General features: G+C 54.4%; 50 protein-coding genes and 5 tRNA genes (1 of these 55 running past the window's edge). 49 read left to right on the forward strand and 6 right to left on the reverse strand.

Going from position 1 to position 57,671, the window contains the following annotated elements; translation table 11 throughout:
* The first annotated feature begins 301 nt into the window (after positions 1–301).
* The 5 genes from WH50_RS01055 (at position 302) to radA (ending at position 5,238) form a co-directional block, all read left to right on the forward strand.
* Complete coding sequence (locus WH50_RS01055) at positions 302–1,267, forward strand: TAXI family TRAP transporter solute-binding subunit (RefSeq protein WP_110185655.1); 966 nt, start codon at positions 302–304, stop codon at positions 1,265–1,267.
* A 366-nt stretch (positions 1,268–1,633) separates the two neighbouring features.
* Positions 1,634–1,771 (forward strand): hypothetical protein, encoded by a 138-nt coding sequence (locus WH50_RS26270; RefSeq protein ID WP_165838262.1) that lies wholly within the window; start codon positions 1,634–1,636, stop codon positions 1,769–1,771.
* A 152-nt stretch (positions 1,772–1,923) separates the two neighbouring features.
* A complete protein-coding gene (gene hemE, locus WH50_RS01065) occupies positions 1,924–2,988 on the forward strand; it encodes a uroporphyrinogen decarboxylase (protein WP_110185657.1) in 1,065 nt (354 codons plus the stop codon).
* 32 nt (positions 2,989–3,020) lie between these two features.
* Positions 3,021–3,800 (forward strand): SDR family oxidoreductase, encoded by a 780-nt coding sequence (locus WH50_RS01070; RefSeq protein WP_110185658.1) that lies wholly within the window; start codon positions 3,021–3,023, stop codon positions 3,798–3,800.
* A gap of 70 nt (positions 3,801–3,870) precedes the next feature.
* Entirely contained in the window at positions 3,871–5,238 is a 1,368-nt protein-coding gene (gene radA, locus WH50_RS01075; RefSeq protein WP_110185659.1) for a DNA repair protein RadA, read from the forward strand.
* A gap of 13 nt (positions 5,239–5,251) precedes the next feature.
* Here radA and WH50_RS01080 read toward each other — a convergent pair whose 3' ends face one another.
* Entirely contained in the window at positions 5,252–5,623 is a 372-nt protein-coding gene (locus tag WH50_RS01080; protein WP_110185660.1) for a PilZ domain-containing protein, read from the reverse strand.
* 108 nt (positions 5,624–5,731) lie between these two features.
* A complete protein-coding gene (gene ettA / locus WH50_RS01085) occupies positions 5,732–7,390 on the reverse strand; it encodes an energy-dependent translational throttle protein EttA (protein WP_110185661.1) in 1,659 nt (552 codons plus the stop codon).
* A gap of 425 nt (positions 7,391–7,815) precedes the next feature.
* Between ettA and glyA the strand changes: the two genes are divergently transcribed.
* The 10 genes from glyA to ribA all read left to right on the forward strand — a co-directional run bounded on the left by glyA (position 7,816) and on the right by ribA (position 15,846).
* Positions 7,816–9,069 (forward strand): serine hydroxymethyltransferase, encoded by a 1,254-nt coding sequence (gene glyA, locus WH50_RS01090; protein WP_110185662.1) that lies wholly within the window; start codon positions 7,816–7,818, stop codon positions 9,067–9,069.
* Between the two features lie 116 nt (positions 9,070–9,185).
* A complete protein-coding gene (gene nrdR, locus WH50_RS01095; RefSeq protein ID WP_104154402.1) occupies positions 9,186–9,668 on the forward strand; it encodes a transcriptional regulator NrdR in 483 nt (160 codons plus the stop codon).
* Positions 9,661–10,791, forward strand: coding sequence for a bifunctional diaminohydroxyphosphoribosylaminopyrimidine deaminase/5-amino-6-(5-phosphoribosylamino)uracil reductase RibD (gene ribD, locus WH50_RS01100; RefSeq protein WP_243409942.1), 1,131 nt, complete (start codon positions 9,661–9,663; stop codon positions 10,789–10,791). The genes nrdR and ribD overlap by 8 nt, the downstream gene beginning before the upstream one ends.
* Positions 10,792–10,814: 23 nt before the next feature.
* Positions 10,815–11,480, forward strand: a complete 666-nt coding sequence (locus WH50_RS01105) for a riboflavin synthase (RefSeq protein ID WP_110185664.1) — start codon at positions 10,815–10,817, stop codon at positions 11,478–11,480.
* 58 nt (positions 11,481–11,538) lie between these two features.
* Positions 11,539–12,651: a bifunctional 3,4-dihydroxy-2-butanone-4-phosphate synthase/GTP cyclohydrolase II gene (gene ribBA / locus WH50_RS01110; RefSeq protein ID WP_110185665.1), complete on the forward strand. Its 1,113-nt coding sequence runs from the start codon at positions 11,539–11,541 to the stop codon at positions 12,649–12,651.
* A 19-nt stretch (positions 12,652–12,670) separates the two neighbouring features.
* Positions 12,671–13,150 carry a 6,7-dimethyl-8-ribityllumazine synthase gene (gene ribH, locus WH50_RS01115; RefSeq protein ID WP_104154398.1) on the forward strand — a complete coding sequence of 160 codons (480 nt, stop codon included), beginning with the start codon at positions 12,671–12,673 and terminating at the stop codon, positions 13,148–13,150.
* Positions 13,147–13,617 carry a transcription antitermination factor NusB gene (gene nusB, locus WH50_RS01120; protein WP_110185666.1) on the forward strand — a complete coding sequence of 157 codons (471 nt, stop codon included), beginning with the start codon at positions 13,147–13,149 and terminating at the stop codon, positions 13,615–13,617. Before ribH ends, nusB begins: the two co-directional genes overlap by 4 nt.
* 11 nt (positions 13,618–13,628) lie before the next feature.
* Positions 13,629–14,597 (forward strand): thiamine-phosphate kinase, encoded by a 969-nt coding sequence (gene thiL, locus WH50_RS01125; RefSeq protein ID WP_207780126.1) that lies wholly within the window; start codon positions 13,629–13,631, stop codon positions 14,595–14,597.
* Between the two features lie 36 nt (positions 14,598–14,633).
* Positions 14,634–15,128, forward strand: a complete 495-nt coding sequence (locus tag WH50_RS01130) for a phosphatidylglycerophosphatase A family protein (protein ID WP_110185668.1) — start codon at positions 14,634–14,636, stop codon at positions 15,126–15,128.
* A gap of 106 nt (positions 15,129–15,234) precedes the next feature.
* Entirely contained in the window at positions 15,235–15,846 is a 612-nt protein-coding gene (ribA, locus tag WH50_RS01135; RefSeq protein WP_104154394.1) for a GTP cyclohydrolase II, read from the forward strand.
* 52 nt (positions 15,847–15,898) lie between these two features.
* On the opposite strand, the gene WH50_RS01140 is transcribed toward ribA, so the two are convergent.
* The 3 genes from WH50_RS01140 to WH50_RS01150 are packed head-to-tail and all read right to left on the reverse strand — an operon-like array spanning position 15,899 to position 18,812.
* Entirely contained in the window at positions 15,899–17,668 is a 1,770-nt protein-coding gene (locus tag WH50_RS01140) for a 1-deoxy-D-xylulose-5-phosphate synthase (RefSeq protein ID WP_110185669.1), read from the reverse strand.
* Between the two features lie 27 nt (positions 17,669–17,695).
* Entirely contained in the window at positions 17,696–18,577 is an 882-nt protein-coding gene (gene ispA, locus WH50_RS01145; RefSeq protein WP_110185670.1) for a (2E,6E)-farnesyl diphosphate synthase, read from the reverse strand.
* Position 18,578: 1 nt separating this feature from the next.
* Complete coding sequence (locus WH50_RS01150) at positions 18,579–18,812, reverse strand: exodeoxyribonuclease VII small subunit (RefSeq protein ID WP_104154391.1); 234 nt, start codon at positions 18,810–18,812, stop codon at positions 18,579–18,581.
* Positions 18,813–18,989: 177 nt separating this feature from the next.
* Here WH50_RS01150 and pomA point away from each other — a divergent pair, with 177 nt between their 5' ends.
* From pomA to tuf, 22 genes are all read left to right on the forward strand, one after another.
* Positions 18,990–19,748: a flagellar motor protein PomA gene (gene pomA, locus WH50_RS01155; protein ID WP_110185671.1), complete on the forward strand. Its 759-nt coding sequence runs from the start codon at positions 18,990–18,992 to the stop codon at positions 19,746–19,748.
* 15 nt (positions 19,749–19,763) lie between these two features.
* Positions 19,764–20,732 (forward strand): flagellar motor protein MotB, encoded by a 969-nt coding sequence (locus WH50_RS01160; protein WP_110185672.1) that lies wholly within the window; start codon positions 19,764–19,766, stop codon positions 20,730–20,732.
* 68 nt (positions 20,733–20,800) lie between these two features.
* Complete coding sequence (gene birA / locus WH50_RS01165; RefSeq protein ID WP_110185673.1) at positions 20,801–21,781, forward strand: bifunctional biotin--[acetyl-CoA-carboxylase] ligase/biotin operon repressor BirA; 981 nt, start codon at positions 20,801–20,803, stop codon at positions 21,779–21,781.
* Positions 21,762–22,511: a type III pantothenate kinase gene (locus WH50_RS01170; RefSeq protein ID WP_133251210.1), complete on the forward strand. Its 750-nt coding sequence runs from the start codon at positions 21,762–21,764 to the stop codon at positions 22,509–22,511. The genes birA and WH50_RS01170 overlap by 20 nt, the downstream gene beginning before the upstream one ends.
* Positions 22,505–23,146 carry a hypothetical protein gene (locus WH50_RS01175; RefSeq protein ID WP_110185675.1) on the forward strand — a complete coding sequence of 214 codons (642 nt, stop codon included), beginning with the start codon at positions 22,505–22,507 and terminating at the stop codon, positions 23,144–23,146. Before WH50_RS01170 ends, WH50_RS01175 begins: the two co-directional genes overlap by 7 nt.
* Positions 23,147–23,210: 64 nt before the next feature.
* Positions 23,211–23,286, forward strand: a tRNA-Thr gene (locus tag WH50_RS01180).
* 12 nt (positions 23,287–23,298) lie between these two features.
* Positions 23,299–23,382 (forward strand) — tRNA-Tyr (locus WH50_RS01185).
* Positions 23,383–23,384: 2 nt separating this feature from the next.
* Positions 23,385–23,459 (forward strand) — tRNA-Gly (locus WH50_RS01190).
* A 4-nt stretch (positions 23,460–23,463) separates the two neighbouring features.
* Positions 23,464–23,539, forward strand: a tRNA-Thr gene (locus tag WH50_RS01195).
* A 105-nt stretch (positions 23,540–23,644) separates the two neighbouring features.
* Positions 23,645–23,720 (forward strand) — tRNA-Trp (locus WH50_RS01200).
* Positions 23,721–23,791: 71 nt separating this feature from the next.
* Positions 23,792–24,160: a preprotein translocase subunit SecE gene (secE, locus tag WH50_RS01205; RefSeq protein WP_110185676.1), complete on the forward strand. Its 369-nt coding sequence runs from the start codon at positions 23,792–23,794 to the stop codon at positions 24,158–24,160.
* 9 nt (positions 24,161–24,169) lie between these two features.
* The gene (gene nusG, locus WH50_RS01210) at positions 24,170–24,703 is read left to right on the forward strand and encodes a transcription termination/antitermination protein NusG (RefSeq protein ID WP_104154380.1); all 534 of its coding nucleotides are present in this window, start codon (positions 24,170–24,172) and stop codon (positions 24,701–24,703) included.
* 99 nt (positions 24,704–24,802) lie between these two features.
* Complete coding sequence (rplK, locus tag WH50_RS01215; protein WP_104154378.1) at positions 24,803–25,234, forward strand: 50S ribosomal protein L11; 432 nt, start codon at positions 24,803–24,805, stop codon at positions 25,232–25,234.
* Complete coding sequence (gene rplA / locus WH50_RS01220; RefSeq protein WP_110185677.1) at positions 25,235–25,930, forward strand: 50S ribosomal protein L1; 696 nt, start codon at positions 25,235–25,237, stop codon at positions 25,928–25,930. It abuts the gene before it with no gap.
* A gap of 184 nt (positions 25,931–26,114) precedes the next feature.
* On the forward strand, positions 26,115–26,615 hold the full coding sequence (rplJ, locus tag WH50_RS01225; RefSeq protein WP_110185678.1) for a 50S ribosomal protein L10: 501 nt from the start codon (positions 26,115–26,117) through the stop codon (positions 26,613–26,615).
* An 82-nt stretch (positions 26,616–26,697) separates the two neighbouring features.
* Positions 26,698–27,069 carry a 50S ribosomal protein L7/L12 gene (gene rplL, locus WH50_RS01230; RefSeq protein WP_110185679.1) on the forward strand — a complete coding sequence of 124 codons (372 nt, stop codon included), beginning with the start codon at positions 26,698–26,700 and terminating at the stop codon, positions 27,067–27,069.
* A gap of 210 nt (positions 27,070–27,279) precedes the next feature.
* Positions 27,280–31,398: a DNA-directed RNA polymerase subunit beta gene (rpoB, locus tag WH50_RS01235; protein ID WP_110185680.1), complete on the forward strand. Its 4,119-nt coding sequence runs from the start codon at positions 27,280–27,282 to the stop codon at positions 31,396–31,398.
* 77 nt (positions 31,399–31,475) lie between these two features.
* A complete protein-coding gene (gene rpoC, locus WH50_RS01240; RefSeq protein WP_110185681.1) occupies positions 31,476–35,720 on the forward strand; it encodes a DNA-directed RNA polymerase subunit beta' in 4,245 nt (1,414 codons plus the stop codon).
* A 169-nt stretch (positions 35,721–35,889) separates the two neighbouring features.
* Positions 35,890–36,264, forward strand: coding sequence for a 30S ribosomal protein S12 (rpsL, locus tag WH50_RS01245; RefSeq protein ID WP_104154367.1), 375 nt, complete (start codon positions 35,890–35,892; stop codon positions 36,262–36,264).
* A gap of 147 nt (positions 36,265–36,411) precedes the next feature.
* On the forward strand, positions 36,412–36,882 hold the full coding sequence (rpsG, locus tag WH50_RS01250) for a 30S ribosomal protein S7 (RefSeq protein WP_104154365.1): 471 nt from the start codon (positions 36,412–36,414) through the stop codon (positions 36,880–36,882).
* 18 nt (positions 36,883–36,900) lie between these two features.
* Positions 36,901–38,991: an elongation factor G gene (gene fusA / locus WH50_RS01255; RefSeq protein WP_104154363.1), complete on the forward strand. Its 2,091-nt coding sequence runs from the start codon at positions 36,901–36,903 to the stop codon at positions 38,989–38,991.
* 28 nt (positions 38,992–39,019) lie between these two features.
* Positions 39,020–40,213 (forward strand): elongation factor Tu, encoded by a 1,194-nt coding sequence (tuf, locus tag WH50_RS01260; RefSeq protein ID WP_110185682.1) that lies wholly within the window; start codon positions 39,020–39,022, stop codon positions 40,211–40,213.
* Between the two features lie 186 nt (positions 40,214–40,399).
* Here tuf and WH50_RS01265 read toward each other — a convergent pair whose 3' ends face one another.
* A complete protein-coding gene (locus tag WH50_RS01265; RefSeq protein WP_110185683.1) occupies positions 40,400–41,527 on the reverse strand; it encodes a GIY-YIG nuclease family protein in 1,128 nt (375 codons plus the stop codon).
* A 728-nt stretch (positions 41,528–42,255) separates the two neighbouring features.
* Between WH50_RS01265 and WH50_RS01270 the strand changes: the two genes are divergently transcribed.
* The 12 genes from WH50_RS01270 to WH50_RS01325 all read left to right on the forward strand — a co-directional run.
* The gene (locus WH50_RS01270; protein ID WP_110185723.1) at positions 42,256–43,296 is read left to right on the forward strand and encodes a methionine ABC transporter ATP-binding protein; all 1,041 of its coding nucleotides are present in this window, start codon (positions 42,256–42,258) and stop codon (positions 43,294–43,296) included.
* Positions 43,283–43,942: a methionine ABC transporter permease gene (locus tag WH50_RS01275; protein WP_110185684.1), complete on the forward strand. Its 660-nt coding sequence runs from the start codon at positions 43,283–43,285 to the stop codon at positions 43,940–43,942. The genes WH50_RS01270 and WH50_RS01275 overlap by 14 nt, the downstream gene beginning before the upstream one ends.
* Positions 43,943–44,036: 94 nt before the next feature.
* On the forward strand, positions 44,037–44,840 hold the full coding sequence (locus WH50_RS01280) for a MetQ/NlpA family ABC transporter substrate-binding protein (protein WP_110185685.1): 804 nt from the start codon (positions 44,037–44,039) through the stop codon (positions 44,838–44,840).
* A 363-nt stretch (positions 44,841–45,203) separates the two neighbouring features.
* Positions 45,204–46,394, forward strand: coding sequence for a beta-ketothiolase BktB (gene bktB / locus WH50_RS01285; RefSeq protein ID WP_110185686.1), 1,191 nt, complete (start codon positions 45,204–45,206; stop codon positions 46,392–46,394).
* Between the two features lie 154 nt (positions 46,395–46,548).
* Positions 46,549–47,751 carry a WD40/YVTN/BNR-like repeat-containing protein gene (locus WH50_RS01290; RefSeq protein ID WP_110185687.1) on the forward strand — a complete coding sequence of 401 codons (1,203 nt, stop codon included), beginning with the start codon at positions 46,549–46,551 and terminating at the stop codon, positions 47,749–47,751.
* 13 nt (positions 47,752–47,764) lie between these two features.
* A complete protein-coding gene (locus tag WH50_RS01295; protein ID WP_110185688.1) occupies positions 47,765–50,233 on the forward strand; it encodes an efflux RND transporter permease subunit in 2,469 nt (822 codons plus the stop codon).
* The gene (locus tag WH50_RS01300) at positions 50,220–51,080 is read left to right on the forward strand and encodes a universal stress protein (protein ID WP_165838263.1); all 861 of its coding nucleotides are present in this window, start codon (positions 50,220–50,222) and stop codon (positions 51,078–51,080) included. Before WH50_RS01295 ends, WH50_RS01300 begins: the two co-directional genes overlap by 14 nt.
* A gap of 398 nt (positions 51,081–51,478) precedes the next feature.
* Entirely contained in the window at positions 51,479–53,278 is a 1,800-nt protein-coding gene (locus tag WH50_RS01305) for an acyl-CoA dehydrogenase C-terminal domain-containing protein (RefSeq protein ID WP_110185690.1), read from the forward strand.
* A 115-nt stretch (positions 53,279–53,393) separates the two neighbouring features.
* Positions 53,394–54,008, forward strand: coding sequence for an SCP2 sterol-binding domain-containing protein (locus WH50_RS27210; RefSeq protein WP_341476816.1), 615 nt, complete (start codon positions 53,394–53,396; stop codon positions 54,006–54,008).
* Between the two features lie 117 nt (positions 54,009–54,125).
* Positions 54,126–55,802: an AMP-binding protein gene (locus WH50_RS01315; RefSeq protein ID WP_110185691.1), complete on the forward strand. Its 1,677-nt coding sequence runs from the start codon at positions 54,126–54,128 to the stop codon at positions 55,800–55,802.
* Between the two features lie 113 nt (positions 55,803–55,915).
* Positions 55,916–56,485 (forward strand): DUF2889 domain-containing protein, encoded by a 570-nt coding sequence (locus WH50_RS01320; RefSeq protein WP_110185692.1) that lies wholly within the window; start codon positions 55,916–55,918, stop codon positions 56,483–56,485.
* A gap of 191 nt (positions 56,486–56,676) precedes the next feature.
* Positions 56,677–57,671, forward strand: the 5' portion of a protein-coding gene (locus WH50_RS01325; RefSeq protein ID WP_110185693.1) for an NAD(P)H-dependent flavin oxidoreductase. Its footprint extends 22 nt past the window's final position; 995 of the gene's 1,017 nt are visible here — the first part of the coding sequence; it begins with the start codon at positions 56,677–56,679; its stop codon lies off the right edge, out of view.

Consider the following 57,671-nt stretch of genomic DNA (forward strand, 5'->3'; position numbering starts at 1 on the left):
ACGGTCAGGGGTTTTGCTTTTTGGGGTTTTGATAACGTTTAACGACCTTACCTCTACGATTTGTATATTCCTGATATAAATCCAAGTTACATTTCATGAACCAATATTCATTGGTTCTGGCTAGCAGTAACCTTATAAAGTGCTTCTTCATTTACCAATACGTGTATAGAACATGCATCGTATGGATTGCTTTTTTAACGAATCACAGCAAATCTGGCCTAACTAACACGATGACTCTGTGCTTTACGTCAGTTGGGCACTCTGCAGGAATAATTCAAAGAAGAACAGGGGATATACGTCAATGAAAAAGGCACTTTTTAAGGTCATTTTTGCTTCGGCGCTAGTGCTCGGTGCGACGAATGTAACTGCTCAACAGTTCATTACAATCGGCACAGGCGGGGTGACAGGAGTTTATTACCCTACCGGAGGTGCTATCTGTAAGCTGGTAAACAAGGATCGCAAAGATCATGGCATTCGCTGTTCGGTTGAGAGTACTGGAGGATCGGTCTACAACATCAATACCATTCGTGCAGGTGAGCTGGATTTTGGTGTGGCTCAGTCTGATGTTCAGTACAATGCTTATGAAGGTAAGGATCAGTTTGCTGAGCAGGGGTCATTCAAAGAGCTACGTGCCGTATTCTCATTGCACCCTGAGGCGCTGACAGTAGTCGCGCGGACAGACGCCAAAATCAGAACATTCGACGATATCAAAGGCAAACGTGTCAACGTTGGTAATCCCGGCTCGGGCTCAAGAGATACCTTTGAGGCCTTGATGAAGGCCAAAGGTATGAGCATGGACGAGCTGGCGTTGGCGGCTGAGTTAAAGCCCGCTGAGCAAGCACAGGCGCTTTGTGACAACAAAGTCGATGCCATTGTTTACGTTGTTGGACATCCAAATGGTTCTATCAAGGAAGCAACAACCGCATGTGATACCAACTTGGTCGATATTTCCGGACCAGTAGTGGATAAATTGATCGCTGATCATCCGTATTATCGAGCTGCTGTTATTCCGGCCAGTATGTACCGAGGGGCTGATCATGATATTCACACCTTTGGTGTTGCGGCGACATTGGTTAGCTCAACCAATACATCTGATGATGTGGTATATGCCTTGACCAAGGCAGTGTTTGAAAATTTTGATGATTTCAAACGACTGCATCCTGCCTTTGCCAATCTTACCAAAGAGGAGATGGTAAAAAGCGGCCTATCTGCGCCTCTGCATGAAGGAGCTGCCAAGTACTATAAGGAAGCAGGGCTGATTAAATAAGCCTGCTTGTATTGTTTATCGACTTCTTGATGGATCTCAGGGAGATGGGCCGTCGAAGCTTGTGATGTCAGCGACGTTGGATCCGCTGACAGTGGATCAGGCTTACTACTTATCAGTGCTTTACGTTTAGTTGTGCAATGTAGATAAAGTTTACATTACAACAGTTTTGTTGACGTATTGCGGTTTAAAATCCACGCCTGCTAACACAATCAATTCAGACAAAAACTTGATGATTGGTTAAAAAGTAGGCGATACTTAACGCGTTTTCAGAGCAAGAGGAGGATAATGATGGATCTCGGCTCAGTGAGTGGCTCATCATATAGCTCCGTTAGTTACGGGGACTCTCTTGGTATCAAGGCTGCCCAGATGGCAAATCAGCAACAAGAGCTGGTAGGTCAACAGGTGTTGCAGCTGATTGATGAGAGTTCAGTAGGCAGCGGTCAACAGCCTGCCAAGCCCGATCCAAGTGGTCGTCTTGGTTTGAATGTGGATGTAACCGTGTAGTTGCTATCTTGAGTTCAAAAAGCCAGCAGGTATTTCGATACCGGCTGGCTTTTTTATTTCTGCTAGCCGTGCGCCTTGAGCCAGAACACGGACGCCTGTATAAGGACAGGCTAGAATAATGCCCCGAATATAGCAGACAGAGCCTCAACACTATGGCAGAACTCAAGAATGATCGCTTTCTTCGTGCGCTGATGCGTCAGCCTGTGGATTGCACACCCGTATGGATGATGCGTCAGGCCGGGCGCTACTTGCCTGAGTATCGTGCTAGTCGCAGTCAGGCTGGTGACTTCCTGAGTTTGTGCAAGAACCCTGATTTTGCCTGCGAAGTCACACTTCAGCCGCTTGAGCGCTTTCCGCTGGATGCTGCCATTCTGTTCTCTGATATTTTAACGATCCCCGATGCAATGGGCCTGGGGCTGTATTTTGAGACGGGTGAAGGCCCCCGATTCCGCAAAATCATTCGTAGCGAAGCCGATATTGCCGCATTGCCTGTTCCTGATGCCCGGGCTGATCTGGATTATGTCATGGACTGTGTTAGCACCATTCGTTCGGCGCTGAATGGCCGAGTGCCATTGATTGGTTTTTCCGGCAGCCCCTGGACTCTGGCTACCTATATGGTCGAGGGTGGGTCGAGCAAAGACTTCCGCCACGTCAAAGCCATGATGTACGACACACCGGAATTGATGCACGCATTGCTTGATAAGCTCGCGCAGTCAGTAACCCGTTACCTGAATGAACAGATCCGAAGCGGTGCCCAGGCGGTACAAATCTTCGATACCTGGGGAGGCAATCTCAGCGATCGTGCTTATCGGGAGTTCTCTCTGGCATATATGGACAGGATTGTGCAGGGCCTGATTCGGGAGCATGAAGGTCGGACTGTGCCAGTTATTCTGTTTACCAAGGGGGGCGGGCAGTGGCTTGAGCTGATGGCGGCGACGGGTGCTGATGCACTTGGTATTGACTGGACTACTGATATTGGTAATGCACGTCAGCGTGTAGGCCAGCGCGTCGCATTACAGGGCAATATGGACCCCTGTGTGCTGTATGCCAACCCTCAGCGGATTCGCGAAGAAGTTGCGACTATTCTGCAGTCCTTTGGCCATCATCCTGGTCATGTCTTTAATCTTGGACACGGGATTCATCAGTTCGTTGAACCAGAGCATGCCCGTGTGTTTGTGGAGGCCGTGCACGAGTTGAGCGCGGCTTACCATCAGTAATGTCAGGCAGTAAACCCGAGTAAGGAGAAGTCATGGATACCGGACTGACCGGCAAGCAGGCACTGGTCTGCGGCGCCAGCAAGGGCCTGGGGCGAGCGTGTGCAGAAGCCCTGGCTGCAGAGGGTGTGCACCTGACGCTGGTGGCGCGCTCTGCCGCACCTCTTGCTGAAGCAGCATCGATGTTACGTCAGCGTTATGGGGTGGACGTACATGAGGTGGCGGTGGATATTACTACGCCTGCAGGCATCGATGCTGCGCTGGCAGCCTGTCCGGCACCGGATATTCTGGTGACCAATGCCGGTGGCCCTCCGCCAGGCAATTTTCGCGACTGGAGTCGAGAGGACTGGCACAAGGCAGTGGATGCGAACATGTTGACCCCCATTGAGCTGATCAAAGGGGTGGTGGATGGTATGATCTCCCGCCGTTTTGGCCGCATCGTCAATATTACGTCTGGTGCTGTTAAGGCCCCTATCGCGGTTCTGGGCCTGTCCAATGGTGCGCGTTCGGGGTTGACCGGTTTTGTCGCCGGTTTGGCGCGAGATGTGATTCAGCACAACGTTACTGTTAACAACCTGCTGCCGGGTCCGTTTGAGACTGACCGTCTGGTCCAGGTTTTTGTCGGTGAGGCCAAACGCCAGGGCATCAGCCCGGAACAGGCGAGGGAAAAACGTTTGACCAGCCATCCGGCCAGACGCTTTGGTGAACCGGCAGAGTTCGGTGCGGCATGCGCTTTCCTATGCAGTGTCCAGGCAGGCTATATCACCGGACAGAACTTGCTGATGGATGGTGGGGCTTACCCCGGCACGTTCTAACCTGACATTTCCAACTGAGCCCGCATAAGCGGGCTTTGTACTTTTCGCTCTCTGTACTCCAAGGAACACCATGGCCAAGCAAAAACTCGCCTACGTCTGCAATGAATGCGGTGAAGATTTCAGCAAATGGCAGGGGCAGTGCAGTAACTGTGGTAACTGGAACACTCTTTCGGAAGTGCGTCTGGGTAGCGGTAAGCGCAGCACCAGTAGTGGCGGGGGGTATGCCGGAGCAGCAGGACAGCAGGCGCAGATTCTGGATCTGTCAGCAGTTGAGCTGAGCGAGACGCCACGCTTTTCTTCCGGTATCGGTGAGTTTGACCGTGTACTGGGGGGAGGTATGGTGCCCGGCTCTGCCATTCTGATTGGCGGCCACCCCGGTGCAGGTAAAAGTACCCTGTTGCTGCAGACCATGTGTCAGCTGGCACAACGTATGTCAGCACTCTATGTCAGTGGTGAAGAGTCACTGCAACAGATTGCGATGCGTGCGCAGCGGCTGAGCCTGCCCATGCAAGGACTGAAGATGCTGGCTGAGACCAGCGTCGAACGCATTCTGGAAATGGCCACGCAATTGCAGCCCAAATTACTGGTAGTCGACTCGATTCAGGTAGTACACACCGAACTGATTGACTCCGCCCCCGGTGGTGTCAGCCAGGTCAGGGAGAGTGCTGCCATTCTGACACGTTTTGCCAAGCAGACAGGGACGGTACTGATGTTGGTTGGGCATGTGACCAAGGATGGTACTCTTGCTGGCCCCAAGGTGCTGGAGCACATGATTGATGCCTCGCTCCTGCTAGAGGGGAGTCATGACAGTCGCTTCCGGACTTTACGTGGTATCAAGAACCGTTTCGGCGCGGTTAATGAACTGGGGGTCTTTGCCATGCTGGAGCAGGGCTTGAAGGAGATTAAAAACCCCAGCTCGATCTTCCTGCAGCGCACTGAGCACGCCGTACCCGGCAGTCTGGTGATGGTAGTATGGGAAGGGACGCGCCCCTTGCTGGTCGAAATTCAGGCGCTGGTGGATGAGAGCCATCTGTCAGCGCCGCGTCGAGTGGCTGTTGGTCTGGAGCAAAACCGACTGGCGATGCTGTTGGCGGTGCTACACCGCCACGGCGGGCTGCATTGTGGTGATCAGGACGTCTTCGTGAATGTCGTCGGCGGTGTCAGGGTGGCTGAAACCAGTGCTGACCTTGCCTTGCTGCTGGCGATCGTATCCTCCTTCCGGGATCAGCCTCTGCCTCAGGATCTGGTGGTATTTGGTGAGGTAGGTCTGTCAGGAGAGATTCGTCCTGTTCCCAGTGGTCAGGAGCGGATACGCGAGGCGGCCAAACACGGCTTCAAACGGGCTATCGTGCCTGCCGCCAATGTGCCCAAGGGCGGAGTAGAGGGTATGGAGCTGGTGCCAGTGAAGTTCCTCAATGAGGCACTGGCCGCACTTTAATCTTTTTGAGGTTCTACTGCTGCTTTTCCAGCAGCTGCACCAGCTCGCGTTCGACCAGTGTGGTGTCGCCAAGATTCAGCTCCAGCATGCGCCGCAGGTGGGCGAGGCTTTCGACGTCGATTGCACGTACTTCACAACCGAGCAGGCCTTCTTCCGCATGCACGATGGTAACCGGCATCTGGATGGTTACCTCTTCTGACAGCGCCAGATCGACCCGGGCTGCTTCGCCGATCAGCGGTTCCATTTGTTCGGGCTGCATCAGCAGTACGCCATGCAGGGAAACATCCAGCACGGTTACGGTGTAACGGTCTTTCGAGGTGGTCAGGTCTGCCAGCATTTCCAGTGGCAGGCGGGTAAAGCGACGCCGGTTGATCTTGTTATCCATGGCTCGATTCTCTTGGCTGGTCGAATGGTCTGCAGAAATTAAGTGTAGGTGCTCCGTGCAAAAAAAAGCCAGCCGTAATGGCTGGCTTGGCTTATCAACGTTGGCAGATCAGGCCAGACGTTTGTATTTGATGCGTTCTGGCTGGTGATCCTTGCCATAGCGCTTCTTGTAGTCTGCAGCGTATTCGGTGTAGTTGCCTTCAAAGAAGACCACCTGCGAATTACCTTCGTAGGCCAGCATATGCGTGCAGATACGGTCGAGGAACCAGCGATCGTGGGAGATCACCACCGCACTGCCGGGGAACACCAGCAGTGCCTCTTCCAGCGCACGCAGGGTTTCCACGTCCAGATCGTTGGTCGGTTCGTCGAGCATCAGTACGTTGCCGCCTTCTTTCAGCAGTTTGGCCAGATGCAGACGGTTGCGTTCACCGCCGGACAGATCCTTGACCATTTTCTGCTGATCGGAGCCTTTGAAGTTGAAACGGCCCAGATAGGCGCGGGAGGGGGTCTGATAGGTGCCTACGGTGATGATATCGGCACCGCCTGACAGTTCTTCCCACACCGACTTGCTGCCATCCAGTTCACGCATCTGGTCGACATAAGCCAGCTGCACGGTGGAACCGATATCGATGCTGCCGCTATCGGGATGTTCCTGACCGGCAATCATACGGAATAGCGTCGACTTACCGGCACCGTTACCCCCGATAACCCCGACAATGGCACCTGCAGGAATGGCCAGGTTGAGGTTCTCGAACAGTACGCGGTCGTTGTAGCTCTTGGTGACATTGTTGATCTCAATGACCTTGTCACCCAGGCGTGGGCCTGGCGGAATGTAGATCTCCTGGGTTTCGTTGCGGTTCTGGAACTCTTTCGAGCTCAGTTCATCGAAGCGCTGCAGACGTGCTTTCTGCTTGGCTTGACGACCTTTGGCGCCAGCACGTACCCATTCCAGTTCGGATTTGATGGCGCGGTCATGGGCGGCCTGTTGCTTGGCTTCAACCTCCAGACGTTTTTCCTTGGCTTCCAGCCAGCCTGAGTAGTTGCCTTCATAGGGGATGCCGTGACCACGGTCGAGCTCCAGAATCCACCCAGCGACGTTGTCGAGGAAGTAACGGTCGTGGGTAATGGCCACCACGGTGCCGGGATATTCGTGCAGGAAGCGCTCCAGCCAGGCAATGGACTCGGCATCCAGGTGGTTGGTGGGCTCGTCAAGCAGCAGCATGTCGGGGTGGTCGAGCAGCAGACGGCACAATGCAACACGGCGGCGCTCACCACCGGACAGCACCTTTACTTCGGTTTCCCATGCGGGCAGGCGCAGGGCCTCTGCAGCCACTTCCAGAGTGCGCTCCAGATTGTGGCCATCTTTGGCCTGAATCAGGTTTTCCAGTTCGGCCTGACGCGCTGCCAGTGCATCGAAGTCGGCATCCGGGTCAGCATAGGCGGCGTAAACCTGATCCAGCGCAGCCAGTGCACCTTTAACATCAGCAACGGACTCCTCAACGATTTCACGTACCGTCTTGGTTTCGTCGAGTTTGGGTTCCTGTGGCAGATATCCAATTTTCAGACCCGGCATTGGACGGGCTTCACCGATAAAGTCCGGATCCACACCTGCCATGATGCGTAACAGGGTGGACTTACCCGAGCCGTTCAGACCCAGTACACCAATCTTGGCGCCAGGAAAGAAAGACAGAGAAATATCCTTGAGAATTTCGCGCTTCGGCGGGACAACCTTGCCCAGCCGGTGCATGGTAAACACGTATTGAGCCATTGGCTTAAACCTGTTGTTAGTCTCAGTTGGCGACAGGTGGCACAGTGCCGCCCCGTCTAAATGCATCGCCGCCGTTGGTGCAGTGACCGCGGGTGGGGAGAGTGGACTAATGGTAAGGATTTGCTGCCAGCTTGGCTACGTTCCTGCGGGGAATGACCGGAGATTTTGCCAGCCAAATACGAGCAGTGAGGAAGAGTGAGGAAGCCTTCGGGTTTGGCCGCTATACGATGGCGAGGGTTTGGATGCGATGGTGGATAGCGCCGTAAATAGGCATGTTAAGCGGACGATTTTCAGCAAAATGGAGCCTGACTATGAGGCAAATAACCCACTAAATCGCAGAATATTCAACTGCTGCAAAGCGGGAATTTGGTTATAATGCCGCGCTTTCCAAGACCCATCACCTGTGCAGACCTGAGGGGACTCTTATGTTCACTAAAGACCAGAACATCGCCGACTTCGATCCAGAAGTGTGGGCGGCGATCGAAGCCGAAGTACAGCGTCAGGAAGACCACATCGAGCTGATCGCTTCTGAAAACTACACCAGTCCACGGGTGATGCAGGCCCAGGGCACGCAACTGACCAATAAGTATGCAGAAGGTTATCCTGGCAAGCGTTACTACGGTGGTTGCGAACACGTTGACGTGGTTGAGCAGCTGGCTATTGATCGTGCTAAGGCATTGTTCGGCGCCGATTACGCCAACGTTCAGCCTCACTCAGGTTCACAGGCTAACTCTGCTGTTTATCTGGCGCTGTGCAATGCGGGCGACACCGTATTGGGTATGAGCCTGTCTGACGGTGGCCACCTGACTCACGGTGCCAAGCCTAACTTCTCTGGTAAGGTTTATAACTCTGTCCTTTACGGGCTGAATCCGGAGACTGGCGAGATCGACTATGAGCAGGTCGAACGTCTGGCACTGGAGCACAAGCCAAAAATGATCGTGGCAGGCTTCTCTGCCTACTCGCGTGTGGTTGACTGGGCACGCTTCCGTGAAATCGCTGACAAAGTAGGTGCCTACCTGCTGGTCGATATGGCACACGTAGCCGGTTTGATTGCTACTGGTCTGTATCCTAACCCTGTACCTTTCGCTGACGTTGTCACCACCACTACCCACAAGACACTGCGCGGTCCTCGCGGTGGTCTGATTCTGGCGCGTGCCAATGCCGACATTGAGAAAAAACTGAACTCTGCGGTATTCCCCGGTGGTCAGGGTGGTCCGCTGATGCATGTCATCGCCGCCAAGGCCGTGTGCTTTAAAGAAGCCATGAGCGATGAGTTCAAGGCTTATCAGGAGCAGGTGCTGGAAAATGCCCGTGCCATGGCATCGGTGTTTATCGAGCGTGGTTTTGACGTTGTGTCTGGCGGTACTGACGACCACCTGTTCTTGTTGAGCCTGATCCGTCAGGGTATCACCGGTAAAGATGCTGACGCCGCCCTGGGTCGTGCACACATTACCGTCAACAAGAACGCCGTACCTAACGATCCACAGTCACCGTTTGTCACCTCCGGTTTGCGCATCGGTACTCCAGCGGTCACCACACGTGGTTTCGGTGTTGCCGAGTGTAAAGAGCTGGCAGGCTGGATCTGTGACATTCTGGACGACATCAACAACGAAGCGGTCATCAGTGCCGTACAGGAAAAAGTCTCTGCCCTGTGCAAGCGTTTCCCTGTATACGCCTGATGCTACGCTGAGTCAGACGCACCAGACGGCCGGATTTTCCGGCCGTTTTTGTTGGGGCTTATGCCAATCTCAGTTACAATGTCGCCCTTCGCTCTTTAAGTAAGGTGTGCGCGTTCATGCACTGTCCATTCTGCCGTGCTCAGGAAACCAAGGTAACGGATTCTCGTCTGGTGGCTGAAGGTGAACAGGTCCGTCGGCGACGGGAGTGTCTGGTCTGTGGCGAACGTTTCACAACTTACGAGCTGGCTGAACTGGTTATGCCTCACATCATCAAGCAGGATGGCAGCCGGCAGCCGTTTGATGAGCCTAAACTCCGAGCCGGTATGCAGCGTGCGCTGGAAAAACGACCGGTATCCACGGAGGCGGTGGAAGCCGCTATCACTCGAATAAAGCAGCAGTTGCGCGCCACTGGCGAGCGGGAAATGGGTTCCCGCTGGTTGGGCGAGGCGGTGATGAATGAGCTGCGCAAGCTGGATCAGGTTGCCTACGTGCGTTTTGCCTCGGTATATCGTGATTTCCAGGATATCGAAGAATTCAAGAAAGAAATCGAAATGCTGACCAGTCAGGAGCCGGAACAGAAGGGAGCATCCCTTGACTAGCTGGAGCGCTACCGATACTGCCTACATGAGTCGCGCCCTGCATCTTGCGGAGCGTGGCCTGTACAGCACCGATCCCAATCCTCGCGTAGGTTGTGTGCTGGTCAAAGATGGCCAGGTGATTGGTGAAGGCTTTCATGAGCGCGCAGGTGAACCTCACGCAGAAGTTCATGCGCTGCGCATGGCCGGTGAGGCTGCCAAGGGGGCAACAGCCTACGTCAGTCTGGAGCCCTGTGCCCATTATGGTCGTACTCCACCTTGTGCCGAAGGTCTGGTGAGGGCGGGTGTCGCACGGGTAGTGAGTGCCATGCAGGATCCCAATCCACTGGTCAGTGGTAAGGGACACGGAATACTGGCGTTTCATGGCATTGAGGTCAGCTGGGGTCTGCTGGAAAGCCAGGCACGCGCCCTGAACCCCGGCTTTATCAAACGCATGTCGACCGGGTTGCCTTACGTAAGAGTCAAGCTGGCCATGAGTCTCGATGGTCGTACCGCGATGGCTTCCGGTGAAAGTCAGTGGATTACCGGTGCGGCGGCGCGCGCCGATGTGCAGCGCCTTCGTGCACGCAGTTCCGCCGTGGTGAGCGGTATTGATACCGTGCTTTCCGACAACGCAGCATTGACGGTCAGGCTGGCAGAAGCCGGGCTGGATGCCGAGACCTGTGCTCGGCGCGGCGAGCGGCAACCGTTGCGGGTAGTGCTAGATAGTCATCAGCGCCTTGCTACCCACCCAGACTGCCGTTTGTTGCAGAGTGCAGGCGAGGTAGTGCTGGCGCATGGCTCAGCACAGCTGGTGGAAGAGTTGGTAACGAGAGTGCAAAGTCTGAGCTTGCCTCGCTCTTCTACAGGGTTGGATTTGCAGGCTTTACTGCGACAGCTGGCCGCACTTGGTTGCAACGAGGTGCTGGTGGAGGCGGGTGCTACATTGGCGGGTGCTTTTGTCAGCGCTGGGCTGGTGGATGAGCTGGTGATCTATATGGCGCCGGTATTATTGGGCAGCCTGGCTCGCCCGTTGCTGAATCTGCCGCTGCAGCAGATGCAGGAGAAGCTGCGCCTGACGATTCAGGATATGCGTCAGGTGGGTGAAGACTGGCGTATTACCGCTTTACCACAGGTAGCCGACTAGCTGGAATTGAGCGCTGTACTAGAATGTTTACAGGAATAATTGAAGCGTTAGGAACGGTGCAGCAAATTACCCGTCAAGGCGGGGATCTGCAACTGAGCATCGCCAGTGACACACTGGATTTCAGCGATGTGCGTCTGGGGGATTCTATCGCCACGCAGGGCGTCTGTCTGACAGTGGTTGCGCTACAGGGGCGGCAGTTTGTTGCGGATGTTTCGCGTGAGACTTTGCAGCATACCACGCTGCCAGAATGGACCGTCGGTCAGCGTGTCAATCTGGAAAAGGCGTTGTTACTGACTACACGTCTGGGCGGCCACCTGGTCAGCGGTCATGTTGATGCTGTTGGCGTCATCCGTGATGTGCGTCGTGATGCCCGTTCTCTGTGGGTACAGATTGAGTCGCCCGTGATGCTGGCTCGTTATCTGGCGCGCAAAGGATCTGTCTGTGTTGATGGTGTGAGTCTGACCATCAATGCAGTGGAAGACCTGCTGTTTGAATTGAACATCGTGCCTCATACGGCAGATATGACCACGCTGAGCAGCCTCAGGCAGGGCTCCAGGGTCAACCTTGAGGTGGACGTTCTGGCGCGGTATCTGGAGCGCATGCTGAATAGTGCTGCCAACGAGCCTGAATCAGCGGCAGGTGTGTCAATGTCGACCTTGCTGCAACATGGATTTATGCGGCGTCGCTGAGTGACGTCCGGTGCCTTGCGATGGCAGGGATAACGCAAGACTTAACAGAGGTTCGCGAATGAGCGTTAACAGTGTTGAGGAGATCATCGAAGATATCCGTCAGGGTAAGATGGTCATTCTGATGGATGATGAGGACCGTGAAAATGAAGGCGATCTGATTCTGGCAGCCGATAAGGTCACTCCAGAGCATATCAACTTCATGGCCAAGTATGCCCGTGGTCTGATTTGCCTGACACTGACGCGTGAACGTTGCGAGTATCTCAAACTGCCATTGATGGTCAGTGCGAACGGTACGCCTTATGCCACCAACTTTACGGTCTCTATTGAGGCGGCAACGGGCGTTACCACCGGCATTTCTGCTGCAGATCGCGCCCGTACTGTGCAGGTAGCCGTGAATGCCGATAGTCGTCCGGAAGACATCGTGCAACCTGGGCATATATTCCCGTTGATGGCACGGCCCGGTGGGGTACTTTCAAGGGCAGGGCACACTGAAGCAGGGTGTGATCTGGCCAGATTGGCAGGGCTGACTCCGGCGTCGGTTATCGTCGAGATCATGAATGAAGATGGCAGCATGGCCCGCCGTCCTGATCTGGAAGAGTTCGCTCGAACCCATGATCTAAAGATCGGCACGATCGCTGATCTGATCCACTATCGTACTCTGCATGAGAGGACGATCGAGCAGGTAGCAGAGGCTGAGTTACAAACAGAATTTGGTGCTTTTAAAGCCGTGACTTTCTTTGATCGCATTCAGGGAAAATCGCATTTGGCCCTGGTGCGTGGTGAAATCAATGCGGCTGAGCCGACACTGGTGCGTGTGCACATGGCAGAAGTAATGCGCGATATTATCGGTGTGCAGTCGCCCGGTAAGTGGACAATGCGCAGCTCGTTGCAGGCTATCGCTGAAGCAGGCTCTGGCGTGGCAGTGCTGCTCGCAGGGCAGCAATGTGAAGACCTGGGAGCAGCGCTGGAGAGTTTTGTCCATCCGAAACGAAGCCGGGTGGCACAGCGTGAAGGCGGCGTGTCTGGGGTGTATCAGACCGTGGGTACCGGATCACAGATTTTACGCGCATTGGGAGTAGGCAAGATGCGTCTGCTGTCGAGCCCGGTCAAATTTACCGCGATTTCTGGCTTTGACCTGGAAATTGTTGAATATGTTGAAGCTGAAGATTGAGTGTCGGAACGGATAACTTATGAGCGTTAAACGAATCGAAGGGGACTTCACCAGAGTGACTGGTAGTTACACCATTGTGGTGGCCCGCTTTAATAGCTTTGTGGTGGATAGCCTGCTGGAAGGCGCTATCGATACCCTGAAACGTCATGGTGTGAGCGAAGACAATATTCGCGTTGTCTATGTGCCCGGTGCATTCGAAATCGCACTGGCTGCGCAGAAAGTGGCCGAGCAGAAGCGTGATGACGCCATCATTGCTTTGGGGGCAGTGATTAGGGGGGGCACTCCTCATTTCGAGTATGTCTGCTCTGAATCTGCCAAGGGCCTGACCAAAGTAGGTCTGGATAGTGGTATTCCCGTCATGAACGGCATTATCACTGTGAACAGTATCGAGCAGGCCATTGAGCGCTCTGGTACTAAAGCAGGCAACAAAGGCGCTGAGGCCGCTTTGGGCGCGATCGAAATGGTCAGCATGCTCAAGCAGCTGGAGGCAGATGCATGAGCCAGGATAAGCCGGTCAAAAAAGAGGCGTTAGCTAACAAGCGGCGCAACGCCCGCCAGTTCAGCCTGCAGGCTTTGTATCAATGGAGCTTGGCGGGTGGCAATCTGACCGACATTGAGGTGCAGTTCCGCACTGACAATGACATGTCGAAAACGGATCTGACCCTGTTCCGTGAGCTGTTGCATGGTGTGCCGGCCAAGGTGGCTGATCTGGATGTGCATTTGCAGCCAAAGCTGGACCGAGCTCTGAAAGATCTGGACCCGGTAGAAAAATGCATTCTGCGGATGGGTGCCTATGAGTTGGCTTTCCGTCTGGAAGTGCCTTACCGGGTGGTCATCAATGAGTGTGTTGAGTTGGCCAAGTTGTTTGGTGCTACTGACAGCCACAAGTACATCAATGGTGTGCTGGACCGGGTAGCGCGTGAACTGCGTGCAGCAGAAACTCAGCGCAACAATCGCCCTGCCTGATTCTGGCTTTCATGGCGCTCTCCGAGTTCGATCTCATTCATCGCTTCTTCCAGAGCGAGTCATTGCAGTGTGGGCAGGGCGTCATCCTCGGTATCGGTGATGACTGCGCCCTGCTGAATTTGCGCCCCGGTGAACAGCTGGCGGTATCGATGGATACCATGGTCAGCGGGGTGCATTTTCCCGTTGATGCTGCTGCTGAGGACATCGGCTATCGGTTACTGGCGGCTAATCTGAGTGATCTGGCTGCGATGGGGGCGGAGCCTGTCTGGTTTACGCTCGCGTTGACGATACCGAGCGTCAATGAAAGCTGGCTTGAGGGCTTCTCGCGTGGTCTGGCGCAGCTGGCGGGGGAGTTTCATCTTTCTCTGGTGGGTGGAGATACCACACGCGGGCCTCTTACGCTGACGGTACAAGTGCATGGCCGGATTCCGGTCGGTCAGGCACTGCGTCGTGATGGTGCCTATGCTGGGGATCATATCTATGTCAGCGGCAGTCTGGGTGACTCTGCTGCCGGATTGGCTCTGGCACTTAATCCCCCTTCCTTGTTATCTGCTACTGATAGTTATCTGCTCGAGCGCTTCTATCGTCCCACGCCACGGGTGGAAATGGGGCGGTTGTTGCGTCCCTATGCGTCAGCAGTGATTGATATATCCGATGGTTTGCTGGGTGACCTGCAACATATTCTGCAACGCAGTCACATGGGCGCTGAGCTGGAACTTCAGCATGTGCCGCTCTCGGAGCCGCTGCTGGCGACAATGCCAAGGCAGGATGCGTTGCTGAAGGCGCTGACCGGCGGTGAAGACTTTGAGCTGTGCTTCACGGTTAATCCGGCCGATGAGGCTAACATGCTGCGAGAACTGCAACGCCTGCAGGTGCCACTCACTCGTATTGGCACCATTACTCATCGTACCGGATTGCGCATGGCTCTGGATGGCGAAGAATTTTCTTTGCCAGCACATCTGGGATTTCAGCATTTCTAACCCCATCTTTCCAACGCACCCGTATACGACGACATTATGGCCAAGCATTACCCCCCGTTACCGATCAGTATCTGGCGTCATCCTGCGCACATTCTGGCATTTGGTTTTGGCAGCGGACTGTCACCCAAAGCTCCGGGTACAGTAGGGACGCTGGCGGCTGTCCCTTTTGTCTGGCTGGCGATGCAGTACTCGCTGATGCCTTACCTGATCATTCTGCTGGTGGCGTCGCTGGTTGGTATCTATGTGTGTGACAAAACCGCCCGAGACCTCAGGGTGCATGATCACCCCGGTATTGTCTGGGACGAATTTGTTGGCTATGGCATTACCCTGATTGCGGCACCAGATACCAGTTATGCCTTGCTGCTGGCCTTTTTCTGGTTTCGCCTGTTCGATATTGCCAAGCCCTGGCCCATTCGCGTGCTGGATGCCAAGGTACATGGTGGCTGGGGCATCATGCTGGATGACATTGTTGCCGGGATGTTTGCCTGGGTGGCAGTGCAACTGAGCTATTTGCTCTGGCAGTTATTTTGAGTGAAGACATTACAGGCCGCGTTTGCATGGTCGGCGAAGACGTGATGGCCAGACAATCCTGCAGCAGGACTGGCAAGCGCAACTGAGTTCAAGAGGAAATAAAGCAGTGACGATACGTTATGTCGCTTCATCCCGGTTACCTACGCCATGGGCGGTGTTTACTATGCATGGCTTTGCAGAGGAGCAGACGGGCAAGGAGCATGTGGTGCTGACGTTAGGCGCTGTGGGTGATGGTGAGCCTGTGCTGGGGCGTATCCATTCTGAGTGTCTGACCGGGGATGCCTTGTTCAGTCTGCGTTGTGACTGTGGTTTCCAGCTGGAGGCCGCTTTACAGGCTATCGCTGAAGAAGGGCGCGGAGCATTGCTCTATGTGCGTCAGGAAGGCAGAGGTATTGGTCTGCTGAATAAGATTCGTGCCTATAATCTGCAAGACCAGGGTGCGGATACGGTCGAGGCGAACGAGCGACTGGGCTTTGCGGCGGACATGCGCGATTACAGTATCTGTATTCCGATGCTTGAGCATCTCAATATCAAGTCACTACGCCTGATGACCAACAATCCGCGCAAGGTGAAGGCTATGCAGGGCTTCGGCATCAATATCGCGGAGCGTGTACCTTTGCAGGTTGGACGTAATGTACACAATGCCCACTATCTGGCGACCAAGGCAGGTAAGCTGGGACATATGTTTGAAGTACCGCTGCAGCACCATCAGGACTGATAGCTTTAACCGCCATCAAAGCCGCCATGCTCTATGGCGGCTGTTTGCCGGATTACTCTGAGATCGCCAGTAGTGCTTCCAGTCGTCGCTTGAGGCTGATTCGGTCCAGACTGCACCACTGTCGCTGCTGTTCGGCGGAGCCATGAGGAATATAGCGATCTTCTATGCCTAGATGAGTAATCCGTCCCATATAACCCTTGTTTAGCAGATGCTCAGCAACGGCCGATCCAGCACCTCCAGCGATGGCATGCTCTTCAATTGTCACAATCTGTTCGTGAGTTTGCATCCAGCGCTCCAGTAGCTCTGCGTCCAATGGCTTAACAAAGCGCATATCTGCCAGGCTGCAATTCAGTTCCAGCGCTGCCTCTTTGATGTCATGCAGTATCGGGCCAAAGGCCAGCACAGCAATTCGTTGACCGTGATAAAGGGTCCTGGCCTTACCCAGGGGGAGTTGCGGCAGGCTGTGGTCGGGCAGATTGCCTGGACCATGTCCGCGTGGATAGCGCACTGCCGCGGGTCCGGGGTAGTGATAAGCAGTGGTCAGAGCTGCGCGGGTCTCTGCTTCGTCAGACGGGCAGAGCAGCAGCATATTGGGAATGCAGCGTAAAAAGCTGATGTCGTAGACGCCCGCATGCGTTGGGCCGTCTTCACCGACCAGACCAGCACGATCAATGGCAAATAATACGTCCAGATTCTGGATGGCAACGTCATGGATTAGCTGGTCATACGCCCGTTGCAGGAAGGTGGAGTAGATGGCGACGACCGGTTTGGCTGAGGCGCAGGCCATGCCGGCAGCCAGTGTCACAGCATGCTGTTCGGCGATGCCGACATCGAAGTAGCGCTCAGGAAATTGTTGTGAAAAGGCGATCAGGTCGGAGCCTTCGCGCATGGCCGGGGTAATGGCGAGTAGTCGCTGATCCTGTGCTGCCATGGTGCAAATCCAGTCACTGAATATGCGGCTGTATTTCGGCCCCTTGGCGTCTGTCGTGCTTGCAGGCTCCAGCTTAGCGATGGCATGGAAGCCGACGGGGTCTGCTTCTGCCGGTGTAAATCCCTTCCCTTTACGAGTCAGAACATGGATGAGATGCAGGCCTGGTTGGTGAATGATGTTATCGAGCTGCTGGGGGAGGTGCGTCAGGTCATGGCCGTCAAGGGGGCCGTGGTAGCTGAAGCCCAGTGCAGTGAACAATTCTCCTGCATGGCTGGAGTCCAGGTAAGTGGCCAGACTGCCAACATTAGGTGAGATCGACATATCGTTGTCGTTGAGGATGACCGTCAGGTCCACGCCAGTCTGGGCTGCGTGATTGATGGCCTCGAACGCCATACCAGCAGTAAAGGCACCATCGCCGATGACGCAGACAACCCGGGGGGGGATCTCTTCAGGTCGCACAGTCTGACGGCCAAAGGCAATGGCCATACCTAATCCGGCACTAATGGATGTACTCGAGTGGCCAACACCGAACGCATCATAAGGGCTTTCATCCCGGCTGGGAAAAGGCGCTGGTCCTTCAGCCTGACGGATCTGAACGAGCGCATCACGGCGCCCACTGAGGACCTTGTGCGGATAGGCCTGGTGGCCCACGTCCCAGATCAGTTGGTCGTGAGGCAGGTTCAATACGTGGTGCAGGGCAATGGTCAGCTCGATCACACCCAAGCCCGCACCGAAATGGCCGCCACTTTGACTGACGCTCCACAGCAGATAGCGACGTAGCTGATCTGCCAGCAGTGGCAGGTCGCTGGCGGGCAACTGACGAACCGCGGCGGGCTGATCAATCTGATCCAGCAGCGGAGTGGAAGGGCGTTGCCGCGGAAGTTCGGTCATGCTGTAACTCTGATGTGTCGTCGTCGCTCAGTGATTGCGGCGAACAATGTAATAGGCAAGCTCGCGCAGCAGTGCAGCGTGGTCACCCAGTGGGGCCAGGCTGGTAATGGCCGTGTCGATCAACTTTGCTGCGTACTCTTTGGCATGCTCAAGGCCAAGTAGCGCAGGATAGGTCGATTTGTTGTGCTGCAGGTCTGAGCCCTGAGGTTTGCCCAGCGTGGCGGTGTCGCCTTCAATATCCAGAATGTCATCCTGAACCTGAAATGCCAGCCCAATACAGCGGGCATACTCCTGCAGACCTGTGCGTATTGCTTCTGTCGGCTGGCTAACCAGAGCAGGGCCTTCTACTGCGGCAAGCAACAAGGCACCGGTCTTATGACGATGCAAGCGTTCAAGTTGAGGCAGCGTGATCTGCTGGCCTGTGGCCGCCATATCCATCATCTGGCCTGCGACCATACCATGCATACCTGCTGCCCGGCTGAGGCAGCGTATAAGTTGCAGGCGTACGGCGGCAGGTAGGGCGTCTTCGTCGCTGATCAGCTGAAATGCCAGAGTATTGAGGGCGTCGCCTGCAAGAATGGCAGTGGCCTCTCCATAAGCTATATGGCAGGTTGGCTTGCCGCGCCGCAGGTCGTCATCATCCATGGCTGGCAGGTCGTCATGAATCAGGGAGTAGGCGTGGATGCACTCGATGGCAGCCGCATAGGCGTCAAGCAGCTTTGTGTCGACTTGTAATGCCTGCGAGGTGGCGTAGCACAATATGGGACGGATGCGTTTACCGCCGTTGAACAGACTGTATCGCATTGCCTGTGTGAGCAGTTCAGCGCCTGCATAGTCCGCAATATAACGCTCCAGTGCTTCGTCAACCTGCTGCTGCCAGTGTAGCGAAGCTGTTTGCAGTTGGTGCATGTCAGATGTCGTCCTGAAAGGGGGGCTTGCTGACTTGACCATTTTGTTCAAGAACCAGATGTACCCGTTGCTCCGCATCACTGAGTGTCTGCTGGCACTCTCTGGCCAGAGCAATTCCCTGCTCAAAGGCGCTTAGTGACGCCTCCAGGCTGAGGTCTCCCTGCTCCAGCTGCTGCACCAGCGTTTCCAGCTCCTGCAGTGCCTGCTCAAACTCGACTTTCTTTTTGCGTGCCAACCTTAGTCTCCCTTGGCATCTGCCTGAATCACAGGCAAGCTATGACCGCGTGCCATTTTAACGACAATGTGCCCTATAATAACAGGCGTGTGTGCCATGCCTAAGGTATTGCCAAACAACTGTTAAGCCGCAAGGGATCGATCGTACTAATCACGTGGATGAAGTGAAGGGGATGCCGTGGACATAGCAACGCTGGTCGGACTGGTGGGGGCGATGGGTCTTATTGTCGCTGCCATGGTAATGGGGGGAAGTCTCGGCGTCTTTATAGATGTGCCATCTATCCTGATTGTATTTGGCGGAGCTACTTTGGTGGCGCTGATCAAATTTACTCTGGGGCAATTTCTTGGTGCCGGTAAAACCGCTGCCAAAGCCTTCATGTTCAAGTCGGTCGATCCGAACGTTCTCATTCAGGAAATTGTTGAGGTAGCGGATGCTGCTCGCAAGGGAGGTCTGTTGTCGCTGGAAGACAAGCAGGTATCCAGCCCTTTCATGCAGCGGGGCATGCAGCTGCTTGTTGATGGGCATGATCCTGAGGTGGTCAGAACGTTACTCAATAAAGAATTACGCCTGTCCAAAGGGCGGCACGAAAGCAGTATCAAGATATTTGAAGCATTGGGTGATGTCGCGCCAGCCATGGGGATGATCGGTACCCTCATCGGTCTGGTACAGATGCTGGCCAATATGAGTGATCCCAAGGCCATCGGACCTGCCATGGCTGTTGCCCTGCTGACAACGTTGTACGGCGCCTTGCTGGCAAGCGTGATATGCCTTCCTATTGCTGACAAACTGAAAAATCGCAATGAAGAAGAGGCTGAGTGCGGCGCCATTGTGGTCGATGGCTTGCTGGCTATTCAGGCAGGTCAGAACCCCCGGGTTATCGAACAGATGTTGAAGAACTATCTGCCAGAGTCGAAACGCGGCACAGCGGAAGCGTGATAGGGTGGGGCACCCATGAGCGATGATGTAGAAGAGTGTAAATGTAAGCCTGGCTTGCCTGCCTGGTTGGCGACCTTTGCCGACCTGATGTCCCTGATGATGTGCTTCTTTGTGTTGTTGCTGTCCTTCTCTGAAATGGATGTGCTGAAGTACAAGCAGATTGCTGGTTCCATGCGCGCTGCGTTTGGGGTGCAGAATCAACTACAGGTGAAAGATATCCCCAAGGGTACCAGTATCATTGCTCAGGAGTTCAGTCCAGGGCGTCCAGAACCCACACCGCTCAATGAGGTGCGCCAGTTTACTACGGACCAGACTCGCAGCACGCTTGATGTGCAATGTGCTCCCGGTCGGGTGGTGAATCCACCGGAAGAGCAGAATGAAGAAAATAAGCCGCAGGCTTCTGCACAGCAGGACAGCCAGCAGCAATCCCAGGAAGACAGGGAGGCACAGCAGCAGACGGAGGAGACGGCAATCAATGTCGCCTCAGCACTGAATGCGGAAATAGCCAAAGGCTCTATAGAGGTTGAGACTCAGGAGCAAAAAATCATTATTCGCGTTAAGGAGCAGGGTTCGTTTGAATCAGGGTCGGCAGCAATGAACTATGCTTTTGTGCCTATCATGGCCAAAATCCGCGATGTGCTGCTCGGCGTGCGTGGACGTATCTCGATTGAAGGGCATACCGATAATGTGCCCATCCATACTGCGCAGTTTCAGTCCAACTGGGCTCTGTCCACTGCTCGTGCCTTGTCAGTTGCAGAAGAGTTGTTCGCCGATGGGCGGCTGGATCAGCGTCGGTTTAGTGTGGTCGGGTATGCGGACACCCATCCGTTAGCTCCCAATAATACATCTGCCAATAGAGCTGCCAATCGTCGGGTGGAGATAGTCATACATCAAGGTAAAGATCTGCAAAGTGATGAACCGTTGGTTACGCCACCTCCGACTACCAATGAGGCTGTGCCTCTGGCTCCTCAGGAGATTTTCTAACAGTAACGGTGATGCAGGTGTCGCGTGGATGCCTGCTATGCCAGTCTGTGCTTTGTCGAGGTTTGGTAATGGATTTGAAGCAAGTGCTCGATACGCTGGCGGATGGCCAGTGGCATTCCGGAGCAGAGCTGGGTGAGGCGCTGGGTGTAAGTCGGGCGGCAGTGTGGAAGCAGCTACAGAAGTTTGAGGCTCTTGGGCTTGTTTTACATGCGGTAAAAGGGCGGGGTTATCGTCTGGTACGGCCGCTTGAACTGATCGATATGGCTTGGCTGGAGTTGGAGCTTGCGAGTAGTGCCGTGACTCGTGATTTGCTTACTTTACATTATTTCCTGAGTCTGGATTCAAGTAACAAGACCGCTTTGGAGTTAACGCGGCGCGAGAGTGGTCACGGTCATCTGATTATTGCTGAGCATCAGGTAGCGGGACGCGGGCGCCGCGGGCGAGCCTGGGTCAGCCCTTTTGGAGAAAATATCTATTTTTCCCTTATCTGGTCGTTCCAGTCAGGTCTCGCCGCACTGGAAGGTCTGAGCCTGGCTGTCGGGCTGGCACTGGCGCGGACGCTCAGCAAGGCCGGAGTCAGCGGTGTGGGGCTAAAGTGGCCGAACGATGTGTTGATTGAGCACAAAAAAGTCGCTGGTATCTTGCTGGAACTCAGCGGCGAGGCTGGCGGTGTTTGTCAGGTGGTCATTGGTGTGGGCGTGAATGTGGAGATGCAGGATCAGATGGGGCAGATCACGCAACCCTGGTGCAGTTTGCGGCCATACTTACCCGAAGGTTATGGGCGTAATCGCCTGCTGGCTGATCTGCTGCAGGAGCTGGTGGCCGTGCTGCAGGTGTTTCAGCGTGAGGGCTTTGTAGCCGTTAAGCAGGAGTGGATGTCGTTTAGCGTTCATCAGGGTCTGGCGGTGCGCTTGCAGGCGGGCGAGCAGTGTACTGAAGGGGTGATGGTGGGGCTGACTGATACAGGCGGTCTGCGCGTTGCCACTGAGCAGGGGGAAGAAGTATTTCATGGTGGTGAGGTGAGTGTTCGTGCGCTTTCCACAAGCTGAAGTAGATGTTGGTAATACACGAATTAAGTGGCGTGTTCGCTATGCGATGGATCGGCTGGGACCGGTCATGTATCGATCCAGTGCCGATTCTGCGGTGGTAATGGGGGAGTTGCAGGTTGATGGTGTGCGCGCCCTGGCGTTGTCATCGGTGGGTGCGCCTGCTGCCGTGCAGCAGTGGCAGCAATATGCACAGGAATGCCAGTGGTCACTCTATTTGGCAGCCTCTGAGTCAAGTGCAGCAGGGGTTGTAAACGCCTATCGCGAGCCGGGACGTCTGGGAGTGGATCGCTGGCTGGCTATGATTGCGGCGCACAATGCGTACCCCTCTGATTGTCTGTGTGTTTTCAATGCTGGTAGTGCGCTCACGGTCGACTTTGTTGCGACAAATGGTCGGCATCTGGGTGGCTACATCGTGCAAGGTTGGGCCATGTTGCAGCGGGCCTTGCTGGGTAATACCCAGCGCATTCATGTGCGAGCAGAAATGATGAGCGATACCTTGCCAGGAGATGATACGGATAGCTGTGTGGGACATGGTCGCCTGCTTATGTGGCAAGGTTTTATAAGGCAAATGATTGTGCAGGCTGAGAGCTATTCGGCGGTGCCGCGCTTTGTGGTTGCAGGTGGCGATGCTGATAAGGTGCTACCCGTGCTGCAGGGTCGGTTGTGCATGCATTGCCCTGACCTGGTACTCGATGGTCTCGCGATTATGGCGAGGTCGGCAGAATGTTGAGACATGTGTGGCTGCTGCTGATTGTTATTAATCTGGCAGTGGGTTGGTGGGGGTGGCAGCGTGAGCAGGAGGAAAAGGCGGGTCTGGGTCTGATGCTACCTGTTTTGGCTGATCAGAGATTGCTAATGGGGCATGAAATGGCTGCGAGTTTGTTGCAGCTGCGGGCTGAGGAAGCGCAGAAGGCATGTCTTGGTGTCATGCTGGACAGCGAAGCATTAGCGAAGACTTGGTCAGGATGGCTGGAATCCAAGGGGGTTGCTGTCACTATAGTTCGTTATGCGGAAGCTGCGTCCCCAGATTATTGGGTATACCTGGAAACGCGGGATGTGACTCAGCGCCAGTCGTGGTTGGAGAAACTATTTGCTGAGGGGATCGATGCCTATGTTATCGATGCAGGGCAGCTTAAAGGGTTTATCTCCATAGGGCGATTTACGCGTAGATCAGCAGCGGACTACGTTCAGGCTACTGTCAGTGCGCTTGGATTAAAGCCGCTGATCTATTCTATTGATCATGCAAGCGAGCAATGGGTGCTACGTGTTGATAGCACCTATGCTGATACATGGGCAGAGATAATTGCTGGGTTGCCGGCCAAAGATCAGCAGCAAATGCAGTTAAGTAAAATTCTTTGTAATTAGGGTATTGCAAGTATCTGATTCCTTGAGTAATATTCGCACCCGCTACGCAAGTGGTGGTGACTAAGCCGGTATAGCTCAGTAGGTAGAGCAACTGACTTGTAATCAGTAGGTCCCGGGTTCGATTCCTGGTGCCGGCACCATTATCTAAGCGCGGTGGGGTTCCCGAGTGGCCAAAGGGATCAGACTGTAAATCTGACGCGTGAGCTTCGGTGGTTCGAATCCACCCCCCACCACCAGCGCGGGCATCGTATAATGGCTATTACCTCAGCCTTCCAAGCTGATGATGCGGGTTCGATTCCCGCTGCCCGCTCCAGTATGCTCATGTAGCTCAGTTGGTAGAGCACACCCTTGGTAAGGGTGAGGTCGGCAGTTCGAGTCTGCTCATGAGCTCCATTGTTTGACGGCGTAACTCAAAAGGTTGGCGTTTGGTGTGGGAAAGTTCTTGCATCGAGTGGTTGAGATATATACCATACGCGTCCGGCTAAAATGAGTGGTGACAGGGCAGTAGTTCCAACGGCAGAACGTCGGTCTCCAAAACCGAATGTTGGGGGTTCGAATCCCTCCTGCCCTGCCAATACTCCGGTCGAATCTCTCCTGCCGAAATGGCACACCCTGTAACAAAAGCACTTGAATAGAGGCGCCTGGATGAGTGGGAAGGCAGAAGTTCAGGAATCCAAGCTGGATGGTCTGAAGTGGGTGGTGGTTGCTGCCCTGGTGGCTGTCGGTGTGGTTGGTAATGCAATGTATTCTGAACAATCCCTGTTGTACAGGGTAGTTGCGTTGCTTGTTCTGGCTGCTGTTGCGGCTTTTGTTGCTCTGCAAACTGCAAGGGGGAAGTCTTTCTTTGCGTTACTGAAAGAGGCTAAGACAGAGGTTCGTAAGGTTGTATGGCCAACTCGCCAGGAAACAACTCAGACCACTTTGATTGTTGTTGCAGTGGTTCTGCTGATGTCTTTGTTGTTATGGGCATTGGATTCATTGCTCAGTTTCTTGGTCTCTTTGGTCATCGGTTAAGGAGGTGGCATGGCTAAGCGTTGGTATGTAGTTCATGCGTACTCTGGATACGAGAAAAACGTGATGCGCACGTTGAAAGATCGTATCAAGCTGAATGACATGGAAGAGCATTTTGGCGATATCTTAGTTCCTACTGAGGAAGTTGTAGAGATTCGCAATGGTGTGAAGCGCAAAAGTGAGCGCAAATTCTATCCTGGCTATGTATTGGTTCAGATGGATATGAATGAGGCTGCTTGGCACTTGGTTAAGGAAACGCCTCGTGTAATGGGCTTTATTGGTGGTACTGCAGACAAGCCTGCCCCCATCAGTGATAAAGAGGCGGCTGCCATTCTGCAACGTGTGGAATCTGTGGTAGATAAGCCCAAGCCCAAGACTGTATTTGAGCCTGGTGAAGCAGTGCGTGTTATTGATGGTCCGTTTGCTGACTTCAGCGGTGTCGTTGAAGAAGTGAACTACGAGAAAAACCGGCTTCATGTGGCTGTTTTGATTTTTGGACGCTCTACTCCTGTAGAGCTGGAGTTCGGTCAGGTCGAGAAGGCTTGATTGGATTGTGCTAGTAAGCGTTTGCCTCGATTATATCGGGGCTTTTGCTTACCTGTTAAACGGGGAGCCTTCGGGCGCTATTACCCATTGGAGTGAAACATGGCAAAGAAAATTACAGCTTATATCAAGCTGCAGGTTAAGGCTGGTCAAGCTAACCCCAGCCCACCCGTTGGTCCAGCTCTGGGTCAGCACGGTGTTAACATTATGGAATTCTGTAAGGCGTTCAATGCCAGGACTCAAGGTCTTGAGCTGGGTCTGCCTACGCCTGTAGTGATTACCGTTTATGCTGATCGTAGCTTCACCTTCATTACTAAGACTCCTCCTGCTTCAATTCTGTTGAAGAAGGCTGCAGGTCTGAAGAGTGGTTCACCGCGTCCCAATACTCAGAAAGTGGGTAAAGTGAACCGTGCTCAGCTTGAAGAAATTGCCAAGGCAAAAATGCCCGACCTGACTGCAGGCGACATGGATGCTGCTGTGCGTACTATCGCCGGTAGTGCTCGTTCTATGGGCCTGGAAGTGGAGGGCGTATAAATGGCAAAGCTGACTAAGCGTGCAAAACTGATCGCTGAGAAAGTTCAGCCTGGCAAACTGTACAGCGTTGAAGATGCTGTAACTCTGCTGGCAGATCTGTCAAAAGTAAAGTTCACTGAGTCCATTGATGTGGCTGTGAACTTGGGTGTTGATCCACGTAAATCTGATCAGGTTGTTCGTGGTTCCACTGTTCTGCCTAACGGTACTGGTAAAACTGTACGCGTAGCAGTGTTCGCTCAGGGTGCCAACGCTGAAGCTGCTAAGGCTGCAGGCGCTGACGTTGTAGGTTTTGATGATCTGGCTGATGCAGTTAAAGCTGGCAACCTGGACTTCGACGTTGTCATTGCTACTCCAGATGCAATGCGTGTAGTTGGTCAGTTGGGGCAGATTCTTGGTCCTCGTGGCCTGATGCCTAACCCAAAAGTGGGTACTGTTACTCCTGATGTTGCTACCGCGGTTAAAAATGCCAAGGCTGGTCAGGTTCGTTACCGTACTGACAAAAACGGTATCATTCACTGCGGTCTGGGTAAGCTGGGCTTTGAGGCGGGTGCTATCAAGGAAAACCTGGAAGCGCTGGTTGGTGATCTGAAGAAAGCCAAGCCTTCTACTTCCAAAGGTGTTTACCTGAAGAAGGTAACCCTGTCTACCACTATGGGACCTGGTCTGGTAGTGGATTTGAGCAGCCTGAACGTATAATTCATGTTGCGATCGAACTTTGGGGTCCCTGGATATGTACTGGGGGCCGTCAAAGACCGCAGGTGAGCCTTGGCTCTTAATGTTGCCTGCGCAGATGGTGTCCCGGCTCAACCTTGTTGAGTCTGACCACCAAAAGTGCCCCTGATTTCAGGGGTGTGGTATGGAAATATCCAGGAGAAAGCCCGTGGCTTTGAAACTTGAAGACAAGAAGGCCATTGTCGCTGAAGTCAGCGAGGTGGCTAAAGGCGCGCTTTCTGCCGTGGTTGCTGATGCCCGTGGTGTGACTGTAGAGCACATGACTGGTCTGCGTAAGCAAGCGCGTGAGAATGGAGTTTACGTTCGTGTTGTACGTAACACTCTGGCTCGTCGCGCAATGGAAGGTACCCAATTTGAATGCCTGAACGAGGTTTTCAAGGGGCCAACCCTTATTGCTTTCTCAAATGAGCATCCAGGCGCTGGCGCTCGTCTGTTCAAAGAGTTCGCGAAAGGTAATGACAAGTTTGAGGTGAAGGGTCTGGCTTACGAAGGTAAGTTCATGACTGCAGCTCAGATTGACATCCTGGCAACTCTGCCAACCTACGACGAAGCTGTTGCACAGCTGATGAGCGTAATCCAAGGCGCAACCAGCAAGCTGGCACGCACTTTGGCTGCGATTCGCGACCAGAAAGAAGGCCAAGTCGCTTAATCCTTGTAGGGATAAGTTGCTTAAAGTATCGATTAATCATTTCTGTTTGGCAGAAATGTTATACGTTTAGGAAAGATTCAAAATGTCCGCTATTTCTAAAGAAGATATCATCAACGCAGTTGCCGAAATGTCTGTAATGGACGTTGTAGAACTGATCAAGATGATGGAAGAGAAGTTCGGTGTTACCGCTGCTGCTGCTGTAGCTGCTGGTCCTGCTGCTGCTGCTGAAGCGGTAGAAGAGAAAACCGAATTCGACGTGATCCTGGCTTCTGCTGGCGATAAGAAAGTTAACGTTATCAAAGTGGTACGTGCTGCTACCGGTCTGGGCCTGAAAGAAGCCAAAGACATGGTTGATGGTGCTCCTTCTACTCTGAAAGAAGGCATCAGCAAAGACGAAGCTGAAAAGCTGAAGAAAGAGCTGGAAGAAGCTGGCGCCACTGTAGAGATCAAGTAATTTTATTCTTATGGCATTTTCTATTGCCTGACGATACTATTACTAGTTGGGGCTGGTGGCCATCGCCACCGGCCTTTTCTCGCTTAAAATGCAGCCCATGTGGAGCGGCTATCCAAGCTCATTTTCTCAGACAGTCAGTCCGGCCAGAAAAAAGAGATGGCGGTGGCTGTTATTGTCTTTTGAGTCAGGTGCACAAGCTGGGGAACGCTGATGGCTTACTCGTATACTGAAAGAAAACGTATCCGTAAGGATTTCGGGAAACTGCCCCCCGTGATGGATGTGCCATATTTATTGGCAATCCAAATAGATTCATATCGGAAGTTCCTGCAAACCGGTGTGGCACTGGCTCATCGCAAGGACATTGGTCTCCACGCTGCGTTTAAGTCTGTCTTCCCGATACAGTCCTATTCTGGCAACGCGTCGCTGGAATATGTCAGTTATCGCTTAGGTGAACCGGTATTTGACGTCAAAGAATGCCAATTGCGTGGTTTAACCTTCGCTGCGCCGCTGCGGGTGAAAGTCCGTCTGGTGATCTTTGATAAAGAGTCACCGAATAAAGCGGTCAAAGATATCAAAGAGCAAGAAGTCTACATGGGTGAAATCCCATTGATGACTGATAACGGTACCTTCGTTGTCAACGGTACTGAGCGTGTGATTGTGTCGCAATTGCACCGTTCTCCTGGTGTGTTCTTCGATCATGATCGTGGTAAAACTCATTCATCAGGTAAATTGCTTTATTCCGCCCGTATTATTCCCTACCGTGGCTCATGGCTGGACTTCGAATATGATCCCAAAGATTGTGTCTTTGTTCGTATCGATCGTCGTCGAAAACTGCCTGCTACGATTCTGCTGCGTGCTCTGGGCTACTCTTCAGAAGAAATTCTGGAGATGTTCTTTGATACCACAACCTTCCGTTTGAGCGCTGATGGCGTGACGATGGAGCTGGTGGCTTCTCGCCTGCGTGGTGAGACACTGAGCTTTGATGTTAAAGATGCGTCAGGTAACGTCATTGTAGAGCAGGGGCGTCGTATTACTGCTCGTCATATTCGTCAGCTGGAAAAAACCGGGTTGGACGAATTGGAAGTGCCCATCGAATATCTGCTGGGCAAGATTTCTGCACGCGATATTTTTGATCCGAGTACCGGTGAGCTGATTGCTGAATGCAACAGTGAAATTACACTGGAACTGCTGGAAAAAATGCTCAATGCTGGCATTGACCGTATTGATGCGTTGTATACCAATGATATCGACTGCGGTCCGTTCATTTCAGATACCTTGGCTATCGATCCGACCCGCAACCAGCTGGAAGCGTTGGTCGAAATCTATCGTATGATGCGCCCTGGTGAACCGCCTACCCGTGAGGCTGCCGAGACGCTGTTCAATAACTTGTTCTTCGCTCCTGAACGCTACGACTTCTCTGCTGTAGGTCGTATGAAGTTCAACCGTCGTATCAATCGTCTGGATGAGAGCGGTCAGGCGATCGAAACTGGTCCTGGTATCCTCAGTAACGAAGACATCACTGATGTTCTGACAACGTTGATCGATATCCGCAACGGTAAGGGCGTGGTGGATGACATCGATCATCTGGGTAACCGCCGTATTCGCTCTGTTGGCGAGATGGCCGAGAACCAGTTCCGTGTTGGTCTGGTACGTGTTGAACGTGCAGTTCGTGAACGTTTGGCATTGGCCGAGTCCGATGGTCTGATGCCTCAGGATCTGATCAATGCCAAGCCTGTTGCGGCAGCGATTAAGGAATTCTTTGGCTCAAGTCAGCTGTCCCAGTTTATGGACCAGAACAACCCTCTGTCTGAAGTGACGCACAAGCGTCGTGTTTCAGCACTGGGCCCAGGCGGTCTGACTCGTGAGCGTGCGGGCTTTGAGGTTCGTGACGTACATCCGACCCACTATGGTCGTGTATGTCCTATCGAAACGCCTGAAGGTCCGAACATCGGTCTTATCAACTCACTGGCAACCTACGCCCGTACTAACCGTTATGGTTTCCTTGAGAGCCCGTACCGTAAAGTTGTTGATGGCACAGTAACTGAAGAAATCGCCTATCTGTCAGCGATTGAAGAGAGCCAATACGTTATTGCTCAGGCTTCTGCCAAGGTGAACGATGAGGGTGCTCTGGTTGATGAGTTGGTTCAGGTTCGTCATCTCAACGAATTTACTGTTATGCCGCCTGAGCGCGTCGACTACATGGATGTATCACCACGTCAGGTTGTGTCTGTCGCAGCATCATTGATTCCTTTCCTTGAGCACGACGATGCGAACCGTGCCTTGATGGGTTCCAACATGCAGCGTCAGGCTGTACCCACTCTGCGTGCAGACAAGCCGCTGGTTGGTACTGGTATGGAGCGTTACGTCGCGCGTGATTCCGGCGTATGTATCGTTGCCAGACGCGGTGGTGTGATTGAGCGTGTCGATGCCAAGCGTATCGTTGTGCGTGTCAATGAGGATGAGATCATTCCTGGTGAAGCAGGGGTGGACATCTATACGCTGACCAAGTATGTGCGCTCTAACCAGAACACCTGCATCAACCAACGTCCTATCGTTAACGAAGGTGATGTCGTTGAGCGTAAGGATATTCTGGCTGATGGCCCGTCGGTCGATTTGGGTGAACTGGCACTGGGCCAGAACATGCGCATCGCCTTCATGCCTTGGAACGGATACAACTACGAGGACTCCATCCTCATTTCCGAGCGAGTGGTGCAGGAAGACCGTTTTACCACTATCCACATTCAGGAACTGACCTGTGTGGCCCGTGATACCAAGCTTGGCCCGGAAGAAATTACTTCCGACATCCCCAATGTGGGTGAGTCTGCATTGGCCAAGCTGGATGACTCGGGTGTGGTTTACATCGGTGCTGAAGTTGGTCCTGGTGACATTCTGGTTGGTAAGGTGACGCCCAAAGGCGAAACTCAGCTGACTCCAGAAGAGAAGCTGCTGCGTGCCATCTTTGGCGAGAAAGCGTCTGACGTTAAAGACACTTCTCTGCGCGTGAAAACTGGTACCTATGGGAAAGTCATCGACGTCCAGGTGTTCACCCGTGATGGTGTGCAGAAGGATCAGCGTGCTCTGGAAATCGAGCAGATGCAGCTTGACGAGATCCGTAAGGATCTGAATGAAGAATTCCGTATCGTTGAGCGCGCAACCTTCGAGCGTCTGGCTCAGGCTCTGTCTGGCAAGACGGCTGATGGTGGTCCAGGGCTGATTAAAGGTCAGACTATCAGTGATGACTATCTGGCTTCATTGCCTCATGGCGACTGGTTCAAGATTCGTGTAGCTGACGAAGAGTCCATCGAACTGTTGGAAAAAGCCCAGCAGTATCTGAAAGAGTTCCGTCAGAAGCAGGAAGATAAGTTTGAAGACAAGAAGAAGAAACTGCAGCAAGGTGATGACCTGGCTCCAGGTGTTCTGAAAATTGTCAAAGTGTATGTTGCCACCAAGCGTCGTGTTCAGCCCGGTGATAAGATGGCCGGTCGTCACGGTAACAAAGGGGTTATCTCCATCATCATGCCGGTGGAAGATATGCCCTATGATGCCGAAGGTAATCCCGTTGACATCGTGTTGAACCCCTTGGGTGTTCCTTCTCGTATGAACGTTGGTCAGGTATTGGAGACCCATTTGGGCGCTGCTGCTCGTGGTTTAGGTCACAAGATCAATGGCATGCTGGAAGCTGAACGTGAGCGTGCAGAGAAGGTAGCTGAACTGCGTTCTTTCTTGCAGGAAGTCTACAACGCTCCGATAGGTAATCTGGTTTCTGCCAGTCAGGAAGATCTGAACTCTCTGAGTGACGATGAAATTCTTGAGCTGTCTGCCAACCTGCGCAAAGGTGTGCCAATGGCAACGCCTGTGTTCGATGGTGCCAAAGAGGCTGAAATCAAGCACATGCTGCGTTTGGCTGGCATCGATGACAGTGGTCAGATCAATCTGTTTGACGGTCGTACCGGCGAGCGTTTTGATCGTCCGGTTACCGTCGGCTACATGTACATGTTGAAGCTAAACCACCTGGTTGATGACAAGATGCACGCTCGTTCCACTGGTTCTTACAGTCTGGTTACCCAGCAACCGCTGGGTGGTAAGGCGCAGTTCGGTGGTCAGCGTTTCGGTGAGATGGAAGTGTGGGCTCTGGAAGCATACGGTGCTGCCTACACCCTTCAGGAAATGCTCACTGTTAAATCCGACGACGTGAATGGTCGTACCAAGATGTACAAAAACATCGTGGACGGTGACCACCGTATGGAGGCCGGCATGCCGGAGTCCTTCAACGTGTTGGTCAAGGAGATTCGCTCGTTGGGTATCGATATCGAGCTCGAGACCGAGTGATTTTCCTGACCAGGTGACAGGATTAGCGGGGAGCCTAACAAGGCTCCCCACGACGAAGTTCCCCAGGGGTACGGCCAATGAAAGATTTGCTGAATCTGTTAAAGAATCAGGCCCAACACCAAGAATTTGACTCTATCCGGATTGGCCTGGCTTCTCCGGATATGATTCGTTCCTGGTCGTTCGGTGAGGTAAAAAAGCCGGAGACCATCAACTATCGTACGTTCAAGCCTGAACGTGATGGTCTCTTCTGCGCCAAAATTTTTGGTCCTATCAAGGACTATGAGTGCTTGTGCGGTAAGTACAAGCGCCTCAAGCATCGTGGCGTGATCTGTGAAAAATGCGGTGTTGAAGTTGCTCTGGCCAAAGTTCGCCGTGAGCGTATGGGCCATATCGAGCTGGCTTCTCCTACTGCGCACATCTGGTTCCTGAAGTCCCTGCCAAGCCGTATCGGCTTGCTACTGGACATGACTTTGCGTGATATCGAACGTGTGCTGTACTTCGAGTCCTTTGTGGTTATCGATCCCGGTATGACTGATCTTGAGAAAGGCCAGCTGCTGAGCGATGAAGAATACTACGAGATGCTCGAAGAGCATGGCGATGAGTTTGATGCCAAGATGGGCGCCGAAGCTATTCAGGGCTTATTGCGTGATCTGGATCTTGAGCTGGAAATTCAGCAACTGCGTGAAGAAATTCCGCAGACCAACTCTGAGACCAAGATCAAGAAATTGTCCAAGCGTTTGAAGCTAATGGAGGCATTTGTTGCTTCCGGCAACAAGCCTGAATGGATGATTCTGACCGTACTGCCAGTTCTGCCGCCTGATTTGCGTCCATTGGTACCGCTGGACGGTGGCCGGTTCGCTACTTCGGACCTGAATGACCTGTATCGCCGTGTGATCAACCGAAACAACCGTCTGAAGCGTCTGCTTGAGCTGGCTGCGCCCGATATTATCGTGCGTAACGAGAAGCGTATGCTGCAGGAGTCAGTTGATGCGCTGCTGGATAATGGTCGCCGTGGTCGTGCCATTACGGGTTCGAACAAGCGTCCGCTGAAATCTCTGGCTGACATGATCAAGGGTAAACAGGGTCGTTTCCGTCAGAACCTGCTGGGTAAGCGTGTCGATTATTCCGGTCGTTCTGTTATCACTGTGGGCCCGACCCTGCGTCTGCATCAGTGCGGTCTGCCGAAGAAAATGGCACTGGAGCTGTTCAAGCCTTTTATCTTCCAGAAGCTGGAAGCTCGTGGGCTGGCAACAACCATCAAAGCTGCCAAGAAAATGGTAGAGCGCGAAGAAGGCTTCGTCTGGGATATCCTTGAGGAAGTCATCCGCGAACATCCTGTACTGCTTAACCGTGCACCTACGTTGCACCGTTTGGGTATCCAGGCATTTGAGCCAGTTCTTATCGAAGGCAAGGCTATTCAGTTGCACCCTCTGGTCTGTGCGGCCTATAACGCTGACTTCGACGGTGACCAGATGGCCGTTCACGTACCGCTGACACTGGAAGCCCAGCTGGAAGCGCGTGCGTTGATGATGTCAACCAATAACGTGCTGTCGCCTGCCAACGGTGAGCCTATCATCGTTCCTTCTCAGGACGTGGTATTGGGTCTGTATTACATGACTCGTGAGCGTGTAAACGCCCGTGGCGAAGGTCGCATCTTTGCTGACCTTAAAGAAGTGCACAAGGCTTACAACACGTTTGCTGAAGATGGAGCGCGCGCCGTACATCTCCAGGCCAAGATCAAAGTCCGTATCCACGAAGTCATTCGTGATATTCACGGAGGTGTGGAAGAGCGTACACGTATCGCTGATACCACTGTTGGCCGTGCGCTGCTGTTCGATATCGTGCCCAAGGGCTTGCCATTTGATCTGATTAACCAGGCGATGAAGAAGAAATCGATCTCTCGCCTGCTGAACGAGTCATATCGTCGTGTTGGTCTGAAAGATACCGTTATCTTTGCTGACCAGCTGATGTATATGGGCTTCAGCTTTGCTGCACGCTCAGGTTCTTCGGTCGGTGTTAACGATTTCGTTATTCCTGATGCCAAGGTCGCGATCATTGATCGTGCTGAGGGTGAGGTCAAGGAAATCGAACAGCAGTTCCGCGATGGTCTGGTAACGGCTGGTGAGAAGTACAACAAGGTTATCGACTTGTGGTCGAAGGCTAACGATGAAATTGCCAAAGCGATGATGGCTACTCTCGGTCGTGAGAAAGTGCTTGATCGCGACGGTAACGAAGTAGATCAGGAGTCCTTTAACTCCGTATACATGATGGCCGACTCCGGTGCACGTGGTTCTGCAGCACAGATGCGTCAGCTGGGTGGTATGCGTGGTCTGATGGCCAAACCTGATGGCTCCATCATCGAGACACCTATTACCGCGAACTTCCGTGAAGGCTTGAGTGTACTGCAGTACTTCATCTCTACTCACGGTGCTCGTAAAGGTCTGGCCGATACCGCGTTGAAAACAGCCAACTCCGGTTACCTGACTCGTCGTCTGGTAGACGTGGCACAGGATCTGGTCGTAGTCGAAGACGACTGCGGAACAGAAGAAGGCCTGATCATGACCCCGGTTATCGAGGGTGGTGATATTGTTGTGCCTCTGGGTGCACGCGTGCTGGGTCGAGTGGTTGCTCATGACGTACTGGATCCTGCCAGTCAGGATGTGCTGATCAGTCGTGGTACGCTGATCGATGAGGCTTGGGTTGAGCGTCTGGAGAAAGACGAGAACCTGTCTTCTGTCGACGAGATCATCGTTCGTACACCTATCAGTTGCGATACCCGCTATGGTATCTGTGCTAAGTGCTATGGTCGTGACCTTGGCCGCGGTCATCTGGTGAATGCCGGTGAGTCTGTCGGTGTCATCGCGGCTCAGTCCATCGGTGAGCCCGGTACTCAGCTGACCATGCGTACGTTCCACATCGGTGGTGCGGCATCGCGAGCGGCAGCAGTCGACAACATCCAGGTCAAGAATGGTGGTGAGATCCGCCTGCACAACATGAAGTCGGTAAAACGTGACGACGGCGTATTGGTTGTTGTTTCTCGTTCTTCCGAGTTGGGTGTTACGGATGAGCATGGCCGTGAGCGTGAACGCTATAAACTTCCTTATGGTGCACTGGTAAAAGTGGCTGATGGTCAGCGTGTTGAGCCAGGTGATGTGGTTGCCAACTGGGACCCGCACACTCACCCGATCATTGCCGAGGTCGCTGGTCAGATCGAGTTCGTGGGTCTGGACGATGGTATTACTGTCAAGCGTCAGACCGACGAACTGACCGGTCTTTCCAGTGTCGAAGTGTTGGAACCTAAAGACCGTCCAGCAGCAGGTAAGGACATTCGTCCTATGATTCGACTGGTGGATGCAGGTGGTAACGAGCTGACGCTGTCTTCCGGAGCGCCAGCGCAATACTTGCTGCCGGCCAAGGCGGTGTTGAACATCAACAATGGTTCCACCATCAAAGCGGGTGAGGTTGTCGCGCGTATTCCTCAGGAGTCGTCCGGTAACAAGGACATCACCGGTGGTCTGCCGCGTGTTGCTGACCTGTTTGAAGCACGTCGACCCAAAGAGCCTGCCATTCTGGCGGAAGTATCTGGCGTGGTGACCTTCGGTAAAGAAACCAAAGGTAAGAAGCGCTTGGTGATTACTCCGGCTGAAAGTGAGCCTTTCGAGTTGTTGATTCCAAAATGGCGTCAACTGAACGTATTCGAAGGTGAGCACGTTGAGCGCGGTGAGGTCATCGCTGATGGTCCGTCCAATCCTCACGACATCCTGCGTATTCTGGGTGTTGGTGAGCTGGCGAAATACATCGTCAATGAAATTCAGGACGTTTACCGACTGCAAGGCGTTGTGATCAACGACAAGCACATCGAAGTTATCGTCCGTCAGATGCTGCGTAAGGTAGATATCACTGATGCAGGTGATACCAATCTGATCAAAGGTGATCAGGTCGAGTACACCCAGATGCTGGAAGCCAATGAAAAGGCCGCCACTGAAGGGCGATTCCCTGCCAAGTACGAGCGTGTACTGCTGGGTATCACCAAGGCGTCCCTGGCTACCGAATCGTTCATCTCTGCAGCCTCCTTCCAGGAGACTACACGAGTACTGACCGAAGCAGCTGTCACCGGTAAGAGTGATCATCTGCGTGGTCTGAAGGAAAACGTGGTAGTAGGTCGTTTGATTCCTGCCGGTACTGGTCTGGCCTATCACAATGAGCGCAAGCGTAAGCGTGCTAAAGCTCAGATGGCTCCAGCGGCCAGCCAGGGCCCAACCGCAGAAGAAATTAGTCAGGCTCTGAGCGAAGCGCTGAAACAGCACCAGCTTGAGTCCTGAGCCAGAAAAAGTTGAAGGTCAGGGTGCGCCCTTTATTGTGCGTATCTTGACCTTTTGACTAAGGGTGATTAAAATTTCGCCCCCTCGATGACAGGCTTTTGCCTGTCATTTTATTGAGTGTCTGTAACATAAATTACAGATGAATGACGCCAAACTTGGAGTTTGCTGAATGGCAACTATTAACCAACTGGTGCGTAAACCCCGTAAGCGCGTTGTGGACAAAAGCGACGTTCCTGCTTTGCAGGGCTGCCCGCAACGCCGTGGTGTATGTACCCGCGTTTATACCACCACCCCGAAGAAGCCTAACTCGGCTCTGCGTAAGGTGTGCCGTGTTCGTTTGACCAACGGCTTTGAAGTGACTTCCTACATCGGTGGTGAAGGCCACAACTTGCAGGAGCACTCGGTAGTACTGATCCGTGGCGGTCGTGTAAAAGACTTGCCAGGTGTGCGTTACCACACTGTTCGCGGTGCACTGGATACCTCTGGTGTTAACAACCGTAAACAGGGTCGTTCCAAATACGGTACCAAGCGTCCTAAGTCTTAATTGCTTAGCACGATGGTGGCAATCTCTGCCACGGGACTGTAACAGAACATCTTTATATTCCTTTGCCTTGTCGCAAAGGGTGATTACTGGATAAGAGTAAGGTCAGGCCAAAAGTTGGTCCTGAGCTCCCCTGAAGAAGGACTTATCATGCCAAGAAGACGCGTAGCGGCTAAACGTGAAGCGCTGCCGGATCCCAAGTTCGGAAGCCTGACATTGGCCAAATTTATCAACCACTTGATGATCAGTGGTAAGAAATCTGTAGCAGAGCGTATTGTTTACGGCGCTCTGAATCGTATCGGTGAGCGTACCGGTAACGATGCTTTGGAAACCTTCACCAAAGCCCTTGAATCGATCCAGCCTCTGGTTGAGGTTAAATCACGCCGTGTAGGCGGTGCTACCTATCAGGTTCCGGTTGAAGTGCGTCCTAACCGTCGTGCGGCCCTGGCCATGCGTTGGTTGGTAGATGCTGCCCGTAACCGCAGCGACAAGTCTATGGCCATGCGTCTTGCCAACGAAATCTTAGATGCTGCCGATGGTAAAGGTGCAGCGGTTAAGAAGCGTGAAGACGTGCACCGTATGGCAGAAGCCAACAAAGCCTTCTCTCACTACCGCTTCTAATCAGCAGAGGACTGAGCCGTGGCACGTAAAACCCCCATTAAGCGTTACCGTAACATCGGTATCTGCGCCCACGTGGACGCGGGTAAAACCACGACTACCGAACGCGTTCTGTTCTATACAGGTGTTTCTCACAAGATCGGTGAGGTACATGATGGCGCTGCGACCATGGACTGGATGGAGCAGGAGCAGGAGCGTGGTATTACCATCACTTCTGCTGCTACCACCTGTTTCTGGAAGGGCATGAACCAGCAGTTCGATGAACACCGTATCAACATCATTGATACCCCCGGACACGTTGACTTCACTATCGAAGTAGAACGTTCTCTGCGTGTATTGGATGGTGCTGTAGTTGTACTGTGTGCATCTTCTGGTGTTCAGCCTCAGACTGAAACTGTATGGCGTCAGGCTAACAAGTACGAAGTTCCTCGTATGGTGTTCGTCAACAAGATGGACCGTGCTGGTGCAAACTTCTACAACGTTGTTGCGCAGATGAAAGCTCGTTTGGGTACTACTCCAGTACCTATCCAGATCCCAATCGGTGCTGAAGACAGCTTCAAAGGTGTCGTCGATCTGCTTCGCATGAAAGCTATCATGTGGAATGAAGCCGATCAGGGCATGACCTACGAGCTGGAAGATATTCCTGCTGAGCTGCAAGACAAAGCTGAAGAGCTGCGTGAGCAGATGGTTGAAGCTGCTGCTGAAGCCACCGAAGAGTTGATGAACAAGTACCTGGAAGAAGGCGAACTGACCATTGAGGAAATCAAGGCCGGTCTGCGCGCTCGTACTTTGAACAACGAGATTGTTCTGACCATCTGTGGTTCTGCATTCAAGAACAAAGGTGTTCAGGCAATGCTGGATTGCGTAGTCGAGTATCTGCCCTCTCCTGTCGATATTCCTCCTGTGGAAGGAACTCTGGAAGACGGCGAGACCAAGGCTACTCGTGACGCTGACGACAATGCTCCTTTCTCTGCACTGGCGTTCAAAATCGCGACTGACCCCTTCGTTGGTACTCTGACGTTCGTCCGTGTTTACTCAGGTCACATCAATTCTGGTGATCAGGTAATCAACTCGGTCAAGCTGAAGAAAGAGCGCATCGGCCGTATGGTTCAGATGCACGCTAACACCCGTGAAGAAATCAAAGAAGTTCTGGCTGGTGACATCGCTGCCCTGATCGGTATGAAAGATGTAACCACCGGTGATACTCTTTGCGACCTCAATAACGTCATCGTTCTTGAGCGTATGGAGTTCCCCGAGCCTGTAATTTCCGTAGCCGTGGAGCCCAAGTCCAAGGCTGACCAGGAGAAGATGGGTGTTGCCCTTGGCAAGCTGGCTCAGGAAGATCCGTCATTCCGTGTGGAAACCGACGAAGAGTCTGGTCAGACTATCATCTCCGGTATGGGTGAGCTTCACCTGGACATTATCGTTGACCGTATGCGTCGCGAGTTCAAGGTTGAAGCGAACATCGGTAAGCCTCAGGTAGCTTACCGTGAGAAAATCCGCTCAGCGGTCAACGCAAACCACAAGTTTGTGCGTCAGTCCGGTGGTCGCGGTCAGTATGGTCACGTTGTTATCGAGTTCATGCCTTCTGATGAAGAAGGTCTGGAATTCATCAACGAAATCGTGGGTGGTTCTATTCCTAAGGAATATATCCCTGCCATTCAGAAGGGTGTTGAGGAGCAGATGAAGAACGGTGTTATCGCCGGCTATCCTCTGATCGGTCTCAAGGCTCGTCTGTATGACGGTTCTTTCCACGAGGTTGACTCTAACGAAATGGCGTTCAAGATCGCTGCTTCTCAGGCTCTGAAAGAGTATGCGAAGAAGGCTGATCCTTGCCTGCTCGAACCTATGATGCAGGTAGAAGTTGTAACGCCTGAAGACTACATGGGCGACGTAATGGGTGACCTGAACCGTCGTCGTGGTCTGATCCAAGGTATGGACGACACCGTTTCTGGCAAAGTCATCCGTGCTGAAGTACCATTGGGCGAAATGTTCGGTTACGCAACCGACCTGCGCTCGGCTACTCAGGGTCGTGCGACTTATTCCATGGAATTCGCGCGCTATGCTGAAGCACCCAACAATATCGCTGAAGCAGTTATCAAACAGTCTTAATGACCTCGTTACGTAAGTAGGTGTAAGAATGGCTAAAGAAAAATTTGAACGGAGTAAACCCCACGTTAACGTAGGTACCATCGGCCACGTTGACCATGGTAAAACTACTCTGACCGCTGCACTGACTAAAGTGTGTGCTGAAACTTGGGGTGGATCTGTTAAAGCGTTTGATCAGATCGACGCTGCACCTGAAGAGCGTGCTCGTGGTATCACCATTTCTACCGCTCACGTAGAGTATCAGTCAACTGTGCGTCACTACGCTCACGTTGACTGCCCAGGACACGCTGACTACGTTAAGAACATGATCACTGGTGCTGCTCAGATGGACGGCGCTATCCTGGTTTGCTCCGCTGCTGACGGCCCCATGCCTCAGACTCGTGAGCACATCCTGCTGTCTCGTCAGGTAGGTGTTCCTTACATTGTTGTGTTCCTGAACAAAGCTGACATGGTTGACGATGCTGAGCTGCTGGAACTGGTTGAGATGGAAGTGCGTGATCTGCTGAGCACTTACGACTTCCCAGGTGACGACACTCCTATCGTTATCGGTTCTGCTCTGATGGCTCTGAACGGCCAAGACGACAATGAAATGGGCGTTACCGCTGTTCGTAAGCTGGTTGAGACTCTGGATTCTTACATCCCTGAGCCTGAGCGTGCTATCGACAAGCCCTTCCTGATGCCTATCGAAGACGTATTCTCTATCTCTGGCCGTGGTACTGTAGTAACTGGTCGTGTAGAGAGCGGTATCGTTCGCGTTGGCGAAGAAGTTGAGATCGTAGGTATCCACGCTACCACCAAAACCACCGTTACTGGTGTTGAAATGTTCCGTAAGCTGCTGGACGAAGGTCGTGCAGGCGAGAACATCGGTGCTCTGCTGCGTGGTACCAAGCGTGACGACGTAGAGCGTGGTCAGGTTCTGGCCAAGCCAGGCGCGATCAAGCCTCACACCAAGTTCGAATCAGAGGTTTACGTTCTGAGCAAAGAAGAAGGTGGTCGTCACACTCCATTCTTCAAAGGCTACCGTCCTCAGTTCTACTTCCGTACTACTGACGTGACTGGTTCTTGCGAACTGCCAGAAGGCGTTGAAATGGTTATGCCAGGCGACAACGTTGCCCTGAGCGTAACTCTGATCAACCCAATCGCTATGGACGAAGGTCTGCGCTTCGCGATCCGTGAAGGCGGCCGTACCGTAGGTGCTGGTGTTGTAGCTAAGATCATCGAGTAATACTCGCTGCTCTTAAAGAAAAGGCTCCTTCGGGAGCCTTTTTTGTTGGTTAGCGTTAAGAGATGAAAAAATGGTTGTTCGCGAACGTGGCGAGTGTTTTGCTCGGAAATAGAAGTATTTTGGAGCTTGGAGCTTGGAGCTTGGAGCTTGGATGGAATGAGGCATCCTTGCCTCGTTTGTTCGTGTTTAGCGGCCGTTGCGGCGCTTTCGTAAGGTAAGGCGGCTATCTTTTTCTCTTGCAGCGATATTAGCCAAGATGGCATCCATCTCTGATTTCTCGGCTTCTATTCTAGCCAGTCGTTCACTCTCGCGAGCTTCACGCTCTTTGGCTAAAGCTTCCCTTATACGCTTTTCTTTGACTGAAGAGCGTGCTCGGCCTGTAGGTAGAGTGTTCCCTGTCGTAGGAGAGGAAGGGGGCGCTGCGGCGGCAGGAGCCGCTTTTTTCAAGGTGGTTAGAACAGAGCTGTCCAGTCCGTCATTGAGATTACTCCGGTCGATAATGGCGTCCTGTTTGGCGCGGCTTACCGTAGCAGTGGCGGCTGCCTTCTTGCCACCGCGTTTGGGACTGGACTGCTGAACTCGTAATGCTGCAATGGTCGCTGCCAGATTCGAATTGCGCAGTACCTGTGCCTTATCCTCTGCGGCCATTTCCGGCTCGGTCGATGGTGAAGGATCGTTCTGCTCGTCGGCAATAGCCAACAGTTGCTGTGCGATATTCAGCACTGCTGATGCTCTGGCCTGGTCGGGCAGTTGTGCTGCGGTTTGTGCCAGCAGATCGGCTAAAGAATCAGTCAGCTGCTGATGTTCAGCGCTCTGAGCCTCAGCAAGAGCCGCATCGTCATGCACTATCTCATCCGTGGCTTCAGTTATAGCGTGTGAAGAAGGTGCAACCACCTCCGTGAGTGGGGTGCAACTATCTTCAGCATCTGAATCGCTGACGACGGACGAAGCAATGGGTGCTGTGCGGTTCTGCATGCTGGCGCGGGCTGCCAGAATTTCTTCCTGCAGTTCCAGCTGAGCAGCAGGAATGACCACTTTGGCAGTAGAGAATTTATAGCCTTTCAGCGAGCGTGCACGAGACTCAATGGTGTAATACAGCTCAAGTTCCTGTTGCTCCTCACGGGTCTCAGCAAAGTCGATTTCCTCGACTTCGAAGCTGACCTCTCCGTGCGCACGAATGTCCTCATACAGAGGAAAATCCATCCCTGCTTCAGCGGCTTTCACATACTCCTGCCAACGGGAATAGATGTCCCCTTTGGTAGAGCCAATGTAGGTCTGTTGTGTCTTGGTATTGGTAATCTTGAAGATTATCACGTGGACAACCTTTCAGTGGTGCGGTGAATTTGTCATGAGTCTGCTCCTGTGGCCGAAACCGGGCGCGCAAAGACCCTGGACGAACTGTCACTATCCATTATAGGAGAGGTGAAAGCAGTTATCCGCAGGAGGAGACTCTAGGGTAGGCGCGCCATTATACAGGCATGGGCAGATGATGAAAGAATTGACATTTTGAACTCGTGCATCTTTGAGGTGGGGTAACAGTGTGAAACAGTCTGAGCTGAGCGGAAATGCCTGATTTTACTAGCCTGTGCCATACTCCCTCTTGCACATTCGGTTGTCAGCGAATGTGCCACTTTGCTCTCAATCTCAACCCATCTTTCAGGCAGGTAGCTTACCTGCCTTATTTTTTTATCACGTTAAGCGCTGTCGTCATCTCATCTCACTGTTGCTACTAGTCCGGTTTTTTGGTCTGGCGGCGGCTAACAGGTCATATAGCTAATGGCTCTAAGTTAGAGCAAAGCAGTTTAGCGCTCTCGGTGAATATTATTGACATCAAACAGGTGGAATATAGACTACCCGCCTATTACTTTACGCGCTGATTTGTACTTCGGCTTGCGGGCGCGTTAGTAAGGCTTTCGACAGCTTTGCTAAAAAATACGCTAAAAGAAGGGTTTGGGCCGTTATTCCCGCCTTTGATCCGTTCTGCTAGCTCAGGATGGTTGCCTGCCAACCATCGCTATCCGCAAGTCATATTTGGATATGCGATGATCTCTCTAAAGCATCTAGTTAAAACTTACCATGGTCATGGTGCGCCGGTTCACGCGGTCTGTGATGTCAGCCTCGATGTGGCTGAAGGGCGTATATACGGGGTGATTGGGGCCAGCGGCGCCGGCAAATCAACTCTGATCCGCTGTGTTAATTTGTTGGAACGTCCCGATGCCGGTGAGGTTTGGGTCAATGGGCGAGACCTGCTGACCTTAACCGACGCTGAGCTGCGTCAGGCGCGGCGGCAGATTGGTATGATCTTTCAGCACTTTAACCTGCTGTCCACTCGTAGCGTCTTTGACAATGTGGCGCTGCCATTGGAGCTGGCAGGCTTGAGTCGCAGTGACATTGTTGCCCGTGTCCAGCCTCTGCTGGCTCTGACCGGTCTTGAGGCGCGAGCCAATCATTACCCTGCCCAGTTATCTGGCGGACAAAAGCAGCGTGTCGCTATCGCTCGCGCTTTGGCCAGTGAGCCCAAAGTCTTGTTGTGTGATGAAGCTACCTCTGCACTGGATCCTGAAACTACGCGCTCAATCCTGGCTTTGCTGCGAGATATCAACGAAAAGCTGGGATTGACTATCCTGTTGATCACTCACGAGATGGATGTGATCAAGACCCTCTGTGATGAAGTTGCACTGATGGAAGATGGTGCAGTCGTCGAACGTGGACCGGTGCAGGCTTTCTTTGCCCGACCCCAATCAGCTACTGCCAAACGCTTTGTGCAGGCTGCTCTTGAGCGACCACTGCCAGAGACCATTCTGAGCCGGTTGCAGAGTGCACCTGCTGCAGGGCTTGATCCGCTGGTGCGCATCACCTATGTGGGTGGGCAGGTTGACGCACCGGTGCTGTCTCATTTGAGTCGCGAGTTTGGTGTTGACGTCAATATCCTCTCTTCACAGATCGAACTGATTCAGCACCAGCCACTGGGCTTTATGGTGGCGCAGGTAGAAGCGCAGGATCAGCCTGCGGCGGAGACGGCGTTGGCGTGGTTGCAGCAACAAGAGTTACAGGTGGAGGTGCTGGGTTATGTCAGCCGCTAAGTTGGATCTGCTGACCAGCAGTCTGTGGGAAACCCTGTACATGGTCGCGGTGTCGGGTGGTCTCGGTGCTTTACTGGGTATTCCGCTGGGTATTCTGCTCTATACCACCAAGCCCGGACGGATGCTGCAGAATCACTGGTTGCACCGCCTGTTGGGCATCGTCATCAATGCCACGCGCTCTGTGCCCTTCATTATCCTGCTGGTTGCGATTATTCCCTTTACACGCTGGATCGTCGGTACCTCTATCGGCACGACAGCAGCGATTGTCCCCCTGACGCTGGGTGCCATCCCCTTTGTTGCCCGCATTACCGAAGGAGCGTTGAACGAAGTGCCTGGCGGATTGATCGAGGCCGCTCAGGCCATGGGGGCGACTCCCTGGCAAATTGTGCGCAAGGTACTGCTGGCTGAGGCCATGCCCGGCCTGATTCATGGCCTGACCCTGATGCTGATTACCCTGATTGGTTATTCGGCCATGGCCGGTGCCATCGGCGGCGGTGGGCTGGGGGATCTGGGTATCCGCTACGGATACCAGCGTTTTGATTCAAGCATGATGATCTCCACGGTGGTGATCCTGATCGTGCTGGTACAGCTGGTGCAGTCGCTGGGTGACTGGCTGGTGCGTCGCTACGACCACACTCGCCACTGAAGCAAGTACTGTGCACTGAAGTGTTAGTGTTTTGAAAAATACAAAGTGACATGCCGTATTGAAGGCCTGTCCGACAGTCAACTGGAGTTGTCACATGTCTAATCGTCGTACCTTTATCAAAACTGTTGCCGCTGCTGCGGTTTCCCTGCTGGTCTGGGGCCAGGCCCAGGCTGCTGAGCCATTGAAAGTGGGTGTGATGGCTGGCCCGGAGTCGCAGGTCATGGAGACGGCTGCGGCCGAAGCTAAGAAGCGTTTTGATGTGGATGTCAAACTGATCGAATTTTCTGACTACGTGGCTCCTAACGTAGCCCTGGCGGATGGTTCCATTGATGCCAACGCGTTCCAGCACCGTCCTTATCTGGATGCCATGGTACGTGATCGCGGCTTCAAACTGGTGGCAGTAGCTAACACCTTTGTTTACCCGATTGCTGCCTATTCCAAGAAGATCAAAAACATCAGCGAATTGCCTGAAGGTGCTCAGATCGCCATCCCTAATGATCCAAGTAACGAAGGTCGTGTGCTGATCCTGCTCGACAAGCAGGGGCTGATCAAACTCGAAGACAACAAAAATCTGGAAGCTACACCGCTGAACATTGCCGAGAACCCCAAAAAGTTCAAGTTTGTTGAGCTGGATGCGGCACAGCTGCCACGTGCGCTGGATGACGTCGATCTGGCCTTTATCAACAACACCTATGCTGTTCCTGCTGGCTTGCTGCCGACCCGTGATGGCGTGCTGGTAGAAGATAAAGACTCTCCTTACGTGAATGTTTTCGCTGCCCGTGAAGACAATCAGAACGATCCACGTCTGCAAAAGCTGATCGAAGCCTATCAGTCCGAGGCCGTTGCTGCCCGTGCTGAAGAGCTGTTCAAAGGTACTGCGATTCCAGGCTGGAAATAATCGTCAGTTAATCACAGACATCCTGCCATTGGTGGGATGTCTGTTGTTCCTCTTCTATCATCTCGCCACACTTCCTGCATATTCCCCGTATTTCGGCTGGTTCAGCCGGTTTCGTCCTCTTTGGCTAACTGAACAGTTGCCAGCTCGTTCAGCTATTGACGAATTTTGTTATCCATCTTGGCGTCAATTGTTATTGAGGCAGGTTGTCGCTTTCGGGGATGCTGTCCGACACTAAAATGGAACCTCCTCACGTGCCAAAGTGCTCTCAGGCACTCACGCATCAAGCTCAGACATCACCTTTAATGATGATGACTGGACGTCAATCAGGTTCATTACTTCTTTCCAGATAGGGCAAACACAGCAATGAAAACAATAAAAGACGTTGTAGTGGTAAGTGGCGTCAGAACGGCGATAGGTACCTTTGGTGGTGCATTGAAAGACATTCCGCCATCGCAGCTTGGAGCCATGGTCGTTGCTGAAGCGGTAAAGCGTGCCGGTATTGCGGCGGAAAGTGTTGGTCATTGTGTGATGGGAACGGTTGTGCCCACTGAACCGAAAGACATGTACATGGCCAGAGTGGCTGCACTGCAGGGGGGGTTACCTGATCAGACACCAGCACTGACGGTCAACCGCCTTTGTGGCAGTGGCCTGCAGGCGATAGTGACAGCCGCCCAGCAGATTGAACTTGGCCACTGCGACGTAGCGGTGGCCGGTGGTGCGGAGTCCATGAGCCGTACCAACTACTGGTTGCCTGCAGCACGCTGGGGCCAGCGAATGGGTGATGGCGCCATGATCGACTCCATGGTCGGTGCCCTGACCTGCCCGATGGAGCAGGTGCACATGGGGATCACTGCGGAAAATATTGCCGAGAAATGGCAGATCTCGCGGGAAGATCAGGATGCGCTGGCAGTGGAAAGTCATCGTCGTGCCCAGCAGGCGATCGAACTGGGCTATTTTGCCGAGCAGATTCTGCCGGTTACCCTGAAATCTCGTAAAGGTGATGTGCAGTACTGCACTGATGAGCATGTTCGCCTCAATGCCGAACCTGCGGACATGGAGAAACTACGCCCTGTGTTCCGTAAGGATGGCAGTGTGACGGCAGGCAATGCGTCCGGTCTGAATGATGCCGCCGCTGCAGTGGTACTGATGAGTGCCGAGGCTGCTGCGGCACAGGGGCTTCAGCCTATGGCTACACTGCGTGGCTACAGTGTGGCGGCGGTGGAACCTAAGTACATGGGCATCGGCCCGGTACCGGCTATACGCCAGTTGCTGGCGCAAACTGGTCTGACTGTGGCAGATATCGACCTATGGGAAATCAATGAGGCCTTTGCCGCTCAGGCGTTGGCCGTGGCTCGTGATCTGCAGTTACCTCAGGAAAAACTTAACCCCAACGGCAGTGGTATCTCCCTCGGCCATCCCATCGGCGCGACCGGTGCGGTGATTACCGTCAAAGCACTGTATGAGTTGCAGCGAACCCAGGGGCGTTACGCGGTGGTGTCACTGTGTATCGGCGGCGGGCAGGGGATTGCTGCCTTGTTCGAACGTCACGTCTGATGATCTGCTCATCAGCCTGACTGAATCGTCATCCAGTGGTGCCTGAGGGGCGTGCTGGTGCTTTAGAACACGTTTTGATAGCTGTTCTGTGTTGACTGGCACAGGGCAGCTTCACTTTTTTACTCCTGATAATAAGCATAACAACGAGGGTGCTATGAAGCCGAAACGAACCGGGAAACCGGGGTGGCGTGCCGGACAGTGCGTGCTGCTGGCCCTGGGGTTGAGCCTGACCGCAGCGGCGCAGGCCGGCAATGATCTGCTCACTATGCCGGCCTTACCCGCCAGCCACGCTGAGCATTCACTGCAGGTTGATATGGCCAGGGCCGGTTCACGACTGATAAGCGTGGGCGAGCGGGGCAATATCCTCTTTTCTGATGATCAGGGACTGCACTGGCAGCAGGCTCGGGTGCCCGTCAGTGTGATGCTGACCGCGGTCACCTTCAGCACTGACAAGCTTGGCTGGGCTGTGGGTCATGATGGCGTGGTGCTGCAGAGCGACGATGCGGGTGCCAGCTGGCGCAAGGTGCTGGACGGCAATCAGCTGAATCAGCTGGCGGTGGAAGACTGGCAGCAACAGGTGGCCAGGCTGCAGACAGAGCTGGCGGCCAGCCAGAGTAATCAGGTGAGCGCAATGGTCAGTACCGGGGACAATCCGCAGACTGAGCAAACGGCCGCAGATGCCGGTAATGATGCCGCTGACCTGCAGACCGCGCTGGAAGATGCAGAAGCCGCGTTGGATGATGCCAGGGCCGCCGTCAGTGATGGTCCCGGTAATCCGTTGCTGGACGTGCTGTTTGTGACCCCTGAAATAGGCATGGTGGTAGGCGCCTATGGACAGATTGCGCGGACTGAAGATGGTGGCAAGCGCTGGCACTCCTGGCAGTCGCAGATGGATAACCCCGATCACAATCACTACAACGCCCTGGTGCGTCTGGATTCCGGACGGCTGCTGCTGGCCGGTGAGGCCGGCCTGCTGATGAGTTCGGATGATCAGGGTAGCAGCTGGCAGCGTCTCGACAGCCCCTATGAAGGTTCCTACTTTGGTTTGCTCTCTGCGGGGGCTGATGCCTATCTGCTTGGCTTGCGCGGGCATGTTTTTGTCAGCGAGGATCAGGGAGATTCCTGGCAGCCGGTCAAACTGGATACGGAGCTGACCACCAATGCCGGGCTGTTCAGTGATGGCCAGCTGGCGATTGTCGGTAACAGCGGCTTGCTGATCAGCGGCCAGCCTGGACAACCCCTGGCCACGACCACTTTGCCTGGTCGTCGTGCTCACAGCGCCATCGCTGCCGTCCCCGGTTACTGGGTGGTGGGTGGTGAAGGTGGCCTGACCCGCATTGCCCGTACCCAGCCCTGAGGAGCCTGCTGTGATGAAGATTTTCAATCTGCTGCTCCGCCCTGTCGCGGCACTGGAAAGTGTGCTGGAGCGGGTGCTGTTTTTCCGTCGGCTGGGGGTGCTGTTGCTGTTTGCACTGGCCACCTTGTGGCTGGGCTGGCAGGCGGCTCATATCCGCACTGATGCCAGCTTTCTCAAGATGATTCCCAGCGATCATCCTTACGTCATCAATTACCTCAAACACCGTGAGTCGCTGTCAGGGCTGGGTAACTCCATTCGTGTTGCAGTGGAAGCCAGAGACGGCGATATCTTCAGCAAGGACTATCAGGATGTGCTGCACAAGATATCCGATGAGCTGTTCTTTCTGCCCGGTGTTGATCGCTCCGGCATGAAGTCAATCTGGACACCCAACGTGCGCTGGACCGAAGTGACCGAAGACGGCTTTGCCGGCGGCCCGGTTATCCCGGCAAACTACGATGGCTCCGCGGCCAGTCTGGAACAGGTGCGGCAGAATATCCTGCGCTCCGGGCAGGTCGGTGTGCTGGTGGCGAACGATTTCAAATCCAGCATCATTCAGGTGCCACTGCTGGACATCAATCCGGATACCGGCAAGCGACTTGACTTTCAGGCGTTCTCCGCCGCGCTGGAGAAACTGGTACGAGACAAGTACCAGAACGAGCATGTGGCGATCCATATCACCGGTTTTGCCAAGGCGGTGGGTGATCTGATCGATGGCGCCAGTCAGGTGGCCTTGTTCTTCCTGGTGGCCATTGGCATCACGCTGGTGCTGCTGTTTATCTATTCCCGCTCTCTGTCCTGCACCCTGGTGCCGCTGCTGACGTCACTGGTGGCGGTGGTGTGGCAGCTGGGGTTGCTCAATCAGCTGGGTCTCGGGCTGGACCCCTATTCGATGCTGGTGCCGTTTCTGGTATTTGCCATCGGCGTCAGTCATGGCGTGCAGATCGTCAATGGGCTGACCCATGAAAGCATCAACGGTGCTGACAAACTAACCGCCGCACGGCGTGCCTTCCGCAGTCTGTTTATTCCCGGCATGGTAGCGCTGCTCAGCGACGGCATCGGCTTTGTGACGCTGATAGTGATCGATATTCAGGTCATCAAGGAGCTGGCGGTGGCAGCCAGTATCGGCGTGGCGGTGATCATTCTCACCAATCTGCTGCTGTTGCCCGTGCTGATGTCCTACACCGGTGTGGGTGAAAAGGCGCTGCAGCATCAGCGCCGCCGCGAACAGTATCAGGACCGCTTCTGGGCACCGTTCACTTGGTTCGCCAAGCCTCGAGGTGCGATCGTGGCCGTGACACTGGGTATAGCGGCAACCGCCTATGGTTTTTATGCCGGGCAGGATCTGCAGATTGGTGATCTGGAGAAGGGGGCGCCGGAGCTGCGCGCTGACTCACGCTACAACCTCGACAACGCCTTTATCAATGAACACTACTCATCCAGCAGTGATGTGTTTGTGGTGATGGCGGAAACGAAACCTGAACAGTGTTCGAGCTACGCCAATCTGGCCATGATCGACCGCTTCCAGGGCTATATCGACAACGTCGCCGGTGTGCAATCCAGCGTATCGCTGGCCAATGTGGCCAGGATGACGATTGCCGGGATGAACGAGGGCAGCCTGAAATGGCGCACCCTGACCCGCAACCAGTACATGATCAACTCCAGTCTGAGCTTTGTGCCCCCCGGTCTGATGGATGCCGAGTGTTCGCTGGTGCCGGTCATCATCTTCCTTGATGACCATAAGGCGGACACGCTGCGGGGGGTTGTCGATGCGGTCAAACGCTTTGCTGCCGACAACAACAGCGACACGCTCAGGTTTGTGCTGGCGGCCGGTAACTCAGGCATTGAGGCCGCCACCAATGAAGTGATTGGCACCGCTCAGTACGCCATGCTGGCCTGGGTTTATGCGGTGGTCGGGCTGCTCTGCCTGCTCACCTTCCGCTCGCTGACCACGGTGCTGTGCATACTGCTGCCGCTGGGCCTGACCTCGGTACTCTGTCAGGCGCTGATGGCTAAACTCGGTATCGGTGTCAAGGTCGCCACACTGCCGGTCATCGCCCTTGGGGTGGGTATCGGGGTGGATTACGGTATCTATATCTATTCACGCCTGAACACCTATCTGGTGCAGGGAATGGCATTGCCGAAGGCCTATCTGCTGACTCTGAAAAGCACAGGTAAATCCGTTGCTTTCACCGGGCTGACACTGGCCATTGGCGTGGGCATCTGGATCTGGTCGCCGATTAAATTCCAGGCCGACATGGGCGTGCTGCTGACCTTCATGTTCCTGTGGAACATGCTCGGTGCGCTGATCTTCCTGCCTGCGCTGGTGTGCCTGCTGAAGCGGCCGGTAGTCGTGGAACCCCCGGTCGAGCCACGACGTACTGAGGAAGCCGAAGCCAGTGTAGTGCGCGTTCACTACGGTGATGAAATCAAACAGAGCAAAGCAGACCATGCGGGGCGGGAGGTGGGCCATGTCGTTAAGTAAGACTGTACTGGTGGTATTGCGCGCCCACGAGCAGGAAACCATTGCCCTGGAGCGTGGCCGCTTGATCGCCGAGCGCCTGCATTGCCGGCTGGCAGTGCTGGTGGCCGGTACCGAGGCGCAGCGCCTGGAGCGACAGGCCTGGCTTGAGTCGGAGCTGGCGGCCTTCAGTGCGGCCGGTCAGGATATCTGCATTGAAGCCGATGCTGATCCTGATCTGGCTGATGCTGTGCTGCGTGCCCAGAGTCGTCTGCAGGCCGGACTGGTGGTGAAGGAGTGTGATCCGCGTCATTCGCAGCTGTCCTGGCGTGCTCCTGCTGACTGGCAGCTGCTGCGCCAGTGCCCCTGTCCGGTGCTGCTGGTCAAGCGTGATATTCGCTGGCAGGGCGGCAAGGTGCTGGCGGCTATTGAAGGGCAGCCACAGAGCGAGCGCCATCGCCTGCTCAATCAGGGCATTTTGCAACTAGCGGCTCTGGTAACGCGCAGTATCGAAGGCCAGCTGCATCTGGTATCCGCTTTTCCGCCGCCCTTGCAGGGAGGCAACCCGGATGAGCTAACCGCGCAGCAGCTGGAGAGCCAGTGGCGACAGGCCTGTATAGGCCAGAGCGCCAGTCTGGTTCCAGCGCCTGCCGTCATGCACATCGGTGAGGGGCCGGCCGAGCACTGGATTCCCAAGATTGCGGGGGAAGACAGCTATGCGGTCGTGGTGCTGGGTACCGTCGCACGCTCACAATTTATCGGGGCGCTGCTGGGTAACACGGCCGAGCGTATTCTGGATGCCATCCACAGTGATGTGCTGGTGCTGCAACCTGACAACGGCGAAGCGGCACTGACCCTGCTGGAAGGTTGATATCCTCTTCGCTTTCTGTGCAGTTCCGCTAACCCTTCTTTCAGTGCAAAGCATGTCAGTGCCTGACTCAGGCGCTGACAGCGCTTGTCACCCTGTCTCCAGACACTCATCACTTGCACATTCTGTCCGCTGCTTATGTCAGTACTCATCTTGCTTTGCGCTGTTTCGCAGGCATAACTCATAGAGTCCGCTTCATGCCTGCTGACGAGCCACTGCCTGCACCGGCTGATATTTTTTGTTAGCGAATATGGTTCGTTTTGTTATTGAGCAGGATGTGTCAATTGCAGGATTCTGTACCCCATGCCAGAGGTAGTCGCCATTGGTAGCCCGGCAGTGTCTCCAGCAGGAGGCGGGGTGGCAGAGCGACTTACAACAAGAACAATCGAGGTAGGGTTACTATGCCTGGTTACAAAGCGCCATTACGTGATATGCAATTCACCCTCTTCGAAGTCCTGGGTATCGACAAGCACTACGCTGCGTTGCCTGGCTGCGAAGAAGCCACACCTGACATGATTACTGCCATTCTGGAGGAGGGCGCCAAGTTCTCCGAGCGCGTGCTGGCACCGCTCAATCAGGTAGGTGACCGTGAAGGCTGTACGTTCGATAACGGTACTGTCACCACGCCCACGGGGTTCAAGGAAGCCTACCAGCAATATGTTGAAGGCGGCTGGCCTTCACTGGCTCACTCCCCCGAACACGGTGGTCAGGGCTTGCCTGAATCACTTGGCCTGTTCGTCAATGAGATGACCGGCACTGCCAACTGGTCGTGGAGCATGTACCCAGGCCTGTCTCACGGCGCCATGAATACGCTGGAAGCCCACGGTACGGATGAACAGAAACATACCTATCTGACCAAGCTGGTGTCCGGCGAGTGGACCGGCACCATGTGCCTGACCGAACCTCACTGCGGTACCGACCTCGGTCTGCTGCGCACCAAAGCTGAACCTCAGGCGGATGGCAGCTACAAGATCAGTGGCACCAAGATTTTCATCTCTGCCGGTGAGCATGACATGGCCGACAACATCGTCCACATTGTGCTGGCCCGCCTGCCCGATGCCCCTGCTGGCACCAAGGGCATTTCCCTGTTTATCGTACCCAAGTTCATGCCGACCACTGATGGCGGTATCGGTGAACGCAATGCCGTCAGCTGCGGTTCCATCGAGCACAAGATGGGTATCCACGGTAACGCTACCTGCGTGATGAACTTTGATGCGGCCACCGGTTATCTGATCGGCCCGGCCAACAAAGGTCTGAACTGCATGTTCACCTTTATGAACACCGCTCGTCTGGGTACTGCCCTGCAGGGGCTGGCCCATGCCGAGTGGGCGTTCCAGAACTCCCTGCCTTACGCCAGAGAACGTCTGCAGATGCGGGCACTGAATGGTCCTGCTGCACCAGAGAAAGCGGCGGATCCCATCATCGTGCATCCAGAAGTGCGCAAGATGCTGCTGATCCAGAAAGCCTTCTCCGAAGGTGGCCGGGCACTGATCTACTTCTGCTCTACGCTGGTGGACAAGGTCAAACTCAGCACCGACGATGCCGAAAAGAAAGAAGCGGATGAGCTGCTGGCACTGCTGACCCCCATCGCTAAAGCCTTCCTCACCGAAGTGGGCTATGAAGCTGCCAACCATGGTGTGCAGATTTACGGTGGCCATGGCTTTATCGCCGAGTGGGGCATGGAGCAGAACGTACGCGACAGCCGTATTTCCATGCTGTACGAAGGCACCACCCAGATTCAGGCGCTCGACCTGCTGGGCCGCAAGGTGCTGATGACACAGGGTGAAACCCTGAAACGCTTTACCAAGATGGTGCACAAGTTCTGTCAGGCTGAAGAAGGCAACGAACAGCTCAAGCCGTACGTGCAGGAGCTGGCTAAACTGAACAAGGAGTGGGGCGAGCTGACCCTGCAGATCGGTATGGCCGCCATGAAAAACCGTGATGAGGTCGGTGCCGCGTCAGTTGAATATCTGATGTACTCAGGTTACGTCGTACTGGGTTATCTGTGGGCGCGGATGGCCAAAGTGGCCAACGAAGCGCTGGCAGCAGGCAGCGATGAGGCCGGGTTCTATCAGGCCAAAGTGGCGACTGCCGAGTTCTACTTCAAGCGCATCCTGCCCCGCACCCGTGCCCATGTAGCCTGCATGCAGGCCGGTGCGGCGCCGATCATGGCGTTGGATTCAGAGCTGTTCCAGTTCTGAGGCGCCGTTCACGATCTGACGGCAGTTAATGTCACAACCTAACCCCTGCTGCCTGCGATCTCAGCCGCAGTGGGGGCTCAGCGGACGCCGGATGGGCATTGCAGTGAAGCGATTGATGAAAAAGGCCGCGGCCAATCCGGCGCTGGTGCAGGGGCTGATGGGCAATGCCGTTGGCCGTTGGCTGGTGCAGCGCCTGCTGGCCTCTCAGCAGCGCGCCTATGCCACCAGACAGGCGCGTACGGCCGCGCTCAAGGTGGAACCCGCGGCAGCCGTAGCGGAGATTGTTGTCGAACCCAGCCCGGCAGCTGTTGCCATCACGCCGGAAATGCTGGCGGTGGAAGCCATGACCAGTATGCCCGCTACGCTGACCGATACTCCTAATAATAATGACCGTTACCACGAGGATACCTCCATGTCTGCTATCGCCGCCCTGTTTCAGTCCATGCAGAGCCGTTTCAATGCCCAGGCCGCAGCCGGTCTGGATGCTGTGTTCCAGTTCGAGCTGACCGATGGTGATACCACCCATATCGTGATCGAAAACCAGACCTGCCAGGTGGTGGACGGTGAGCATGATGATCCCACCGTTACCCTGATCATGGATAGCGATACCCTGCAGCAGGTGATGACCGGTGAGCTGGACGGCATGCAGGCCTTTATGACCGGCCGCATTCGTGCCGACGGTAACATCATGCTGGCAACCAAACTCAACAACCTGTTTCCCCTCGACTGAGCACGTTCTTAGACTGGCCTGAGCTGCCACCTCAGGCCAAAACAGTCGTCGGGCGGTAAAGCCCAAGAAGGGCTTTGCCGAGCTCGTCTCTTATAAGAATAAGTTGGAGACAATGTGATGAACGCTGCCGCGACCGCAGTGACGGTGCAGCCCGCTGAATGGCCGAATCCGGAGGGATATCAGTCCATTCCCGAGGTGCTGAACCATGCCTGTAAGAAGTATGCCGAGCGCCCGGCCTATACCTGCTTCGGTCATGCCCTGAGCTATGCCGAATGGGACCGGCTGGCGGGTAACTTCGCGTCCTACATTCAGCATCATACCGACCTCAAACCCGGTGATCGCATTGCTATCCAGCTGCCTAACCTGCTGCAGTATCCGGTGGTATTGCTGGGTGCCATGCGGGCGGGGCTGATCGTGGTTAATACCAACCCGCTGTATACCTCGACAGAGATGCAGCACCAGTTTGCCGACAGCGGTGCCAGGGCACTGGTGATTCATCGCTGCATGGCCAGCAAGGCCGAACCGATTCTGGCGGGTACCCGCATTCGTCATGTCATCACCACCGAAATTGGTGATCTGCACCCCTGGCCCAAGCGGGCGCTGCTCAATGCGGCGGTGAAGTACGTCAAGAAAATGCAGCCTCCCTATCACCTGCCTAACGAGGTGCCTCTGCGTGAGGCACTGAATAAAGGCGCAGGTCAGGCGTGGAGTGAGGTCAAAGTCAATCGCCATGACACCGTCATGCTGCAATACACCGGCGGTACTACTGGCGTGGCCAAGGGGGCGATGCTGACCCATGACAACCTGATTGCCAACATGAGCCAGGTCAAGGCCCGCCTCCGCAGCGTCCTGACCGACAGCTCCATGACCTTTGTCGCGCCGCTGCCGCTGTACCATATCTACGCCTTTACCATGCACTGCATGTCACTCGGCTCGGCGGGGCACCACAGCCTGCTGATCACCAACCCGCGCGATATTGCCGGTTTCGTCAAAGAGCTGAAAAAGTGGCACATCCAGGGCTTCGTCGGTCTCAACACCCTGTTTGTCGCGCTGTGTGACAACGACGAATTCCGCCAGCTGGACTTTTCCCGGCTGGTGCTGACGTCCTCCGGTGGCATGGCGCTGTCCCATGCGGTGGCCGAGCGCTGGCAGAGCATCACCGGCTGCCCGATTCTGGAAGGCTATGGCCTGACTGAAACCTCACCGGTCGTCAGCTTCAATCCGCCCGACAACAATCAGCTGGGCACCATTGGTCTGCCGGTAGAGTGGACTGACTGCCGCCTGCTCGACAACGATGGCCGCGATGTGCTGCCGGGGATGCCCGGTGAGCTGTGTGTGCGTGGCCCTCAGGTGATGAAGGGCTACTGGCAGCGGCCGGAAGAAACCGCCAACGTGCTGACGGCGGAAGGTTATATCCGCACCGGCGACATTGCGGTGCGGCAGGAGGACGGCTTCCTGCGCATCGTTGATCGCCGCAAGGACATGATCATCGTGTCCGGTTTCAACGTGTACCCCAATGAAGTTGAAGATGCATTGATGGAGCATCCCGATGTGGTCGAATGCGCGGCCGTGGGTATACCGGATGAAAAGAGTGGCGAAGCCATCAAGGTCTTTGTGGTGCGACGCAATCCGACCCTGAACGAGGAAGTGCTGAGAACATTCTGTTTGGAGCGCCTCACTCGCTATAAGGTGCCTAAGCAGATAGTCTTCCGGGATGAATTGCCCAAGTCCAACGTGGGCAAGATCCTGCGGCGAGCATTGCGTGACTCTGATCAGCAACGTATCGCCAGTTGATTATTGATCGCCCGTCACCTTACCTCCCGGTCAGTCCCGACAGGTCTTCCTCTGGAAGCCGGGGTCATGCTGCTTGAGCAGAAGGGGCGGGCAGCAGCTTTGGGAGAAAATTTATGGCGTTGTCGCAAGCCGCGCCGCGGCGACTGATGCATACCCGTGATGTTCGTTGCCAGGGATTTTTGCGTGAGGACGGTCTGTGGGATATCGAAGGCTCGATGCAGGACATCAAGACCGATGAAACCCCGAGCCCCGGCCGTTCTGCCGGGCGCGTTGCCGCCGGTGAGCCCTTCCACCTGATGCGGGTAAGAATGACGGTGGATCTGGATCTGCTGATCCATGCCATCGAAGTGGAGATTGCCTCCTCGCCTTTTGATGGCTGCCCCAATATCAGTGACTCCTATCAGCAGTTGGTGGGCACCCGTATCGGCAAGGGCTGGAGCCGGGTCATGAAAGAGCGGGTAGGGGGCGTGCAGGGCTGTACCCATATCAGCGAACTGCTGGTACCGATGGCGACCACGGCGTTTCAGACTACCTGGCATGCACGCCAGCAGTTGCAGGAAGGCGGTGATGGCAAGTCATCCGGCAATGGTCTGGTCAACACCTGCTACAGCTGGTCGGAAAATGGCGAAGCCGTTAGACGTTTTATCCCCCACCGCTTTATCGAAGCCGAACAGAACACCTGACAGGCGTGGCCGCCAGCGGCGCTCCACGCTTGTCATCAACACGATCTGCAGTGCGCCGGCCACCCGGCGCAGGTTCGCACCTTCGTGAACCCGTTTCTGGACAGGGTTGCCCATGCGCATCTGCTAGCGTGGACGCACTGCCCGTCAGTCCACGGAACGACAAAATCAACAAGCGACTAAGGAGATTTCCGATGGCCCTGCCTGACGCATTTCAACACCTGGCCCTGCCGCTGATTTCAGCCCCGATGTTTCTGGTCTCGGGCCCTGAACTGGTGATAGAAGCCTGCAAGGCGGGTGTGATTGGCACCTTCCCGGCGCTCAATCAGCGCAGCAGTGAAGGGTTTGAGGAGTGGTTGCAGACCATCCGCTCGGCGCTGGATGAATTTGAAGCCAGCACGGGCCGCAAGGCCGCCCCCTTTGGCGTCAACCTCATCGTGCATCAAAGCAACCCGCGTTTGCAGGCTGATCTGGCGCTGTGTGCCAAATACCAAGTGCCGCTGATCATTACCTCTCTGGGGGCAGTCGCCGAGCTGGTTGATGCCGTGCATGATTACGGTGGTGTGGTGTTCCATGATGTGATCAATGTGCGCCATGCGAAAAAGGCGGCGTCAGCAGGCGTTGATGGTCTGATTGCGGTCTGTGCCGGAGCCGGTGGTCATGCGGGCACCCTCAGCCCCTTCGCGCTGGTAGGTGAGATTCGCCAGTTCTTCGACAAAACCGTCATCCTGTCGGGCTGCCTGTCCAGCGGTCAGGATATCGCCACGGCACAGATGCTGGGCGCTGATCTGGCCTACATGGGCACGCGCTTTATCAACACCCGCGAAAGTCAGGCGGCGGACGAGTACAAGGACATGATCGTTGATGCGGCTGCCGGCGATATTGTCTACACCCCGGAAATCTCCGGCGTCCCGGCCAATTTCCTGCGCCCCAGTCTGGTGGCAGCCGGGCTCGACCCGGACAATCTGGCGCCGAAGAAAGACATCGATTTTGGCAAGGAGCTGCAGGCACCCAAAGAGGGCGCCAAGGCCTGGAAGACCATCTGGTCAGCCGGACAGGGGGTGGCCAATATTCACGATGTGCCGACCGTAGCAGAGCTGGTGCAGCGGCTGCAGGACGAATATCAGGCGGCAGGCGAGCGCTTTAGCCGTCTCAGTCAGCGCTATGGTGTGGCGGCAGGCGAAGGTAT

Origin of the sequence: Pokkaliibacter plantistimulans (genome assembly GCF_003194385.1) — a bacterium.
Taxonomy (GTDB): Bacteria; Pseudomonadota; Gammaproteobacteria; order Pseudomonadales; family Balneatricaceae; genus Pokkaliibacter; species Pokkaliibacter plantistimulans.

Coding starts and splice junctions, on each gene's coding strand:
- WH50_RS01295 (WP_110185688.1), top strand. CDS start 47,765: ATGAAGATTTTCAATCTGCTGCTCCGCCCTGTCGCGGCACTGGAAAGT.
- WH50_RS27210 (WP_341476816.1), top strand. CDS start 53,394: ATGAAAAAGGCCGCGGCCAATCCGGCGCTGGTGCAGGGGCTGATGGGC.
- nusG (WP_104154380.1), top strand. CDS start 24,170: ATGGCTAAGCGTTGGTATGTAGTTCATGCGTACTCTGGATACGAGAAA.
- WH50_RS01280 (WP_110185685.1), top strand. CDS start 44,037: ATGTCTAATCGTCGTACCTTTATCAAAACTGTTGCCGCTGCTGCGGTT.
- WH50_RS01055 (WP_110185655.1), top strand. CDS start 302: ATGAAAAAGGCACTTTTTAAGGTCATTTTTGCTTCGGCGCTAGTGCTC.
- ettA (WP_110185661.1), bottom strand. CDS start 7,390: ATGGCTCAATACGTGTTTACCATGCACCGGCTGGGCAAGGTTGTCCCG.
- WH50_RS01300 (WP_165838263.1), top strand. CDS start 50,220: ATGTCGTTAAGTAAGACTGTACTGGTGGTATTGCGCGCCCACGAGCAG.
- nrdR (WP_104154402.1), top strand. CDS start 9,186: ATGCACTGTCCATTCTGCCGTGCTCAGGAAACCAAGGTAACGGATTCT.
- WH50_RS01320 (WP_110185692.1), top strand. CDS start 55,916: ATGGCGTTGTCGCAAGCCGCGCCGCGGCGACTGATGCATACCCGTGAT.
- WH50_RS01080 (WP_110185660.1), bottom strand. CDS start 5,623: ATGGATAACAAGATCAACCGGCGTCGCTTTACCCGCCTGCCACTGGAA.
- WH50_RS01275 (WP_110185684.1), top strand. CDS start 43,283: ATGTCAGCCGCTAAGTTGGATCTGCTGACCAGCAGTCTGTGGGAAACC.
- WH50_RS01175 (WP_110185675.1), top strand. CDS start 22,505: ATGTTGAGACATGTGTGGCTGCTGCTGATTGTTATTAATCTGGCAGTG.
- WH50_RS01270 (WP_110185723.1), top strand. CDS start 42,256: ATGATCTCTCTAAAGCATCTAGTTAAAACTTACCATGGTCATGGTGCG.
- WH50_RS01105 (WP_110185664.1), top strand. CDS start 10,815: ATGTTTACAGGAATAATTGAAGCGTTAGGAACGGTGCAGCAAATTACC.
- WH50_RS01140 (WP_110185669.1), bottom strand. CDS start 17,668: ATGACCGAACTTCCGCGGCAACGCCCTTCCACTCCGCTGCTGGATCAG.
- rplA (WP_110185677.1), top strand. CDS start 25,235: ATGGCAAAGCTGACTAAGCGTGCAAAACTGATCGCTGAGAAAGTTCAG.
- nusB (WP_110185666.1), top strand. CDS start 13,147: ATGAGCCAGGATAAGCCGGTCAAAAAAGAGGCGTTAGCTAACAAGCGG.
- radA (WP_110185659.1), top strand. CDS start 3,871: ATGGCCAAGCAAAAACTCGCCTACGTCTGCAATGAATGCGGTGAAGAT.
- ribH (WP_104154398.1), top strand. CDS start 12,671: ATGAGCGTTAAACGAATCGAAGGGGACTTCACCAGAGTGACTGGTAGT.
- rpoB (WP_110185680.1), top strand. CDS start 27,280: ATGGCTTACTCGTATACTGAAAGAAAACGTATCCGTAAGGATTTCGGG.
- secE (WP_110185676.1), top strand. CDS start 23,792: ATGAGTGGGAAGGCAGAAGTTCAGGAATCCAAGCTGGATGGTCTGAAG.
- WH50_RS01160 (WP_110185672.1), top strand. CDS start 19,764: ATGAGCGATGATGTAGAAGAGTGTAAATGTAAGCCTGGCTTGCCTGCC.
- WH50_RS01305 (WP_110185690.1), top strand. CDS start 51,479: ATGCCTGGTTACAAAGCGCCATTACGTGATATGCAATTCACCCTCTTC.
- tuf (WP_110185682.1), top strand. CDS start 39,020: ATGGCTAAAGAAAAATTTGAACGGAGTAAACCCCACGTTAACGTAGGT.
- hemE (WP_110185657.1), top strand. CDS start 1,924: ATGGCAGAACTCAAGAATGATCGCTTTCTTCGTGCGCTGATGCGTCAG.
- ribBA (WP_110185665.1), top strand. CDS start 11,539: ATGAGCGTTAACAGTGTTGAGGAGATCATCGAAGATATCCGTCAGGGT.
- glyA (WP_110185662.1), top strand. CDS start 7,816: ATGTTCACTAAAGACCAGAACATCGCCGACTTCGATCCAGAAGTGTGG.
- WH50_RS01130 (WP_110185668.1), top strand. CDS start 14,634: ATGGCCAAGCATTACCCCCCGTTACCGATCAGTATCTGGCGTCATCCT.
- rplL (WP_110185679.1), top strand. CDS start 26,698: ATGTCCGCTATTTCTAAAGAAGATATCATCAACGCAGTTGCCGAAATG.
- rplK (WP_104154378.1), top strand. CDS start 24,803: ATGGCAAAGAAAATTACAGCTTATATCAAGCTGCAGGTTAAGGCTGGT.
- rpsG (WP_104154365.1), top strand. CDS start 36,412: ATGCCAAGAAGACGCGTAGCGGCTAAACGTGAAGCGCTGCCGGATCCC.
- WH50_RS01290 (WP_110185687.1), top strand. CDS start 46,549: ATGAAGCCGAAACGAACCGGGAAACCGGGGTGGCGTGCCGGACAGTGC.
- WH50_RS01070 (WP_110185658.1), top strand. CDS start 3,021: ATGGATACCGGACTGACCGGCAAGCAGGCACTGGTCTGCGGCGCCAGC.
- WH50_RS01315 (WP_110185691.1), top strand. CDS start 54,126: ATGAACGCTGCCGCGACCGCAGTGACGGTGCAGCCCGCTGAATGGCCG.
- ispA (WP_110185670.1), bottom strand. CDS start 18,577: ATGCACCAACTGCAAACAGCTTCGCTACACTGGCAGCAGCAGGTTGAC.
- birA (WP_110185673.1), top strand. CDS start 20,801: ATGGATTTGAAGCAAGTGCTCGATACGCTGGCGGATGGCCAGTGGCAT.
- thiL (WP_207780126.1), top strand. CDS start 13,629: ATGGCGCTCTCCGAGTTCGATCTCATTCATCGCTTCTTCCAGAGCGAG.
- rpoC (WP_110185681.1), top strand. CDS start 31,476: ATGAAAGATTTGCTGAATCTGTTAAAGAATCAGGCCCAACACCAAGAA.
- rpsL (WP_104154367.1), top strand. CDS start 35,890: ATGGCAACTATTAACCAACTGGTGCGTAAACCCCGTAAGCGCGTTGTG.
- WH50_RS26270 (WP_165838262.1), top strand. CDS start 1,634: ATGGCAAATCAGCAACAAGAGCTGGTAGGTCAACAGGTGTTGCAGCTG.
- bktB (WP_110185686.1), top strand. CDS start 45,204: ATGAAAACAATAAAAGACGTTGTAGTGGTAAGTGGCGTCAGAACGGCG.